51 protein-coding genes and 2 tRNA genes (1 of these 53 running past the window's edge) are annotated in these 57,671 nt (G+C 39.7%); 26 read left to right on the forward strand and 27 right to left on the reverse strand.

Annotated features, from left to right (window positions below; all coding sequences use genetic code 11):
* Positions 1-210 precede the first annotated feature (210 nt).
* The 6 genes from SKC38_RS02745 to SKC38_RS02770 form a co-directional block, all read right to left on the reverse strand.
* Positions 211-1,365 (reverse strand): hypothetical protein, encoded by a 1,155-nt coding sequence (locus tag SKC38_RS02745; RefSeq protein ID WP_377974881.1) that lies wholly within the window; start codon positions 1,363-1,365, stop codon positions 211-213.
* A gap of 2 nt (positions 1,366-1,367) precedes the next feature.
* On the reverse strand, positions 1,368-3,740 hold the full coding sequence (locus SKC38_RS02750) for a TonB-dependent receptor (protein WP_377974883.1): 2,373 nt from the start codon (positions 3,738-3,740) through the stop codon (positions 1,368-1,370).
* A 63-nt stretch (positions 3,741-3,803) separates the two neighbouring features.
* Positions 3,804-4,181 carry a hypothetical protein gene (locus SKC38_RS02755; RefSeq protein WP_377974884.1) on the reverse strand — a complete coding sequence of 126 codons (378 nt, stop codon included), beginning with the start codon at positions 4,179-4,181 and terminating at the stop codon, positions 3,804-3,806.
* Positions 4,182-4,223: 42 nt separating this feature from the next.
* Positions 4,224-5,456: a hypothetical protein gene (locus tag SKC38_RS02760; protein WP_377974886.1), complete on the reverse strand. Its 1,233-nt coding sequence runs from the start codon at positions 5,454-5,456 to the stop codon at positions 4,224-4,226.
* Positions 5,457-5,465: 9 nt separating this feature from the next.
* Entirely contained in the window at positions 5,466-6,065 is a 600-nt protein-coding gene (locus SKC38_RS02765) for a Crp/Fnr family transcriptional regulator (RefSeq protein ID WP_377974887.1), read from the reverse strand.
* Positions 6,066-6,120: 55 nt separating this feature from the next.
* Positions 6,121-6,255: a hypothetical protein gene (locus SKC38_RS02770; RefSeq protein WP_377974889.1), complete on the reverse strand. Its 135-nt coding sequence runs from the start codon at positions 6,253-6,255 to the stop codon at positions 6,121-6,123.
* 51 nt (positions 6,256-6,306) lie between these two features.
* Between SKC38_RS02770 and SKC38_RS02775 the strand changes: the two genes are divergently transcribed.
* The 8 genes from SKC38_RS02775 to SKC38_RS02810 all read left to right on the forward strand — a co-directional run bounded on the left by SKC38_RS02775 (position 6,307) and on the right by SKC38_RS02810 (position 13,575).
* A complete protein-coding gene (locus SKC38_RS02775) occupies positions 6,307-6,786 on the forward strand; it encodes a c-type cytochrome (RefSeq protein ID WP_377974890.1) in 480 nt (159 codons plus the stop codon).
* A 19-nt stretch (positions 6,787-6,805) separates the two neighbouring features.
* The gene (nosZ, locus tag SKC38_RS02780) at positions 6,806-8,785 is read left to right on the forward strand and encodes a Sec-dependent nitrous-oxide reductase (RefSeq protein ID WP_377974892.1); all 1,980 of its coding nucleotides are present in this window, start codon (positions 6,806-6,808) and stop codon (positions 8,783-8,785) included.
* Positions 8,786-8,847: 62 nt separating this feature from the next.
* Complete coding sequence (locus tag SKC38_RS02785) at positions 8,848-9,408, forward strand: fasciclin domain-containing protein (protein WP_377974894.1); 561 nt, start codon at positions 8,848-8,850, stop codon at positions 9,406-9,408.
* A 17-nt stretch (positions 9,409-9,425) separates the two neighbouring features.
* A complete protein-coding gene (locus SKC38_RS02790) occupies positions 9,426-10,424 on the forward strand; it encodes a nitrous oxide reductase accessory protein NosL (protein ID WP_377974896.1) in 999 nt (332 codons plus the stop codon).
* A complete protein-coding gene (locus tag SKC38_RS02795) occupies positions 10,421-11,668 on the forward strand; it encodes a nitrous oxide reductase family maturation protein NosD (protein ID WP_377974898.1) in 1,248 nt (415 codons plus the stop codon). Before SKC38_RS02790 ends, SKC38_RS02795 begins: the two co-directional genes overlap by 4 nt.
* The gene (locus SKC38_RS02800; RefSeq protein ID WP_377974899.1) at positions 11,665-12,363 is read left to right on the forward strand and encodes an ABC transporter ATP-binding protein; all 699 of its coding nucleotides are present in this window, start codon (positions 11,665-11,667) and stop codon (positions 12,361-12,363) included. Before SKC38_RS02795 ends, SKC38_RS02800 begins: the two co-directional genes overlap by 4 nt.
* 6 nt (positions 12,364-12,369) lie before the next feature.
* On the forward strand, positions 12,370-13,137 hold the full coding sequence (locus SKC38_RS02805) for an ABC transporter permease subunit (RefSeq protein WP_377974901.1): 768 nt from the start codon (positions 12,370-12,372) through the stop codon (positions 13,135-13,137).
* 3 nt (positions 13,138-13,140) lie between these two features.
* The gene (locus tag SKC38_RS02810; protein WP_377974903.1) at positions 13,141-13,575 is read left to right on the forward strand and encodes a CopD family protein; all 435 of its coding nucleotides are present in this window, start codon (positions 13,141-13,143) and stop codon (positions 13,573-13,575) included.
* Positions 13,576-13,721: 146 nt separating this feature from the next.
* Here the strand turns inward: SKC38_RS02810 and SKC38_RS02815 are convergent, their stop codons facing one another.
* The 6 genes from SKC38_RS02815 to rpoN all read right to left on the reverse strand — a co-directional run bounded on the left by SKC38_RS02815 (position 13,722) and on the right by rpoN (position 19,697).
* Positions 13,722-13,856, reverse strand: coding sequence for a hypothetical protein (locus SKC38_RS02815; RefSeq protein WP_377974905.1), 135 nt, complete (start codon positions 13,854-13,856; stop codon positions 13,722-13,724).
* Positions 13,857-13,859: 3 nt separating this feature from the next.
* Complete coding sequence (locus SKC38_RS02820; protein ID WP_377974907.1) at positions 13,860-15,440, reverse strand: M48 family metallopeptidase; 1,581 nt, start codon at positions 15,438-15,440, stop codon at positions 13,860-13,862.
* Positions 15,441-15,751: 311 nt separating this feature from the next.
* Positions 15,752-16,141: a DUF4359 domain-containing protein gene (locus SKC38_RS02825; protein ID WP_377974909.1), complete on the reverse strand. Its 390-nt coding sequence runs from the start codon at positions 16,139-16,141 to the stop codon at positions 15,752-15,754.
* A 650-nt stretch (positions 16,142-16,791) separates the two neighbouring features.
* Positions 16,792-16,865, reverse strand: a tRNA-Arg gene (locus SKC38_RS02830).
* A 121-nt stretch (positions 16,866-16,986) separates the two neighbouring features.
* A complete protein-coding gene (locus SKC38_RS02835; RefSeq protein WP_377974910.1) occupies positions 16,987-18,198 on the reverse strand; it encodes a PQQ-dependent sugar dehydrogenase in 1,212 nt (403 codons plus the stop codon).
* A 59-nt stretch (positions 18,199-18,257) separates the two neighbouring features.
* A complete protein-coding gene (rpoN, locus tag SKC38_RS02840; RefSeq protein WP_377974912.1) occupies positions 18,258-19,697 on the reverse strand; it encodes an RNA polymerase factor sigma-54 in 1,440 nt (479 codons plus the stop codon).
* Between the two features lie 101 nt (positions 19,698-19,798).
* Here rpoN and asnS point away from each other — a divergent pair, with 101 nt between their 5' ends.
* From asnS to SKC38_RS02865, 5 genes are read left to right on the forward strand one after another with little or no spacing between them, the layout of a single operon-like run.
* On the forward strand, positions 19,799-21,229 hold the full coding sequence (gene asnS / locus SKC38_RS02845) for an asparagine--tRNA ligase (protein WP_377974914.1): 1,431 nt from the start codon (positions 19,799-19,801) through the stop codon (positions 21,227-21,229).
* On the forward strand, positions 21,229-21,603 hold the full coding sequence (locus tag SKC38_RS02850) for a diacylglycerol kinase family protein (protein WP_377974915.1): 375 nt from the start codon (positions 21,229-21,231) through the stop codon (positions 21,601-21,603). Before asnS ends, SKC38_RS02850 begins: the two co-directional genes overlap by 1 nt.
* 1 nt (position 21,604) lies before the next feature.
* On the forward strand, positions 21,605-22,264 hold the full coding sequence (locus tag SKC38_RS02855) for a DUF4290 domain-containing protein (RefSeq protein WP_377974917.1): 660 nt from the start codon (positions 21,605-21,607) through the stop codon (positions 22,262-22,264).
* Positions 22,265-22,269: 5 nt separating this feature from the next.
* Positions 22,270-23,577 carry a UDP-N-acetylglucosamine 1-carboxyvinyltransferase gene (gene murA, locus SKC38_RS02860; RefSeq protein WP_377974919.1) on the forward strand — a complete coding sequence of 436 codons (1,308 nt, stop codon included), beginning with the start codon at positions 22,270-22,272 and terminating at the stop codon, positions 23,575-23,577.
* Positions 23,555-24,937, forward strand: coding sequence for an MATE family efflux transporter (locus tag SKC38_RS02865; protein WP_377974921.1), 1,383 nt, complete (start codon positions 23,555-23,557; stop codon positions 24,935-24,937). The genes murA and SKC38_RS02865 overlap by 23 nt, the downstream gene beginning before the upstream one ends.
* A 182-nt stretch (positions 24,938-25,119) precedes the next feature.
* On the opposite strand, the gene lpdA is transcribed toward SKC38_RS02865, so the two are convergent.
* The 5 genes from lpdA to SKC38_RS02890 all read right to left on the reverse strand — a co-directional run bounded on the left by lpdA (position 25,120) and on the right by SKC38_RS02890 (position 32,963).
* Positions 25,120-26,526 carry a dihydrolipoyl dehydrogenase gene (lpdA, locus tag SKC38_RS02870; RefSeq protein WP_377974923.1) on the reverse strand — a complete coding sequence of 469 codons (1,407 nt, stop codon included), beginning with the start codon at positions 26,524-26,526 and terminating at the stop codon, positions 25,120-25,122.
* 45 nt (positions 26,527-26,571) lie between these two features.
* On the reverse strand, positions 26,572-28,101 hold the full coding sequence (gene odhB / locus SKC38_RS02875) for a 2-oxoglutarate dehydrogenase complex dihydrolipoyllysine-residue succinyltransferase (protein ID WP_377974925.1): 1,530 nt from the start codon (positions 28,099-28,101) through the stop codon (positions 26,572-26,574).
* A 9-nt stretch (positions 28,102-28,110) separates the two neighbouring features.
* Positions 28,111-30,834 carry a 2-oxoglutarate dehydrogenase E1 component gene (locus tag SKC38_RS02880; RefSeq protein WP_377974927.1) on the reverse strand — a complete coding sequence of 908 codons (2,724 nt, stop codon included), beginning with the start codon at positions 30,832-30,834 and terminating at the stop codon, positions 28,111-28,113.
* A 252-nt stretch (positions 30,835-31,086) separates the two neighbouring features.
* Positions 31,087-32,004, reverse strand: a complete 918-nt coding sequence (locus SKC38_RS02885) for a type IX secretion system membrane protein PorP/SprF (protein ID WP_377974928.1) — start codon at positions 32,002-32,004, stop codon at positions 31,087-31,089.
* Entirely contained in the window at positions 32,001-32,963 is a 963-nt protein-coding gene (locus SKC38_RS02890; RefSeq protein WP_377974930.1) for a DUF3667 domain-containing protein, read from the reverse strand. The genes SKC38_RS02885 and SKC38_RS02890 overlap by 4 nt, the downstream gene beginning before the upstream one ends.
* Positions 32,964-33,054: 91 nt before the next feature.
* On the opposite strand from SKC38_RS02890, the gene htpG reads away from it, so the two are divergent.
* Positions 33,055-34,869 (forward strand): molecular chaperone HtpG, encoded by a 1,815-nt coding sequence (gene htpG, locus SKC38_RS02895; RefSeq protein ID WP_377974932.1) that lies wholly within the window; start codon positions 33,055-33,057, stop codon positions 34,867-34,869.
* A 147-nt stretch (positions 34,870-35,016) separates the two neighbouring features.
* On the opposite strand, the gene SKC38_RS02900 is transcribed toward htpG, so the two are convergent.
* Together SKC38_RS02900 and SKC38_RS02905 are read right to left on the reverse strand one after the other, a co-directional pair.
* Complete coding sequence (locus tag SKC38_RS02900; RefSeq protein ID WP_377974934.1) at positions 35,017-35,616, reverse strand: T9SS type A sorting domain-containing protein; 600 nt, start codon at positions 35,614-35,616, stop codon at positions 35,017-35,019.
* 93 nt (positions 35,617-35,709) lie between these two features.
* Positions 35,710-37,242 (reverse strand): OstA-like protein, encoded by a 1,533-nt coding sequence (locus SKC38_RS02905; RefSeq protein WP_377974936.1) that lies wholly within the window; start codon positions 37,240-37,242, stop codon positions 35,710-35,712.
* On the opposite strand from SKC38_RS02905, the gene tilS reads away from it, so the two are divergent.
* A complete protein-coding gene (gene tilS, locus SKC38_RS02910) occupies positions 37,234-38,631 on the forward strand; it encodes a tRNA lysidine(34) synthetase TilS (RefSeq protein WP_377974938.1) in 1,398 nt (465 codons plus the stop codon). The two genes, SKC38_RS02905 and tilS, sit on opposite strands and share 9 nt — an antisense overlap.
* Positions 38,632-38,783: 152 nt before the next feature.
* Here the strand turns inward: tilS and porD are convergent, their stop codons facing one another.
* From porD to SKC38_RS02950, 8 genes are all read right to left on the reverse strand, one after another.
* On the reverse strand, positions 38,784-39,692 hold the full coding sequence (gene porD / locus SKC38_RS02915) for a type IX secretion system protein PorD (RefSeq protein WP_377974940.1): 909 nt from the start codon (positions 39,690-39,692) through the stop codon (positions 38,784-38,786).
* Positions 39,693-39,713: 21 nt separating this feature from the next.
* Positions 39,714-40,031: a DNA-directed RNA polymerase subunit omega gene (locus SKC38_RS02920; protein WP_377975724.1), complete on the reverse strand. Its 318-nt coding sequence runs from the start codon at positions 40,029-40,031 to the stop codon at positions 39,714-39,716.
* Between the two features lie 61 nt (positions 40,032-40,092).
* Positions 40,093-40,983 carry an outer membrane protein assembly factor BamD gene (locus tag SKC38_RS02925; RefSeq protein WP_377974941.1) on the reverse strand — a complete coding sequence of 297 codons (891 nt, stop codon included), beginning with the start codon at positions 40,981-40,983 and terminating at the stop codon, positions 40,093-40,095.
* Between the two features lie 18 nt (positions 40,984-41,001).
* Entirely contained in the window at positions 41,002-42,756 is a 1,755-nt protein-coding gene (locus SKC38_RS02930) for an ABC transporter ATP-binding protein (RefSeq protein ID WP_377974943.1), read from the reverse strand.
* The gene (locus tag SKC38_RS02935) at positions 42,746-42,907 is read right to left on the reverse strand and encodes a FeoB-associated Cys-rich membrane protein (protein ID WP_315575735.1); all 162 of its coding nucleotides are present in this window, start codon (positions 42,905-42,907) and stop codon (positions 42,746-42,748) included. Before SKC38_RS02935 ends, SKC38_RS02930 begins: the two co-directional genes overlap by 11 nt.
* Positions 42,908-42,909: 2 nt before the next feature.
* Positions 42,910-43,713, reverse strand: a complete 804-nt coding sequence (locus SKC38_RS02940; RefSeq protein WP_377974945.1) for an inositol monophosphatase family protein — start codon at positions 43,711-43,713, stop codon at positions 42,910-42,912.
* Positions 43,710-45,809 (reverse strand): carboxy terminal-processing peptidase, encoded by a 2,100-nt coding sequence (locus SKC38_RS02945; protein WP_377974947.1) that lies wholly within the window; start codon positions 45,807-45,809, stop codon positions 43,710-43,712. Before SKC38_RS02945 ends, SKC38_RS02940 begins: the two co-directional genes overlap by 4 nt.
* 1 nt (position 45,810) lies before the next feature.
* Positions 45,811-46,563, reverse strand: a complete 753-nt coding sequence (locus tag SKC38_RS02950) for an FKBP-type peptidyl-prolyl cis-trans isomerase (protein ID WP_377974949.1) — start codon at positions 46,561-46,563, stop codon at positions 45,811-45,813.
* A gap of 231 nt (positions 46,564-46,794) precedes the next feature.
* On the opposite strand from SKC38_RS02950, the gene atpA reads away from it, so the two are divergent.
* The 11 genes from atpA to SKC38_RS03005 all read left to right on the forward strand — a co-directional run.
* Positions 46,795-48,375: a F0F1 ATP synthase subunit alpha gene (gene atpA / locus SKC38_RS02955; protein ID WP_377974951.1), complete on the forward strand. Its 1,581-nt coding sequence runs from the start codon at positions 46,795-46,797 to the stop codon at positions 48,373-48,375.
* A 12-nt stretch (positions 48,376-48,387) separates the two neighbouring features.
* The gene (atpG, locus tag SKC38_RS02960; protein ID WP_377974952.1) at positions 48,388-49,266 is read left to right on the forward strand and encodes an ATP synthase F1 subunit gamma; all 879 of its coding nucleotides are present in this window, start codon (positions 48,388-48,390) and stop codon (positions 49,264-49,266) included.
* A gap of 6 nt (positions 49,267-49,272) precedes the next feature.
* Entirely contained in the window at positions 49,273-50,088 is an 816-nt protein-coding gene (locus SKC38_RS02965; RefSeq protein WP_377974954.1) for a DUF2911 domain-containing protein, read from the forward strand.
* 60 nt (positions 50,089-50,148) lie between these two features.
* A complete protein-coding gene (hflX, locus tag SKC38_RS02970) occupies positions 50,149-51,426 on the forward strand; it encodes a GTPase HflX (RefSeq protein ID WP_377974956.1) in 1,278 nt (425 codons plus the stop codon).
* Positions 51,427-51,498: 72 nt separating this feature from the next.
* Positions 51,499-52,137, forward strand: coding sequence for a Crp/Fnr family transcriptional regulator (locus SKC38_RS02975; protein WP_377974958.1), 639 nt, complete (start codon positions 51,499-51,501; stop codon positions 52,135-52,137).
* Positions 52,138-52,480: 343 nt separating this feature from the next.
* A tRNA-Arg gene (locus SKC38_RS02980) sits at positions 52,481-52,552 on the forward strand.
* A gap of 233 nt (positions 52,553-52,785) precedes the next feature.
* The gene (locus SKC38_RS02985) at positions 52,786-53,430 is read left to right on the forward strand and encodes a hypothetical protein (protein ID WP_377974959.1); all 645 of its coding nucleotides are present in this window, start codon (positions 52,786-52,788) and stop codon (positions 53,428-53,430) included.
* A 195-nt stretch (positions 53,431-53,625) separates the two neighbouring features.
* On the forward strand, positions 53,626-54,156 hold the full coding sequence (locus tag SKC38_RS02990) for a hypothetical protein (RefSeq protein ID WP_377974961.1): 531 nt from the start codon (positions 53,626-53,628) through the stop codon (positions 54,154-54,156).
* A gap of 21 nt (positions 54,157-54,177) precedes the next feature.
* Positions 54,178-54,492, forward strand: coding sequence for a hypothetical protein (locus SKC38_RS02995; protein ID WP_377974963.1), 315 nt, complete (start codon positions 54,178-54,180; stop codon positions 54,490-54,492).
* Between the two features lie 113 nt (positions 54,493-54,605).
* Positions 54,606-56,159 carry a ParB N-terminal domain-containing protein gene (locus SKC38_RS03000; RefSeq protein ID WP_377974964.1) on the forward strand — a complete coding sequence of 518 codons (1,554 nt, stop codon included), beginning with the start codon at positions 54,606-54,608 and terminating at the stop codon, positions 56,157-56,159.
* A 412-nt stretch (positions 56,160-56,571) separates the two neighbouring features.
* Positions 56,572-57,671, forward strand: partial view of a tyrosine-type recombinase/integrase gene (locus tag SKC38_RS03005; protein WP_377974966.1) — the 5' portion only. Its footprint extends 391 nt past the window's final position; 1,100 of the gene's 1,491 nt are visible here — the first part of the coding sequence; it begins with the start codon at positions 56,572-56,574; its stop codon lies beyond the right edge, outside the window.

Consider the following 57,671-nt stretch of genomic DNA (forward strand, 5'->3'; position numbering starts at 1 on the left):
TGGGATTACAACCTTTTTCGACCACATAGTTCATTAAATAATTTAAGTCCGCAAGAATTTATTATATTACATGAAAATAACCCCGAAACTCCAGTTTAGGTTGTACATACCACGGGGAGCAGGTCAATTGCCGCATTAGCTGTAGCAATAAGTGTCTAACTTTTTGGGGGCAGGCTAAATGCTGGAGCTATTTATTTACATTCATTCCGATTATTTGACTTCTTTCACTTCAATTAACCGTTCCTCTCCTTTCCAAGATTCATAGGCAACTAACCATTTTTTTCCATTCCAGTGAATAACGGGATAAGAACAATCTGCTATTGAATTAGATATCCATTGGTGGCGTAGTTTCCCTTGCCGATCTTTTACAAACATGCCTATTTGCTTAAAATATCGCTCACCTTCTTTTTTGATTTGAGCATATACCATGGCGACTTCTCCATGAGCGTTGGAGGCAAGTTGCGCTTGTCGATATTTATCTCCTTTCAAATGTAAAATCAATTCTTTTTTATCTTGATAAGTCCATTTAATTCCAGAACCACTACTTGCCCCCGTATACCAAGTCGCTTCCAAACCATGCGGTCCTTTGACTAAGCTTGGGCCTGCATGTGGACAAGCATTGACTTGCCAATGATCAGCCATCCATGTTACCGGTGAAGTAAATGTCTTTCCAAAATCATTCGAATGGATATAAGCCATATCCCTTTCTCCTTGATCATTCAAATCTCGATAAATCAGATCTATGTTACCCTGATTATCTGCCAATGCATCAATTCGACAACATTCACAGGTTTGTTTATCCAAAACCCGCATTTCACCAAACCCCTGACCCAGGGAAGTCTCTGCATATACCAATGTTCTTCCTTGGGGTCCCAATTTCACGTCCAGCCAAAGTGCCCCCACTTCTCCATTAGCTAAAGGAAATATTTTACCAAAAGAATGACTCAAACCTGCCGTAGTATCTCGGTGTATTGTTAGAGCTTTGCTCCATTGACCTTGCTTCTCCATAGCATAATACAAGTCTCCACTAAACCGTGATTTCTCACTAGGCTTATTTAGTTCAAACATTAAAATGCAAGTACCATCCGCTTTATACGATATCTTAGGCATTCCTTCCGCATGAGTAGAAGCCTCTGGATGTATAGGAATAAGTTCATTGCTAGACCAAGACTGACGTGTTTTATCCCAAATTTTTCGAAAAAACATAACCGTATCTCCTTTCTTCTCTACCCAAGAAAGTACTGGGCTTCCGTCTTGCTTACGTGTAAATGACGGATCTTGAGCAACATGCTTCGGATTGGAGATTTGTTGACCTACACTCAAATAGGTCAACAAAACAAAGGGTAAAAGGAAAGTATATTTCATGATTATTTCGATTTAAACAATTGAAAAACATCCACTTGCAATCCAACATTAATGGTTCTAGGCGCAGCAGGCGTGAAGGTACTTTTGTCAGTAGCATTATTTCCTCTACTGGCGGAATTAGCGTATAATTCATTACTCAGATTCATCACATTCATGAAAACTTGGTAGGCTTTCCACTGATAACCTAGTCGTAAATTCAATACAGAGACTCCCGGAAGTCCTCCAAATCCCAGTTCGGCATAGGAAACCGTATTCACTTGATTTTGATACCAAGAGCTAATTCTTTGCCATTCTAAAGCTACTCGAGCTCCTTTAATCCATTTGGGCTTGTAGGTAATCTCCACATTCGCGATAAAATGAGGAGCCTGCGGCATTTCTTTATTGTTGACATTTTTTAAAGCATCAGTCGCTTTTTGACTTAATACAAAATCTATGAACTTATGTCGGGCATTGGTAGCACCCAATCGAAAACTCCATTGATTGTCTGGGCGATAAGAAATGGCATATTCAATGCCTTCATGCAAGGTTTTACCAGCACTTTGGTAGTCAGTCGAATTATCTGGCTGACGAATACCTAATAATTCGTTTTGGCCATTCATTCGATAAATAGAATAGTCTAGAAATACTTTGGATTGAAACAAGGAAGCCCATCCACCCACTTCGTAATTATCAAAAACGGCTGGATTAATACTTAAATAAAACTTTTCTCCTGTAGCAATTGCTTGAGCAGCAGGACGCGCTCTAAATACAGCGGACAAAGCTGGCGGAGAAAATCCTTTGGAATAATTGGCATAAAACCCGATTTGCTGACTAGCTTCAAAAGTCATTCCTATCTTTGGAGAAAATTGAGCATAGGATTTATTTCCAGTACTTTGATCGATATAATTAGAATAATCAAATGACATATCGTCAAATCGTCCCCCTAAAGAAATGCGTAATTGTTCAATAGGATGCAAATCCCATTGAGCATAAATAGCCTTATTCCAAATTACAGCTTGGTAATTGGCTAAATAGGAATCAGGTAGTATGGTGGCTATTTCATATTTCTCAACCGATTTTTTATCTGGACGAAGTGTCGCATTCAAATTAATTCGATAAGCCCAATACGTGTTAGGAGAGCGATCCAACAAAAAGCCGGTAATCAATTTAGCATTAAGCCAAGTGAATTGCCTGCTATGTTGCCCCATGATACCCAAACTAGTAAAATCATTTGAATTGATTTGTCCGGAAGCCGTTGTTGATGGGGCAGTCCAAGCAATACTATAGGCTGGATTTTGTCCCAAAGAATTTTCCCGATAAAAGGCCGTCAAACTTGAAAATGAATGATTGGCCCCTTTAAACTCTAAGGTGATTCTAGAACGAGAAGAAAAAGAACTTCTGTAGGTAAAATCAGCTGGGCTTTTATAGGTTCTTGAATAAAACCCGATACTATCAATATTACCTCCTGTTTGCGAAAAGTAATCATTATAGGCAAATGAATACCATAATTTTGTGTTCGGGGATATTTGATAATCCAAACGGACATTGATGGATGATTTATCAAAATCAGAATTGGAAGCCCAAGCATTTTTTTGTTGGGCTATATAGCCACCCGTCATCAAGGCCCATTTTTTACTCAATTGGCCACCTGCCGTAAATTGGCTCCTAGCATATCCCCACTCATCCGTTTGAAAACCAATGGATGCTGTAGGAGTCCCAGGTGCCATTTTACTTATTAAATTAATTGCACCTCCCACTGCCTCGGGTCCATATAATGAGGAGGCTGGTCCTTTAATGACTTCCACTGAATTTAAACCTTGAATATTGGTTTCAATAAGCGCATTATGATTAAAAACGCCCAATGGACGCAATGGTAGACCATCTTCCATGTACAAAAAATAAGGAGAGGTTCCAAATGGCTGACGAATACCCATGGCATGTTGTTCATTGTTGTAGTTCAACATGACCACTCCTGGTACTTTATTTATGATTTCTGTCAACTGGATGGCTTTGGTATCCTGCAATATAGCGGCACTAATCTTATGAATGGCCACAGGAGTCTCTGTTCGAACAGCGGCTTGTCGGGAGGCTGTAACAACCACGGTAGTTAAATCCGAAGAGGATTCTTCCAGTTGAATGATGGAATTGAAATCTGCCCCTTTTAATTTTAAGACATGAAAGCCCAAGGAGGAGATTACATATTCATCTGTAGATTGAATCGTTTTAAGTAAAAACTCGCCTCTTTCATTACTTAATGCAATGATTTTATTAGAATGAATTAAGGATGCGCCGATGATGGGTTCTTGAGTATGGGCATTTAGAATTTTACAGGTACGTAATTGCGCATTACTTGCCAATGCCAGCAAGCAAAAGAACGCTAAAAATAAAGCTTTCATTTTAAACTAATTTACATGAGAAAATAAGCTTGATGAGTTTATACAAGCCTTAGAATCAAGAAATTAGCTCCAACGAGGAGGGTGAAAAGGTAAAAGAATAGAAGACTGGGTTTCCAATTCAGCCGGCGGATAATGATCTTCTGCAAATTCAAAAAAAGATAATTGGAAAGCCAGGTTTGGAAGTTGCTCACAAGCTAATTGAATTTCCGGCATTTTTTCCAATCGTTCTGAATTCGATTTTTGCTCCTTGTCTTCTGCGGCTTTCAATTTTTTAGCCAAATAACATTGACCGTTACAATTCAACTTGGGCTTATCCCGATTTTCGCACAGATTTTTAGCGATATAATTCCGATTCACTTGATAATATGCCACCGATGCCCATTGACTCATGAGAGGCAATTGAATGGCAATCAATAAAAGGATGGCAATAATTCGTTTCATGGTGGTTCGCAAAATTATACGACTAAGTTTATGTACACAGAGTTAATTATTAATAAAATAATGTTTCATTCTTTGACTCAAAAATATTCCAAGTGCCCCCAAGAACATCATTATAGCTATCCCAAACAAGATTTCATTACTAAACGGAATTTGAACTAAATTCAAAAAGCTCATTCCTTGCAACATGAGGATAAATTCATTGAAAAATATACCTCCAATAAATAATCCTAAAGCAAGTTTTAACATCCCATTAAAATGAATGTATTCTTTCCAAAGAGCAAAACCTAATAAAAACAAGCTTACCACACCCAATAAAACTAAATGTAAATAGGCAATAACTACGGGCCTAAAGCCAAAAGCATATTCACTCAGACTTGGAATAATGGATAGCAATTGTAGACTAAATTTTAAGCTTGCTGCCAAGGCTACTAAAATCCATAAAAAGCTAACCATAGCTGGGATGCCTTGTTTTATTTGAGATCGCACCTTTGTCACTTGGTATAACCAATAAAACCAAGCCAAAAACTGAATCACGGCAGCTAAAACTAATATAACATAGACGAATAAAGGCAATTTAGCCCACATGATGGATAGTAAATATGCGGGTGCCAAACTACCCAGAAATAGCCAAAAAATACGTTTTGAATGGGTAATTTGAATACCGATTTGATCCAACAAATAAGTAAAAAGCCCTAAGCAAGAAAAGATAAAATAACCATTATATTGAAAGTGTAAATAATAGTAAACAGATGCTAAATACTTCTCAGGATGATTGATTTTATTGGACATCAAATAGGCCAAAAAGATGGTTCCCAAAGAAGACAAAACATTAAAAATGATGCTAGCTTTGATGTAATAATCTCCCAGGGAACTTGCAGAATTGCGACGCATATACAACCAAACCCGAAAGCAGAATAGAAAATTAATAGCTGTACTCAGTGTAGAAAAAAAGATAGAAATAGGACCATAGCCTTGATAAACAAAGGCGAAAAGCATCATAAATGCTGTGATGGTATTCCAAGCAAGTAAAGAGGTAAATTCAAAAGGTGATTTCCCTTGATTTCTATCTTTCAAATTATACGCCAATAGGGTCATAATCATTTGACCTACCCAAGCAGAAAAAGCAAAATGAGAGTGACCGTGCAACAAATGTTTTTGATGAATTTGTGGAAATGAAAAGGCAATTTTATATCGAAGTATTACCCCTAACATGGCCACTACCACTAAATTAAATAAAGCTATTTGTAACCAAAAATTGGCTCCTTTACCTTTCATATCATCTACTTATTCAAACAAAAAGACTTTTCTATTTTCAATTTTCAACTTGCCCTCCACATGTAAATTTCGGATTACACGAATAACCGTTTCTACTCTCAAACCTGTTAAATCTGCAATCTGCTGACGCGTCAAATGAACCAGATGATCATCTAATGAAACATATTGTTGGGTATCTTTCAGATAATTCAAAACAGCTACCACTAATTTTTCAGGTTCATTACTGGTCATTTCTTTCAATAAAAAGAACTTGAAACGAAGGTATTGAGCCAATCGCTTAGACAATTCAAAATGTATTTCAGGATTTTCTTTTAACAACTCATGAAAGCTAAACTTCGGTAATCGTATGACAATGGATTTCACTAAAGATATGGCAGATGAAACATAGCTTCCATCATCAAATAAGGGCATTTCACCTAAACTTTCTCCAGGATTAATTAATAGTTGTAAGTATTCCTTTCCATCATCCGTAATATTGACCCATTTCAATTGACCTTCCACTAATTGGTAGTAAAATAGACATTCTGTTCCTTCCGAAAAAAGAATCTCATTTTTTTCTAAAGTACGGTATGTTCCTCCCCAAGTAACCAATAATTTTTCGTCAATCATGATGGAAAATTTTAACGAAACAAGTGCTTTCTGCCGAGTTGAAACATGAGCGAAATCATGTCAATTTGTGATTAAAATCACATTTGGCCAAACAGGCTGAAAACCAACACAATACATTGATTTTCAACACTTTACCTGAAGTATTATAAATACGTACAAACTCAAACGCATGCTTTATGATTGCACGCATAAAGTTCAAAATATCTGAGCTCTAACATTGTCACAACAAAAAAATCATACAATGAAAACATTAACAATGATGCTTGCCTTGAGCCTTTGGCTAACGTCTTGCGGAAGTAATGATGGATCCAATGCTTCCGCGGATTCAAGTGCCCAAGCTGCCTCCTCTGAAAGTACAGGAGGAAACCCAGATTATGATCCTAAACGTGGTACTGGAAAATTTACCGACGTAGTGATTAGCCCAACCCTCGACAAAGCCTTAGCCGAAAAAGGAAAAGCGGCATCCGATGTCAAATGTGGTAGCTGTCACAAATTAACTGATGAAAAATTAGTTGGTCCAGGTTGGAAAGGGGTGACTAGTCGACATACTCCAGCGTGGATTTTGAATTTCATGACTAATACGGATGAAATGATCAACAAAGATCCTGCTGCTCAAGCCCAGCTTGAATTATGCTTAGTAAGAATGCCAAATCAAAACTTAAGTGATGATGAAGCTAAATCATTATATGAGTACATGCGTCAAAACGACGGCGTAAAATAAATTTCAAATAAATAAGCACATGAAGACTAATTTAACCAAAATCCTAGCGCTTTTTATGATAACAGGAGTGGCATTCCAATCTTGTAAACCTAAAAACGCAGGAAATGCTTCTTCCTCTGGTTCGGCGGAAAAAGCCTATGTCGCCCCAGGAAAATATGATGAATTTTACAATCTAGTTTCTGGCGGTTTCTCCGGACAAATGAGTGTCTATGGACTACCTAGTGGTCGTTTATTCCGCGTTATACCCGTATTTTCTGTTGATCCAGAAAAAGGTTATGGCTACAGTGAAGAGACAAAACCCATGTTAAACACTTCCCATGGGTTTGTCCCTTGGGATGACCTTCACCATACAGAACTTTCTCAAACAAATGGAGAAGTAGATGGTCGATGGGTTTTCGGAAATGCCAATAATACACCCCGTGTGGCCCGTATTGATTTAGCTAGCTTTAAAACTGCAGAAATTATAGAGCTGCCGAATAGTGCCGGTAATCACTCCTCTCCTTTCATCACAGAAAATACGGAATATGTGGTTGCAGGTACTCGTTTCTCCGTTCCACCTGATAATGCCAATGGCGATATTCCTATTAATACCTACAAAGAAAAATTCAAAGGATATATCAGTTTCATCTCAGTGAAAAAAGAAAGTGGAGAAATGGATTTGGCCTTCCAAATTGAATGCCCAGGAGTAAACTTCGACTTAAGTCATGCGGGAAAAGGCAAGTCCAATGGATGGTTTTTCTTCTCCTGTTATAACACCGAACAAGCCAATACACTTTTAGAAGTGAATGCTTCTCAGCGCGATAAAGACTTCATTATGGCAGTCAATTGGAAGAAAGCAGAGGAATACATCAAAGCGGGAAAAGCAAAAAGAGTAGCGGCTAAATATGCACATAATAAATACAGTGAGAAGACCCACACTGCTACTTCTGAAATGAAAAAAGAGGTCTTGGTGTTGGATGCCAAAGCATTAAAAGATATCTGCTATTTCATTCCATGCCCAAAATCTCCACACGGATGTGACGTTGACCCAACTGGCGAATACATTGTGGGTTCTGGTAAATTAGCTGCATTAATTCCAGTATTTAGCTTTGACAAAATGATTAAGGCTATTGAAGGAAAACAGTTTGATGGAAGCTTTGAAGGAATACCAGTAATCAAATACGAAGCTGCTTTATATGGTGAAGTGAAAAAACCAGGTCTTGGACCATTGCATACTGAATTTGATGGAAAAGGAAATGCTTATACTACCTTCTTCGTATCAAGTGAAGTGGTTAAATGGAACATCAAAGACTTGAAAGTGCTTGATCGTGCGCCAACTTACTATTCTGTAGGTCACTTATGTATCCCAGGTGGAGACAGCAAGAAACCTAATGCTAAATACCTAATTGCTTATAATAAAATTACAAAAGATCGCTACTTGCCTACAGGTCCAGAGTTGACTCAAAGTGCGCAATTGTATGATATCAGCGGTGATAAGATGGAGATGATCCTCGACTTCCCTACCATTGGTGAACCACACTATGCGCAAGCTATTTCGGCAGATTTAGTCAAAGATCGGTCCATTAAGTTTTACAAGATCAATGAGAATGAGAACAAGTACGTAACCAAAGGCGAAGGCCAGGCGAAAGTTGTTAGAGAAGGAAATGTGGTCCATGTATACATGACTTCCATTCGTTCTCACTTTGCTCCAGACAACATTGAAGGTATCAAAATGGGTGATGTGGTGTATTTCCATGTGACAAACTTAGAGCAAGATTGGGATGTGCCTCATGGTTTTGCCATCAAAGGAGCTACCAATGCTGAATTACTCATCATGCCAGGTGAAACTCAAACCATGAAATGGGAACCCGATCGAGTAGGTATTTTCCCTATGTACTGTACGGACTTCTGTAGCGCATTACACCAAGAAATGTCTGGCTACATTCGAGTATCTCCCAAGGGAAGTAGTGTACCACTAAGCTTTAGTTTAGGTAAGACTAAACCCATAGCAAAAAACTAATTTAATCGGGAGAGTATGGCATCCCATACTCTCCTTTTTCTTCCATGTTAATTTGAACCATTATGAAAGTTTTATCCATAACTATGTTGGCTGCCATGTTCATATTCACCGCAGCATGTTCTAGCTCGGAGGCAGATACTTCTTCCAGTTCAACGGAAACCACTGCGAATGCTGGTGGCCAAGAAAATGTCAAAGATGATGATTCTCAACAAGATGTCGTGAAAGTGGCAGTGGGTTCCAAGGATCATAGCACCTTAGTGGCTGCTTTAAAACAAGCGGAATTAGTTACTTCCCTATCTAATGCTGGACCTTTTACCGTCTTTGCCCCAACTAATGCCGCTTTTGACAAATTAGACAAAGCTACTTTAGCTGCCCTTATGACCGATGAGAAAAAAGCCGATTTACAGAATATTCTTCAATATCATGTGACGGTTTCGGCTCTAAAAGCTGATTATTTACAAGATGGTCAAGTTTTAGGCATGGTGAATAGCGACAATGTAACCATCAGTATCAAAAATGGTAAAATCATGTTAAATAATTCTGCCACCATCATTGCCTCTGTTCCTGCATCCAATGGCATCATTCATGTAATTGATGGTGTTTTATTACCTCCAAGTAAATAGTTTAAATTGCCTAACATATGAATACTCATCAAATGGGAAAACCTGCACGCATGTTGCTTTTCATCTCCTCCTTATTATTACTCTTTGTGGTTTATTTACCGATATGGAAAATTGAATTAGATGCTCCTCAATATCCTGAAGGATTGAGCCTTCAAATTCATGCCAATGATATTCGAGGAAACGTGGATATCATCAATGGTTTAAACCACTACATTGGAATGAAAACCATGCACAAAGAGGACTTTATAGAATTTACTGTATTACCTTATATCATTGTGGGTTTTGCCATTTTGTTTTTCATTGGAGCCTGGGTTAATCGTAAAAAAATACTCTTTTTTCTCTTTTTTGCCTTTGTCTTATTTGGAATTGTTGCCATGGTGGACTTCTGGAAATGGGAATACAATTATGGCCATGATTTAGACCCTAATGCTGCTATTCAAGTGCCTGGTATGGCTTATCAACCTCCTTTAATTGGTTTCAAACAATTATTAAACTTTGGAGCATACTCAATGCCTGATGTAGGAGGTTGGATATTTATCGCTATTGGTTTGATGTTACTGACTGGGGTCATTTTGGAATTGCGTTTTTCCAAAAGCCCCAGATCAGTTTTATTCTTCTTACCTGTATTATTCCTTTTTCAAGCTTGTACCATCGAAGTAAGACCCATTCAGGTCGGTCGAGATAATTGCCATTTTTGTAAAATGGGGATAAGCGATATCCGATTTGCGGCTGCCATTTTAACCCAACAAGGAAAGACTCTCCCTTTTGATGATGTAAAATGCTTACTAGCTTATTTACATATCAATAAGGCGACTCAAGTCAAAGATATTTATGTCAGCAACTTTTCTGGGAAACATGAATTAGTCCTGGCTACTCAAGCCTCTTTCATTTCAAGTCCCACTTTAGGAAGTCCTATGGCTGGAAATTTAGCTGCATTTATTGATAAAAATGAATTAGTCAAAAACAACCAAGCTTTGGCTGGAGAAGAAAAAACTTGGGAAAGTCTTCGCCAATGATTACTCGTAAAACTTACCTCATCTTATTCCTTTTCATTACCATATTTCTTCCTTCTACCCAAGCAAGTACTTGGATGGTAGGAAAGAATGAGGGGTTTATGACTTTAGCAGAAGCCATCCGGCATGCACGACCTGGTGATAGCATCCTAGTTAAACAAGGTGTTTACCATGAACATAACCTCATCATCGACAAACCCCTACGCATCATTGGTCAAGGATTACCTATTTTGGATGGGGAGGGTAAATATGAAGTTTTATCTATCAAAGCATCACATGTCACCATCCAAGGTTTTCATATCCGTAATTCGGGTATATCCAGTTTAAAAGATTTGGCTGGAATCAAAATCTACGATTCTCAGTATGTACAAATTATTCAAAACCTAATCACAAATTCATTCTTTGGGATATATGTCCAATATGGAAAACATTGTGCCATCAAAAACAACCGAATCATTGCCTATGGGATTGAGGAGCAACAAAGTGGTAATGGTATTCACTGCTGGAACAGCAGCAATTTACACATTCAAAACAATGTAATTACTGGCCACCGCGATGGGATTTATTTTGAATTTGTGACACATTCGGTCATTAAAAATAATCGTTCATTCCGTAATCTACGATACGGTTTACACTTTATGTTTTCGAATAATGACACCTATATCTCCAATATTTTCACCAACAATGGGGCTGGGGTAGCCGTCATGTTTTCTAATCATGTCAACATGTTTTACAATACATTTCATCAAAATTGGGGGGATGCGTCTTATGGAATCCTGCTCAAAGAGATTTCAGATGGTATCATTCGGGGAAATCATTTTGAAAAAAACACGACGGGCATTTACCTAGAGGGGGTTAGTCGGGTTAACATGAGTAAAAACACTTTTTCGAGCAATGGTTGGGGACTTAAAATTCAAGCTAGTTGTCAAGATATGACCATACACCACAATAATTTTTTGAACAACACCTTTGATGTGAGTACCAATGGTACACTTGTCCTAAACAATTTCGATGGTAATTATTGGGATAAATACGATGGCTATGATTTAAATCGAGATCACATTGGAGATATCCCTTTTAGGCCCGTCAGTTTGTTTTCCATTATTTTAGAAAAAAATCCAACCACACTCATCATGTTCCGAAGTTTCATTTCTGCCTTGATGGACAAGACAGAGAAATTAATTCCAAGCCTAACTCCTGAACAATTAAAAGATCAATTTCCACTCATTAAACCGATCAAATTATGATCATCACGGAACACATTAACAAGCGTTTTGGAAATCAACAGGTACTTAAAGATGTGCATATAATATGCCGTCCAGGCGCGTGTATTGCCTTGATTGGTCCAAATGGAAGCGGAAAAACGACATTAATTAAAAGCATTTTACAAATGGTACTGCCTGACACTGGTAAAGTCATTTTTCAAGGGGAAAATATCACTGGTCAATGGGCATATCGAGCTAAAATTGGCTTTATGCCTCAAATGACACGCTATCCAGAAAATATGACTATTGGCGAAGTTATGTCCATGATGATTGATATTAGGAAAGATCAAAAGGATTTGGACGAAGAATTGATCGAACAATACCACTTAAAAGAAATTTACCATAAAAGAATGGGGACCTTATCTGGTGGAATGCGGCAAAAAGTAGGCGCTTGCTTGGCTTTTTTATTTCAACCAGACATTTTGATTTTAGATGAACCTACGGCAGGATTGGATCCACTTTCTTCTGAAATATTGAAACAAAAAATTCTAAAAGAGAAAGCAAGAGGTAAATCCACCATCATTTCATCACACGTGTTGAGCGAACTAGATGAAATGATTACCGAAGTTATCTACATGCAAGATGGTCAGGTCTTATTTCAAAAAACCTTAAAAGCTTTACAGCAAGAGACCCAAGAAGTGAAATTATCCAAAATGATTGCCAAGATCATTGCTTAGAAGCCCATGAACAAGATATATAAACACGTCATTGCTGACATCATCCGAAATCGGATCGTCCTATTTTATACCCTCATTTTATTGCTAGCCTCATTGAGCGTATTTAGTTTAGAGGATACTTCTTCCAAAGGATTGTTGAGTATGTTGAACATCATCCTTATGATAGTCCCATTGGTCTGTTTGATTTTCTCTACGATTTACATGTACAATAGCAGTGAATTTATTGAATTGCTACTCAGTCAACCCTTAAGAAGAAATACCATTTGGTGGAGTCTTTTTATTGGCTTAATCTCAGCACTAGGTTTGGCTTTTTTTGTTGGTACTGGTATTGTCATCCTCTTTTTTGAACCGAGTTTCCTTGGCTTAATGCTCGTGATTTGTGGACTACTTTTGACTTTTATATTTACAGCCATTGCCTTATTGGCCGCAGTTTTAACCAAGGATAAAGCTAAAGGAATTGGCCTTTCCATTATTCTTTGGTTGTTTTATGCCATTATTTTTGATGGTATTGTTTTATTCATGCTATTCCAATGGGCCGACTACCCCATTGAAAAATTCATGATCCTAATCAGCATGCTTAACCCCATTGACTTGGCACGAATTCTCATTCTCATGCAGATGGACGTATCCGCACTGATGGGATATACAGGAGCCATTTTCAAAGATTTTTTCGGCACCACAGGTGGAATTGCCCTTTCATTGGGCACCTTAGTGCTTTGGGTAATTATTCCATTTATCTGCTCCCTACGCTATTTTAAAAAGAAAGATTTATAAGAAATGCTATATCATACTTTACTTTTATTACATATCATTGGAGCTTGCATCTGGGTGGGAGGACATCTCATATTGAGTTTGCAAATAGTTCCTAAGGCTTCCGCAAACAAGGATATTAATCTCATACTTAATTTTGAAAAACATTTTGAACCCATTGGCATACCAAGTTTAGTCATACAAATTATCACAGGAGTTTGGATGGCTATATTTCAATATGGTATTCAATTTAATTGGGATAATGCCATTCAAAGAAATATTATCCTCAAATTAAGTTTATTAGTCCTTAGCCTTTTATTGGCACTTCATGCCCGCATTTTCATCATACCTAAACTAAGTTTAGTCAATCTCCCCATGATGGTTTTACACATCCGATTCATCACCCTAGTTGCCCTCCTTATGGTGTTTTTCGGCTTACAATTTAGGTTTGGAGGACTTTAATAAAAAAGATCATTTATTTCTTGATGTCATGGACCATCATTGGTCTTGGACTTGCCTTTGTGCCAAATTCAAAACCCCAATACCTCCATCTCGACAAAACACAAAAGGTTTATACAAATGAATTACTGTCTGTTAATTAGGGACACTTACAATAAGGTTTGAAAATTAACATAATCATCTAATTCTTCCTTTATAATTTCCAAGCTATCTCGATTAGATATAAGCTTGAATGCCCATTCAAAAGGTATAAAGTCAAGTAATGTTTCTAATGGCTTATCCATATTCTATTTTCCGACATTATCTCCAATCTGACTAACCTTAAATATCATTTTCCTAGCCCATTCTATCTCATCATTAATTAGAGAATTTTTATCATCCTTTTTTAGTAACTCATTTAAGCCAAGTAAATATAAATCAAATGATTTTTTTGCTTCAATATTTCGCCCAATTCGAGAAAGTGTTATACCTTCCTCTTTATTTAAGATTATGTCTTTTGTTACATTTAGAGACTTAGCCTTGGTAAGAAGACCCAACACCTCATCCATTTTTTCCTTCGAATTATAAAGTCTTCTAAGTATACTTGCTTTTACTATATAGTCAGTTTCGGTTGCTATATTACTTTTGATATTTTTATCAACTAGTCCTAATGCTTTCAAATGGTGAGAGTAATAAAGCTCTATTTCAGCATTATATGAATTAATAAAAGATACTTTCGATAAATACTCCTGCTTAGTAAATTTGGCTTCATCTATTTGATTCGATTCAGCATCGATCCTTTCATCGATATTAGGATGGCTTCCTGAACCAGAAAGTGCCATATAATTTCCGGTAATAATGTTGTGATATTTAATTCTCTTTAGTGCAACATCAAGAGCAAACTTGTTATAATTTAAAACATTTAAAATTTGACGAGCTGCTTGGTCAGCTTCTAGTTCTTGTTCTCTTGAATATTTTAGCCCTAATTTTTTCAAAACTTCATTAGAAATGACAGCTGAGGCAACAGCTACGCTATATGTTAGTAATCCCGTAGGGTGATTCTTGTTATTAGAGCTCATATAAATATCTGCCGTTGTAGCTACCGCTGTAGCAAACACAGCCCAAAACTCAGCTTTCTTTTTCCTATCAGCTTCCATATTATAATTTGAAACAGCGTGATCCAGAACAAAGTGAGCAATCTCGTGGGTTAAAATAGCAATCAATTCATCTTCACTTTCAATTGTTGAGAGCAAACCGGTTGTTACAAGGATCGTGCCATTAGCTAAACAAAAAGCGTTTGGCTCTGTATTCTTTAAAATTTTGATTGATATATTTCCAGGTCGACCGTCAGACAAAACACCGGGGTGTATTTTTGTTACAAGTGAATAAAGGTAATCCTCAAAATAGTCATCTTTGAAGATTCTATCACTTTGAATAAGCTTATCGAGGTACTCATTTGATTCGATAAACATATCGTTCCTTAAATCGTATTGAAATCCAGCTTTTGAATTTATATTAAATAGAAATCCCTTTGATATCTCTTTATCTATCAATATTGAATTCCAAGCTTGTTCTGAGGAGGTCCATTTTGTATAAACAAATTTGTTGAAATATTTAATTGGTAATGATTTTTGACCGTCAGCATATTTAGTGAAATTCAAATAGACTATAGGCTTTGAGTCATCTGTTGATTTATAGAAAATCATTTCTTTAATTTTCATTTTTTCGCCAACCTTAATTGAATCACCCAGTTTTTCAGTTGCTTCAACTTCAATAGGCTCTTTAAACTTAATTGTTGAAGGAAGTTGGACATTAAGACCCGATTGAGCGATTAATACTCCAGAAGTAAAGAATAAAATGGTAGAAAGAAAAATACGAAAATGATGCATATTGATTTTTGAGTTTTTAACTCTAGTGTTAGAGTTATTTGATTAATGACTACTTATTTAAAAATAGACATAAAATGGATTTGCAATAAAAATGATTTTCTGAAAGCAAAATTCGCTATTGTGTTAAATTATGATTTTTGATTAATTCAATTTCATTTAATGTCTTTTGACCCTTAACATCTATGTTCAATTTGATGATATTCTGTGAAATTTCGAATGTTTCTAATAACGCCTTAGACAAATGAGTGGAAATAAATTAAACCAGGAATATGAAAATTCTTTTAATAATTTAATATTTATTCTTTTTATAATTAATTTGAGTGGAATAACCCCTTCCCATCTTTTAGAGCTTGGTCAAGCTCATCAGAAATAAAAACATTTCCAAATAAGCCGATTCCTATTAATTTGGATTTACCTTCCCAAGTAATTTTTGTAGTTGAAAATAAAACATAATTATCAGTTGAAACCATACTTTCAATCATTCTATCCAACATCGCTCCCCCAAGCATTAATCCTAATGCGGAACCAATTTGCTGAGCTCCTGAATCTGAATTTTTCAAACTCTCATTCATTGCTTTCTGCATAATGACATTAAGTTTATTTTTTACTACCTCTTTATGTCTCTCTTGACTAGGATTAGTTAAAACTCCAACCAGCAAAAAAAGTCCCAAAAAGACCAAAAATATTTGATTATTTTTCATTTTAGTTATTGATTTATAAATGAATTAATTTAAAGGTAGTATTTGTGTGATAATGCAAGGATTATCTCAAGAATTATTTATCAAACGGTCGACATACCCCCCCCCAAAAAAAAACGTCTTTTCGCAGAGTCATCTCACCACTTTTAACCCTTTTCATATTTAGTCAATACTTCGCCTCTAAGGCATCTTTTATCCCCTGAATACCATTTGCCTCCTTTGGAACAAACAACCTTCCACAAGTCAACATTTGCCTTCTGTGGGAAGAATTACATCCCCAGCGTATAGGTGTTGATGCTAGGTTATATATCATTAATCATCCCCGACTAGCAAGAAAAGAAATCCGTTTTATTCAATGGGGTGGGTAGGCATTTGTCTTTTCGAAATCTGAATTCGGACGGTAGCTTGTTGATAGTGAATCTTAGAGCAATCTATGTCTAAAGATGACCGAGGGGGCGGAGCGACCGAGGGGTGTTAAGACTCTTCAGTTATTGCAGATTAAATCATTTGCTTTAGATTTGCAATGAGCAAAAGGCTCGACTAGTTTATATGTGTTTCATCAAGTTTTGGTCTCAGTTCTGGTTACAGAAATCTGAATACAAACAAAAAGCCCTTCTAAATTGCTTTAAAAGGGCATATTGTATAAAGTATCGTGGTCGCGTAGGGATTCGAACCCCAAACCTTCTCATCCGTAGTGAGATGCTCTATCCAGTTGAGCTACGCAACCATTACCCTTTCGGGACTGCAAAGGTAGAAATAGTTTTTAAAAATCGAAACATTCATTCGAAAAAAAATATCGATGCAGAATCTTCAAAAAAGCTAAGTGCATCGTTCACAAGCACTTGCTTCTATTTTTTAAATTGAATCCGATAGATACTTCCTCCTAAATCATCACTAACATACAGCGAACCATCCGGTCCTTCCGCCAATCCACAAGGTCGGTGTTGAATAGGTCCCGTCGGTTTTGCCAAATCCGTTCCAGCAAAATTATCCGCAAATATCTCCCATTTCCCACTCGGCTTGCCGTTTTTAAAGGGAACAAAGGCAACCAAATACCCTTTCTTCAATTCCGAAGATTGGCCATGAAAGGCAATAAATGCTCCATGTTTGTAACGCACGGGAAATTGATTCCCTTGGTAAAATAAGATATCATTGGGACCCATGTGCGCTGGAAAAGCGACCACAGGGTTCAATGCTTTTTCACCACCTGTTTTCTTACCATCGCCACCATATTCGGGAGCAACGATTTTCTTGTTTTGCTTTTGGTCGTAATAGATATAGGGCCAACCGGCATCATCGCCTGCTTTTTTGAATTCGTACATCGCCTCGGCAGGTAATTCTTGTGATTGCTGTGGTGTGTAGTATTGCGGATAAAAATCGTGGAATTGTCCCCGACCGTGCGCCATGGCAAATAGCGATTGCGTTTGTGGATTCCAAGTAATCCCCACAGCATTTTTTAAGCCTGTAGCATATCGAACACCATCCTTAAAACCTTGATTTAATTTATTCGCATCAAATTGCCATACCCCACCCGCTGAATCTAATACCGCACATGGATTCATACCTTGACCTGTGCCAGGGACCCGACAAGGATCATTCCAGGACCCAATTGTCACATAAATATGTTTTTTTCCTGCATCAAAAACAAAAGGCTTGGCATTATCCCGACCATGATCAGGTAATCCATCTACAATGGTTTCAAAGGTATTTAAGTCGGCAATTTCTCCTTTTGCATTCAAGGCATAGCGAAAAACACCCTTGTTTGATGATGCATAAAAATATTCGCCATCAATCATGATACCCGTTCCTGGATATTTCCCAAAAAGGGTTTCTTCCTCAAAAACCCCATCTTGATCGGTATCTTTCAATTGGACGATTCCATTTCCATCTTTTAACTTGGATAATTTAGCATACACATGGCCTTGTTTGGAAACGGTAATGTGACGTACGGAACCTTGATTTTTAGCGATTTCAGCAACGTAAAAACCTGTAGGAACTTTAATTTCTTGAGCTAATAGCATGGATGGGACCAACAAGCCCAAGAGCAATATACTTTTCATGAATAAATAAGGTTTAGAAATCACAAGGTAGTATAAATTCACAAAATACCTATGTGGCCTTATTCCATTTTCCTACGAAGTCGGGCAACTGGAATCCCTAATTGCTCACGGTATTTGGCAACTGTTCTTCTTTTAACTACAAATCCCTTTTCAGCTAACAAGCCTTCTAATTCCTCATCCGAATATGCGTGTCCTGCGGGCTCCTGCTCAATCAATTCGCGTAAAATATTCTTTACCTCTCGGGTAGAAAAATCCTCCCCAGACTCATGCGTAATCCCCTCCGAAAAGAAATACTTCAAGGGATACATCCCAAAATCCGTTTGAACGGATTTAGCCGAAACCACCCGAGAAACCGTCGAAATGTCCATTTCGATGACTTCCGCGATTTCCTTCATGCGCATGGGCTTCAACTTGGATTCATCGCCCGTCAAGAAAAAATCATATTGCTGGCCGACGATACTTTCCATCGTCTTCAACAAGGTTCCCTGCCGCTGTTGGATCGCTTGAATGAACCAGGAGGCAGAATCCAACTTATGTTTAATGAAGGTCACCGCTTCCTTAACCTCCTTTTGTTGCTTATCACCTTTGGAATAAGTTTGTAACATTTCTTGAAATGACTTACTCACGCGCAATTCTGGCGCATTCTTGCCATTTAATTTAATGTCCAATTTACCGTCCGACTGGCTTACAATAAAATCAGGTTGTAAAAACGGGGCCACCTCCCCTGCTTCACTTCCACCGGGCTTCGGGTTTAAATGCGTAATGATGTTGATGGCTTGCTTAAGTAAAGCCTCATCGACACCTAATTTCTGTTGTAATTGACTGTAATGCTTTTTCGAAAACTCATCAAAATACTGATCAATCAAGCGTATCGCTACCTGCAACGCATGCTCATCGGCGAAATGCTTGCGGTGCAATTGAATCGACAAACATTCCTGCAAATCCCGCGCTCCGATTCCCGCAGGATCCAATTGCTGAACTAGTAAAAGTACTCGTTCTACTTCTTGGTAATCAGTCTCAAAGCCAACCGTAAAAGCTAAGTCATTGACAATGCTCTCAATATTCCGACGTAAATAACCGTCGTCTTCCAATGAACCAATCAATTGTTCGGCAATGATGCGCTCCCGTTCGTTTGTAATAACAAAACCAATTTGCATCAATAAGAATTCCTCGGCACTTGGAACGGTGGGCATCGGACGCTCACGCATCTCCTCGTTGGGATCATAGGAATCCCCCGCCATTTTATAGCCCGCATAATCATCTTGTAGATAATCATCAATAGCCATTTCATCATTTGCGAGGTCATCTACCGTCTCTCGATCTTCCATTTCCTCCAATCGCTCCTCGGAAATCCCCTCCTCCAAAGCCGGATTTTCCTCCAATTCCGCCTCGATCCGCGCAGCCAATTCGGCCGTGGGGATTTGCAATAACTTAATCAGCTGGATTTGCTGCGGAGAAAGTCGTTGCTGTTGCGACAAATTAATGGATAAACCTTGCATAAGGGCGTAAATTTAAATGCAAAAATAATTGAAAAAATTCGGTTTTTTTGTGGTATTTTTGAGGCTTATTGCGCCCATTACAGGGCTACTGAGAATCATTTATGCAAATTAAAGAAATCCTTTCCTTATCCCCATCTAACCAAAGCCTTGTCATCAAAGGTTGGGTTCGTACCAAACGCGTTTCAGCCAATGTCGCTTTCATTGCCTTAAACGATGGATCTACGATTCACAACATTCAAGGTGTCGTTTCGGATGGAGCCGTTTCAGAAGAAACATTGAAATTAGTAACGACTGGGGCATGTATTGCCATGACTGGAACGCTGATTCCTTCACAAGGACAAGGACAATCGGTCGAGTTACAAGTAAATTCCATTGAAGTTTACGGGATTGCTGATCCAGAAAAATACCCATTACAGCCGAAAAAACACTCCTTGGAGTTCTTGCGTGAAATCGCGCATTTACGCCCTCGGACGAATACGTTCTCGGCCATTTTACGTGTACGCCACGCGTTGGCTTATGCGGTTCACACGTATTTCAACCAAAACCAATTCTTCTATTTGCATACGCCTATCATCACAGGATCGGATGCAGAAGGTGCGGGTGAAATGTTCCGTGTAACAACGTTACCGGCTACGAACCCTCCATTGACTGAAGATGGTAAGGTAGATTTCAAGGAAGATTTCTTTGGTAAGGAGACGAATTTAACGGTTTCAGGCCAACTAGAAGGTGAATTAGGCGCGATGGCTTTATCGAAGGTGTATACCTTTGGACCTACTTTCCGTGCGGAGAATTCAAACACAACTCGGCACTTGGCAGAGTTTTGGATGATTGAACCCGAAGTTGCCTTTAATGAATTAGAGGACAACATGAATTTGGCGGAAGACTTCACCAAATTCTGTATCAAATACGCTTTAGACCATTGTGCGGATGATATCGCATTCTTAGAAAAGCGTTTATTGGACGAAGAAAAAACAAAGAAAAAAGAGGAGCAGTCGGAACTAAGCCTAACTGAAAAGTTACGTTTTGTCACCGAAAACCACTTTGAGCGCATTACCTACACGGAAGCGATCAACATCTTATTGCAATCGAAAACCCACAAGCAAGGCAAATTCCAATATCCTGTGGAATGGGGCATCGATTTACAATCGGAACACGAGCGCTGGTTGGTTGAAAAACACTTCAAAAAACCGGTTATCCTAACGAATTACCCGAAAGACATCAAGGCATTCTACATGAAGTTGGACGAAGACGGCAAAACCGTTCGTGCGATGGACGTATTATTTCCTGGCATCGGAGAAATCATTGGAGGATCGCAACGTGAAGACGATTACGAGAAATTATTGCAACGCACAAAAGAAGTAGGTATCGAAGAAGAATCGATCTGGTGGTACTTAGAAACGCGTAAATTCGGATCTGCACCCCATGCAGGCTTTGGATTAGGCTTTGAGCGTTTGGTTTTATTCGTAACAGGAATGAGCAACATCCGTGATGTGATTCCTTTCCCAAGAACACCTAAAACGGCAGAATTTTAATGTTTTTCAAACAGCTAAATCAAAGTATTGGGCATGCGCTTGATGGGATTGTTAATCTGATCAAACAAGAAAGAAATGCCAAAATACATTTAGTTACGACAGCCTTGGTGATTTATGTGGGCTTCAACATGGAATTTACTGCCCAAGAATGGATTTGGATCAGCCTAGCTGTGGCCTGTGTTTGGGTAGCTGAATTAATCAATACATCGATTGAAAGGCTCACAAATTTGGTTTCTCCAGAACACCATCCTTTGGCCAAACAAGTGAAAGATTATGCAGCAGGAGCTGTTTTAGTAATGTCTTTATGGGCGATCGTGGTATTTTGCCTGATTGCATTTCCGCATCTAGTGATGTGGTTAACATTTTCAAATTAATATGAAAGAATACGGATCGAGTGTACAAAAATTGGTCAATTACATTATGACCATCGCCGACCGCGAGCAGCGTACCAAATATGCCTTTATCATGGTGGATTTGATGAAACAGATTCATCCCAACATGAAGGACAACAGTCAAGATTATTCCAAAAAGCTTTGGGATGACTTGTTTATCATGTCGAATTTCGAGTTGGATGTGCAAGGCCCATTTCCTCCCCCATCACCGGAGTCGGTAGGTAAAGCACCTCGTAAAGTTGCATATAACCAACATCATTTGAAATTCAAGCATTATGGTCGTAATGTAGAATTGTTAATTCTACGCGCCATAGCCGAAGAGAAATTAGAGGATAAAAAGATTTTGGTGGCCTACATCGCTCGTTTGATGAAAGGCTTCTATGTGACCTGGAACAAAGACACGGTTGATGATTCAGTCATTTGGCAGAACATCAAAGATATGTCGGAGAATCTTCTAGGCAGCATCGTCGACGAATTATCGCAAGAGACTTTAGGTCATGCAAAAGTGGCAAATAATGCGCGAAACGCATACAATGCGCCAGAATACCCGAATAATAACAACAACCGGAACAACAACTTCCGGAAGAACAACTTCAGAAATAACAACAACAATCGTAATAACAATTACCGTAAAAATAAGTAAGATTTATGGCATCATTTAAGGTTACCGGTGGCCGCCGGATGAAAGGAGAAATTACTCCTCAAGGAGCAAAGAACGAAGCATTGCAAATTTTGTGTGCAGTGGTATTAACAGCAGAGCCTGTTACGATTCACAACATACCGAATATCCGCGATGTCAACCAATTGATTGATTTATTGGGGGACATGGGCGTGAGCATGCGTCGTTTATCGGAAACCAGCATTGAGTTTGATGCATCTCAAGTGAACATTGATTACTTGGAATCTGAAACCTACAAGAAAAAAGCTGCTGCACTTCGTGGTTCGGTGATGTTATTAGGGCCAACTTTGGCGCGATTCAAAAAAGGACGTATTCCTTCACCCGGAGGTGATAAAATTGGCCGCCGACGTTTAGATACGCACTTTTTCGGATTCATGAAATTAGGTGCGAAATTCAATTATAGCGCGGAAGATGGTGGAATCTATGAAGTAGATGCCTCGCAATTGCAAGGTGCTTATATGTTGTTAGACGAAGCATCGGTAACCGGTACAGCAAATATCTTGATGGCTGCCGTACTTGCAAAAGGAACGACAACCATTTACAATGCAGCTTGCGAACCATATTTGCAACAATTATCGAAGATGTTGAACCGCATGGGAGCAAAAATCTCAGGTATCGGTTCTAATTTATTAGTTATCGAAGGCGTTGATGAGCTTCATGGTACAGAACACACGATGTTGCCCGACATGATCGAAATCGGTTCATTCATCGGTATGGCCGTGATGACACAATCAGAAATTACGATTAAAAACTGCCAAATTCCTCAATTAGGGATCATTCCTGATGTATTTAAAAAATTAGGTATCCAAATGGAATTCCGTGGCGATGATATTTTCATCCCATCGCAAGAACATTACGAATTAGAAAACTTCATCGATGGATCGATGTTGACCATCTCGGATCATCCATGGCCAGGTTTCACGCCCGACTTGTTATCCATTATTTTAGTGACAGCTATCCAAGCAAAAGGAACGGTATTGATTCACCAAAAAATGTTTGAATCACGTTTGTTCTTCGTGGATCGTTTGATCGAGATGGGCGCACAAATCATTCTTTGTGATCCACACCGTGCTACAGTGGTTGGTTTCGATCGCAAGCAAACCTTGAAAGGCATTCGCATGTCTTCACCAGATATTCGTGCGGGGGTTTCCTTATTGATCGCGGCAATGTCGGCGAATGGCACATCCATCATCGACAACATTGAGCAAATTGATCGCGGATACCAAAACATCGATACGCGTTTAAATGCGATCGGTGCAGAAATCGTACGTATTTAAGATGTCTTTATTTGCTAAGATTAAACAGACCGTCCAATTGGCCTTACCTATTGTGGTGGGCGAATTGGGCGTTATGCTTATGGGCCTTGCCGATACGATTCAGGTAGGCCAAATGTCGACCGGTGCCGCTGAAAGTTTAGGTGCATCCGGCATGGCGCATTCCATCTTTTTCACCATTGCGATTGTAGGCATTATCTGTATTCAAATCGTTTCCCCGATGATCTCCAAGGCTGTAGCCGAAGGCGATCAAACGGAATGTGGAAATTTACTGCGGGCCAATTTACGCGTAGCGACCTTGTTAGGTATCGCGACCATTCTCATTACAGGAATCGTGGGATTGAATTACGATTTATTTGGGCAGACGGAAGCTAATAAAACCTTGACCCTACCCTTTTTGAGTTTGATTTCGGTTTCTGTATTACCTATATTCTGGTTTATTGCCTTGAAGAGTTTTATGGATGGGCTCCAACGGACCACGGTGGGAATGACAATTACAATCATCGCTTTATCCATGAACGTGTTTGGTAATCATTTATTGATCAATGGTGTTTGGGGATTTCCGGCATTGGGCTTATTAGGTTCCGGAATTTCGACCTTAGTTTCTCGCTTATTTATGGCAGCCACATTAGCCATTTACGTATTTACGCGGGATGAATTCAAACCTTATTTACGTAAGGGACATGTGCATGTGGTGAAAAACGTCTTAGAGAAAAACATCTTACGCATTGGAATTCCTTCGGGTATGCAGGGTTTCTTTGAGATTGCGACCTTTGGAATGGCCGTTGTCATGATGGGCTGGATTTCTGTGACGGCGCAAGCTGCACACATCGTAGCGATCAACATGGCATCGATCACCTACATGATGGCGACGGGCATAGCCGTAGCAGGCGGAATTAATGTGGGCACGGCAATCGGCGAACGAGATCGTTCTGAAATCAAACGTTCCGGACATGCCGCCTTGATTTTATCGGTGATATTCATGGGTGTCTGTGCCTTGGTCTTTTTCTTTGGTAGGGAATATCTAGTACGTGGTTATACGCAAGAATTACCGGTCATCGCGATCGCTGTCACCTTGGTGGTTTGGGGAGCGATATTCCAACTCTTCGACGGGATTCAGGCGGTATCCTTAGGCCTCTTACGCGGCTTACAAGATGTCAAAATCCCAACGGCCATCACGGTATTCTCGTATTGGGGAATGGGCATTCCGATTTCCTATTATGTTGGCATTTACCTGGGTGTAGGAGCTGTCGGCATTTGGATGGGCTTGACGGCTAGTTTGGTTTGTTCATCGATCTTACTTTCGTGGAGATTCTATGCGCGGGCGAAGTCGATAGATTTGGAATCCTTAAAGGTGGAGTAGAGACGCGATACTTCGCGTCTAAATCCCCAGGTTAAAACCTGGGGTTATAACCCCAGACTTCAGTCTGGGGAATCGGCACGAAACTTCGCGTCTCTACAAAACAAAAAAAATAGTGCCAGCATCAGCCAGCACTATCTATATTCAAAAAAACTCTTATCTTTTAATTCTTAACTCTTACCTCCCTAAGCATGTATCGCCCGCTTCGCCGTCGCAGCCAAGCAAGCTTCTTTCATCGCCTCCGTGTAAGTTGGATGTGCATGTGACATACGCGCCACATCTTCCGCTGATGCGCGGTATTCCATCGCCACAACCGCTTCCGCGATCATATCCGCTGCACGCGCGCCGATGATGTGAACACCTAAAATCTCATCCGTATTCGCATCCGCCAATACCTTCGCCAAACCATCCACATCGCCCGATGCAATCGCACGACCTAATGCCTTGAACGGGAATGAACCTTCTTTGTAAGCGATACCTGCCGCTTTTAATTCCTGCTCCGTCTTCCCTACTGAAGCCACTTCTGGCCACGTATAAACAACACCTGGAATCAAATTGTAATTGATATGTGGTTTTTGACCCGCAATAACTTCCGCTACGAATGTTCCTTCTTCCTCTGCTTTATGTGCCAACATCGCCCCGCGGACAACATCACCAATCGCATAAATACCCGGAATCGATGTTTGAAGCGTATGCTCATCGACCGCGATCCGACCACGCTCATCAGCAGTTAAACCTGCCGCAGCTAAGTTCAAGCCATCTGTATAAGGGCGGCGACCAATGCATACCAAGCAATAATCTCCTTTAATCTCTACATCTTTACCTGATGCATCTTGAGCCTTTACGGTCACTTCCTTGCCTTTCACAGCTGCCGAAGTCACCTTATGAGACAAGTAAAAATCAGCGCCTAATTTGGCAATTGACTTCTGCAATTCCTTGCCCATCGTCTTATCCATCGTTGGAATCATGCTATCCGCAAATTCCACAAATGAAACTTTCGATCCCAAACGTGCATAAACAGAACCTAATTCTGCACCAATTACTCCAGCACCAATCACGATCAAATGCTTGGGAATTTCCTTCATTTTCAAGGCTTCCGTCGACGTAATGATACGATCCTTATCCACCGGAATGAACGGAAGAGCCGTTGGCTTAGAACCCGTTGCAATAATAATGTTCTTTCCTGAAATCACTTCCGAAGAACCATCTTCTTTGGTCACTTTAACGGTTTTGGCAGAATCAAATGATCCCAAACCATGAAAGGTCGTGATCTTATTTTTCTTCATCAAATACGCAATTCCCGCGTTCAAATTCGACACCACACCCGCTTTGCGCTTAATCATTTGGTCCAAATTTACTTTCGGCTTCGGAATTTCAATGCCATGCTCTTGGAAACTATGCACCGCATTGTGATAATGCTCGGATGAGTCCAACAACGCTTTGGAAGGAATACATCCTACATTCAAACATGTTCCACCCATCACGGAATATTTTTCCACGATAGCTACTTTGAAACCCAATTGGGCCGAACGAATTGCCGAAACATATCCTCCAGGACCCGAACCAATTACGATAACATCAAATTCTTGCATAAGGCGATTGAAAACGAATAGGCCCCGCAAGGCCTATTCTGGTAATTAAATATCTAACAATAAACGAGCTGGATCTTCTAATAGTTGCTTTAAGCGAACTAAGAAACTTACCGACTCACGGCCATCGATGATGCGGTGATCATACGATAATGCCAAATACATGATTGGGCGAACAACGATTTGACCGTCAACAACCACAGGACGCTCTACGATATTGTGCATACCTAAGATCGCTACTTGTGGTGCATTGATGATCGGCGTTGAAAGCATCGAACCAAATACGCCACCATTCGTGATCGTAAATGTTCCGCCACTCATTTCTTCCAAACTCAATTTATTTTCACGTGCTTTCCCTGCTAAACGAACCACTTCGGATTCGATACCTGCCAAAGACAAGTTCTCCGCAGAACGAATCACGGGAACAACTAAACCTTTCGGAGCAGAAACCGCAATCGAAATATCGCAATAATCGTGGAACACGATTTCATCGCCATCGATCTTCGCATTCACCGAAGGGAATTCCTTCAAGGCCACGCAAACCGCTTTCGTGAAGAAGGACATAAAGCCTAAGCCTACGCCATGCTTCTCCTTGAATTTATCTTTGTATTTGCCACGTAAATCCATGACCGGCTTCATGTCCACCTCGTTGAAGGTTGTCAACATCGCCGTCTCATTTTTCACAGCGACCAAACGACGGGCCACTGTTTTACGCAATGAACTCATTTTCTCACGACGCGTTCCTCCTTGTGCCACTGCTGGCGAAGCCGCCGGAGCCGCTGCTGCTGGTGCAGCTGCCGCTGGTTTTGAAGCTGCCATCGCATCTTCTTTCGTGATACGTCCACCTACACCTGAACCCGCAACTGATGCTGCCGCAATTCCTTTTTCATCCAATATTTTGGCTGCTGCTGGCGAAGGATGTCCTGCGGCATAATTTGCATCTGAAGAAGCTGTTGCTGCTGGAGCCGCTGCTGCCGGAGCTGGAGCCGCCGCTGGTGCTGCTGAAACGGAACCACCTACAGTGATTTTCGCTAACAATCCTCCAATCGGAACCACAGAACCTGGCTGAGCAATTACCTCTAACACGCCTGCTGATTCTGCTGGTAATTCGAAGGTCGCTTTATCCGACTCTAATTCGCAAAGAACTTCATCCAAGGCAACTACATCCCCTGTTTTCTTGTTCCAAACCGAAACGGTAACTTCTGAAATAGACTCACCTACCGCCGGAACTTTAACTTCCAAAACGCTCGTTGGACCTGCTGCAGGTGCTGGTGCTGCTGCGGGTGCAGGAGCGGCAACGGCTGCTGGAGCTGCATCTGCCACAGTTACGGATGCTGTCGCACCGCCAGCCTCAATCGTGCAGATTACTGCACCAATTGGCAAAACATCTCCTTCTTTTGCCACAATGTGCAAAATACCTTCAGCCTCAGCTGGCAATTCAAATGTTGCTTTGTCCGATTCTAGTTCGCACAACACCTCATCTAATTTCACGTGGTCGCCTTCTTTCTTGTTCCAAGTGGCAACCGTTACTTCCGTGATTGACTCGCCCACCGCGGGCACTTTCATTTCTATAGCCATAATATTCGATTATTCAAATGCTCTGTTTATCAATGCTGCCTGCTCCTCTCCATGCACCTTTAAGAATCCTGTCGCCGGTGAGGCCGATTTCTTACGTGCGACTAATTTACTGAAACGTGACCAACCAAACTCACGAATCACATACGACCAATAGCCCATGTTTTCCGGTTCTTCTTGCACGTAGAATACCTCAGCTGATTTGTATTTCGCTAATTCTGCTTCCACTTGCTTCGTTGGGAATGGATGCAATTGCTCCAAACGGATAATTGCTACATCCTTACGCTTGTCTTTTTCTTGACGATCCAATAAATCAAAATATACTTTACCAGAACAGATCAACACGCGTTTTACTTTCGCTTTGTCTGCAAATTCATCTCCAATCACTTCTTGGAAAGAACCTTTCGTAAAGGCATCCATCTTCGAAACAACTTTGGGATGACGGAAAATAGACTTAGGCGACATCACAACCAATGGCTTGCGGAACTCCCAAGTTAATTGGCGGCGTAAAGCATGGAAAATATTCGCCGGCGTTGTCAAGTTGGCAATTACCATATTATTCTCCGCGGCTAATTGCAAGAAACGTTCCGGACGAGCATTTGAGTGCTCTGGCCCTTGTCCCTCGTAACCATGCGGCAACAACATCACTAAACCGTTTTGTGTTCCCCACTTCGACTCATGAGATGAAACGAATTGGTCAATCATCGTTTGAGCGCCATTGGCAAAATCCCCAAACTGTGCTTCCCAGATAACCAAGGCATTGGGATTTGCTAAAGCATAACCAAATTCATAACCCAAAACGCCGTATTCCGACAATAATGAATTATAGATTTGCGCTTTTTCCTGCTTATCTGAAATATGATTTAATGAACTGTAATTCTCGTTCGTGTTCGCATCATGCAATACGGCATGACGGTGCGAGAATGTACCACGTTGAACGTCTTGACCCGACAAACGAACTGCTTTGCCTTCAACTAATAAAGACCCATAAGCTAATAATTCAGCCGTAGCCCAGTTCAATTCGCCTTTTTCAAAAAATACCTTACGGTCAGCAATTACTTTTTCAATTTGCTTCAAGGCAACAAAACCCTTTGGCAAAACAGTAATCGCCTTCGCAACTTGATCAACAGTAGCTTGCGAAATAGCCGTATTAGGCGATTTTTCGAAATCTTTCTCCGTTGAGTAACGTAATTCCGACCAAGCATTATCCAATTTCAATGGAATGTATGGAGGGCGAACTTTTTGTTTTACCAAATCCAAACGTGCTTGCAACTCGGCTTTGAACTCGGCGTCCATTTGCTCCGCTAACTTCGCTTCGATTTCTCCTTGCTTAATTAATTTTTGCGTATAGATCTCGCGTGGATTCGGGTGATTCGTAATGTTGGCATACAACGTAGGCTGCGTAAAACGAGGCTCATCTGATTCGTTGTGTCCATTCCGACGGTAACAAACCATATCCACAAATACATCACGGCCAAACTCCTGACGGAATTCCGCAGCAATACGCGAAACGAAAACCACGGCTTCTGGATCATCTCCATTCACGTGGAATACCGGTGCGTCAATAATTTTGGCAACATCCGTGCAATAGATCGCCGAACGTGCATCTTCAAAATCTGTTGTAAAACCTACTTGGTTATTGATCACGAAGTGAATCGTTCCACCCGTTGAATAACCTTTCAATTTCGCCATTTGCGTCACTTCGTACACGATACCTTGGCCAGCGACCGCCGCATCTCCGTGAATCAAAATGGGCATTACTTTCGAATAATCTCCACTATAATGTGCATCAGCACTTGCCCGACAGAAGCCTTCAACTAAAGGATTCACCGCCTCTAAGTGGGATGGATTCGGTGCTAATTTCAAGGAAATTTCGCTACCGTTTGGCGAGATGTGCTTCGATGAATAACCTAAGTGGTATTTCACGTCACCATCGCCATGAATTTCGTTTGGCACATTTCCTTCGAAACCATCAAAGATCGATTCGTAAGATTTGTGCATAATATTCGCCAACACGTTCAAACGACCTCGGTGCGCCATACCAATCATGGCTTCCTTCACACCTAAGTCGGCCGACGTATTAATAATCGCATCCAAACCAGCGATGGTAGATTCTCCACCTTCGAGGCCGAAACGCTTTTGGCCTAAGTATTTTGTTCCTAAGAAATTCTCGAAAACAACTGCTTCGTTCAATTTCTGAAGGATATGTTTTTTCTTTTCAATCGAAGGATTGAAAGACAAAGCTTCTTTTTCAATTTTGTTACGCAACCACTCCTTCGTAGCTACCTCACGGATGTACGAATATTCAAAACCGATAGTTCCCGCATAAATTTTGTGCAAAGCATCTTGAATTTGACGCAAGGTCGCAGGTCCGATTCCTAAGAAAACACCCGCTTGAAATACGGTATCTAAATCAGCGTCAGAAAGTGCATAATCGGCCAAACCTAATCGAGGCTGACGGTCTTTGCGTTCCCGGACAGGATTCGTTTTAGACAACAAGTGTCCACGTGAGCGGAATGCTTTGATCAGCGAGATAACCGCCATTTCTTTTTGAACATGTGCAGAATCTGCAGCATTGCCCACCGGCGCGTCTGTTAACCAGGTTTGTGAAAAATCGAATCCCTTAAAGAAATCTCTCCAAGAGCTGTCTACGGAATTAGGGTCTTGTTTATATGCTTCGTACAAGTCAGCGATGACTTGGGTATCAGCATTGGCAACGTAGGAAAATGGATCCATAATGTAAAATTCTAGCCGTCGACTAGAAATAGTTTCAAACGTTATTGTTTTGGTTTAGGTTAATTTAATTCTCTCGAAAAAAAATCCTCGCAATTTAATATACTCTCGGCAATAAAACCCAACAATTCGGAGGTTTTTATACCATATAAGGGCACAAATTTCTTTGGAAAAAATCCTATTTATTCGCGCACTAAATAATTCTTTATTTATTCCAATTTTATCCTACCAAAGTCAAAGAAATCGCATAATTACTTAAGGCCGGAATTCTGCAATTTTTCCATTTCCTAAATCCACCTCATAACGGAGAAACAATTGATGAAATCCTGCCCGTTCGGAGGATACAGCTGAACCAAAACCTGCGGGATAATAAGCCGTGGATTCCCCTAAAAAATCATAGGCATATCCCAAGCGAAAATTCTTACCCAGCGCTACCTCAAAACTTCCTAACAATGCCTTGGAACCTAGTTCAGACCCTGTTTCTTGATACCAAATTCCTGCACCCAACTTTTCTTTCACCCAAAACACAGCATAATAATCCGCTTTCGTGGATTCTCGTTGGCTTCGAATAACCGTCCCCAGCTTTAAGGTATGTTGGGAAACATGTAAGATGTATTGCCCCGTCAAGTACAAAGGCTTATTTAAAGAACCATAACTCGATTCGAAGGAATTCGCAGGCGAACTAAAACCCAATTGAAAATCCCCGCGTTCATATTGTAGGCCCCAACCGTAATGACCACCCAAGACACTTGTTCCACTTTTTCCAATGATGGGAAATTGATTGACTCCTAATTCCAAACCCATTCGTAGATGATTCCCTCTTCCCCATTGCAATTGCTTCGACCCAACTGCCGCTAAACCCAAATTAGCTGCAATTCCACCTGAAGCCATGGCATAAGACTGATCCGTATTATAAGCCAAAAATCCGATGCCCCCTTTCTCTTGCGCGATAGGCATGTCGAAACTAAAATATTGTTGGGACGATGCTGTATTCGTAATCCCACCTTGAAACAATGGCTTTTTCCGATAAATACCTATCATCGAGGCGACGCCTTTGGCACCTGCCATGGCGGGATTGATACCCAAGGGCATAAAGGGATAAACCATGCGCAGGGATTCTTGTTGGGCGAAAACGACCGAACTACTCAATAAAAGTAGGATTAGAATTCTCACAGGCTAAAGAATGAAAAGATCAATAAACCAATAAAAATAAAAGCCAATAATATCTGTTGCATCAAAACCGCAAAGGCATAATAAATCATTGCCTTAGGCCAGGTTAATTGATAAAAGCGTTTGAAAGCGAATAAATAATAAACAAACCAAGCAAAAATCAACCATCCGGAAATTTGGCCAACTACAGCCCAGGAAGTCAACAATTTTACAATTCCAACGACCTCTACGAAGAAAAGGGTAATAAAATAACTGGTAGCCATGTGCAAAATGAATATGCCATGATGCATGTAGTAAAATCCTTTTCGTCTTATAAAAAGCAACTGTAAAATAAAAGCCAACAAGGGTAATGCGATAAAAAGCAGGGTAGACATTTTGTGCAACATGGTATCTACAAGCGCCTCGAGTAAATCCTCCGAATTTTTATATTCATTACCGATCGCATATACCTGTTTGACTAATTTCTGTTCAAATTCAGAATCACGTTTGGCTTCCGGTAATTTGTCCTGAAGTTTTTTGTAGTCTTCAAACGTTTTGGGATTTGCTTTTTGGTCTTGCATAAACCCATTTTTAAAAGCAATGACGGGGTAAGACAATTCTTTTTTACTCGAGTTTTCGGGTTCATGACTCAAACGTTTTTCAAGGGGATGAAAAACATAAAATAGACTAATAAAAAAGAAGGCTGAAGTGAATAAATAAAAGCGAATGGGATGTAGATAAACGGTTCTTTTGCCACGTAGGTATTCAGAGGATAAAAAACCCGGTTTTAGAAAAAGCTGCTTAATCGTGGTGAATAATTTACCATCATAGTGAAAAATATCTTCAACAAAATGGATTAACAAACTCCAAAAGGATTCATGGGGTTCACGATTTTCTTGACCGCAGTACGAACAAAAACGATCATGTACTTTTTGTCCACAATTAAGACAGGTTTGCTCTTGGCGTAAGGATGTATGTGACATAAAATTTCTGACAATATGACATTCCGATAGGTTTTGGATTAAGATTTGAACCATCGGATTCCAAATTTATGATTTTTAATCTCAATTAAACATGAAAGAAACAGGTAACATCTCCATTCACACTGAGAACATCTTCCCTATTATCAAGAAATTTCTCTATTCGGACCACGAGATTTTCCTTCGTGAGTTGGTTTCCAATGCGGTAGACGCCACCCAAAAAATCAAGCGATTGAGCTCCATAGGTGAATTCAATGGCGAGTTGGGTGATTTAAAAGTGCAGGTAAGCTTCGACAAAGACAAGAAAACGATCACGATTTCCGACAACGGAATCGGGATGACTGCCGAAGAAATTAAAAAATACATTAATCAAATCGCCTTCTCAGGCGCCACAGAATTTGTGGAGAAATACAAAGACCAAGGCGATGACAAAGGGATCATCGGTCATTTTGGCTTAGGATTCTATTCTGCTTTCATGGTTGCCAAAGAAGTGGAAATCATTTCGAAATCTTATCAAGATGGCGCCGAAGCAGCTCGTTGGATTTGCGATGGTTCAACCGAATATTCGATTAGTTCCGCCAAAAAGAAAACACGCGGAACGGATATCATTCTACACATCGCGGAAGATTCCGAGGAATTCTTGGAAGAATATCGTTTGAAATCCATCTTGGAAAAGTATGGCAAGTTCTTACCGATGCCGATTGAATTTCAAGAGAAAATTATCAACAACCCAAATCCGATTTGGACGAAGTCTCCGTCCGATTTAACAGACGAAGATTACCTACAATTCTACGATGAATTGTATCCGATGCAAGAAAAGCCCTTATTCTGGATTCATTTAAACGTGGATTACCCATTCAACCTAACAGGTATTTTATACTTCCCGAAAGTGAAGAATGAAATGCAGTTGCAGCGTGAAAAGATCCAATTATATAGCCGCCAAGTCTTCATCACCGACGAAGTCAAAGACATCGTACCCGAATTCTTGATGTTGTTGCATGGAGTCATTGATTCACCGGATATTCCATTGAACGTGTCTCGTTCCTTCTTACAAGCGGATTCAAATGTCAAGAAAATCAATTCGTACATCACGAAAAAAGTTGCGGATAAATTGGCCGACCTATTCAAGGCTGACCGTGCAGCATTCGAAGAGAAATTCGCGAATATTGGCTTATTCGTCAAATACGGAATGATTTCCGATGAAAAATTCATGGAACGCGCAACAAATTTTTGCTTAGTTCAAGATACGAATGACAAATATTTTACGTTAGACGAATACGCTGAAGAGGTTCAGGCAGCACAAACGGATAAAGATGGCAACAAAGTCTATCTCTATACGACTGACGAACAACAGCAAGATGCCTTTATTCAATCCGCCAAACAAAAAGAGTACTCAGTATTACGACTTGATTCCTTAATCGATAGTCATTTCATTCAAGCCATGGAAGCCAAATTGGAGAAAACCCAATGGAAGCGTGTGGATGCAGACCGAATTGATAAATTAATTGATACAGGAATCAACTTAGAAGCCATTCTGAGCGATACACAAAAAGAAAGTGTCAAGAAAGTATTCGAAGAAACCCTGAATGACAAACAAAAAGTCGTAGCCGTTGAGGCCATGTCTCCGGACGAATTACCTGCCATTGTTACCCAAAATGAGTTCATGCGCCGCATGAGTGAAATGTCGAAAAACGGCGGAGGCATGGGAATGTTTGGGGCGATGCCAACAACCTATAATATTACGGTCAATGCGAATCACCCGTTGATTGGCAAATTAGCGAGCTTAGAATCTGAAGAAGAGCAAAAAGCTTTAGCGAAGCAAATCTCAGATCTAGCTTTACTATCGCAGAATTTGTTGACGGGAGCTGATTTGACAGCGTTTATTAAGCGAACGATTGCTAATCAATAGTGTCGAGACGCGATACCTAAAAAGCCCCAGACTAAAGTCTGGGGTTATCCTAATTCTTTTATAACCCTAGGCTTCAGCCTAGGGAGTAGATGCGAAGTATCGCGTCTCTACAGAACCTGGATGGAATGACTTCCATCCAGGTTTTTTTTATACCCCTTTCCGAACAATAATTTTTTTGGTAGCGACCGACCGGCCATCTATCGACAATTGATATAGATACATCCCTGAAGAAAAATCGCGTAAGGAAATACGCAATGTTTTTTGATCTCTGTCAAGGGAAAATTCCTTCACTTGTTCTCCCAATACATTAAAAAAGCCAATTCGCAATTCCTGATTGCCTACAACCTGATAATCGATATCCAGAAAATCAGAAGCTGGATTAGGATAGGCATGCGAAACTTGAATACGGTCATTTAAAAACAAGTAATTCGGATTGTTGCTATTCTCTTCGACTAATTTACGATCCTGAACCTGCCCTACGATGTTTGTCGAGGAAGCTTTCGCAAAACTTGTCTTCATGATTTGCGTTAGGTATGAATTCTGCTTTAAATCAAGATTAGTCTGCAAAGCAGGATTCACATGAAATGAACGCTTAGCCAATAAAATTGGCAAAGTCACGCGCTGTGCTGTTCGTTGAATACTTAGTCTAGATTTCGATTTCCCATCATTTTGAGCATGCAGAAATACTGGACCAAGAAAGCCGAGCAGCAATGCAAAAAAGAAAGAATGACGTAAAGTTTGAATCATAAGGAAATCGAATGTTCAAAAGTAATTCATTATAGCTAAGAAAAAATACTACAATAGGTAAACGGTCAAAATCCAGTGACAAAAAGCCAAATTTTAAGGTTTTTTAACAGCGGGAGCCAGACGAACGCGCTCCATAATCTTCGGTAATGTAATTTTTTCTTTTGAGCGCCAATTAAATCCATCCAAATATTCGAGCTCATCTTTCCACTCCTTGGGAGGCACGAACCTGGCTTCAGGTTTCGTGATAAACGATATCTTATTGATTTTATTTTCTAGAAAAAAGAGGTTCATCCGACTGCATTCGACGCGATTCAAGCCTGTTGTATTTTTCTTATCATCCATGACATAATATACACTTTCACCATTGCCATCCACTTGGACTTTCTTCAATCGGGAATCATCTGCAAAAAATACCCACATTTTGCGTCCCTTAATTTGATTATAATGGGACGCAGAATCTTTTGAAATCACAAAGGAATGACCGCGCAAACGCATCTCACGCATTTTTTGATTGGTCATGTACATGGAAACCGAATCAGCCTGCAATTGGGAATCATTCGTCCATAGTAAAGGCTTTTGGTAAAAGTGAATAACCGAATCCTTGGTGTCATAACCGAGCGAATCACACTTCCCAGAGAAGTCAGATTTATAGATCAACACATGTTTGTAGGCATACAATTTTCGCGTTGAGTCCGTCTTATTTTGCATCGAAACCAAGGTATCAGCAGTCAAATACAAAGTGTCCTTTTCACCAATATTCCGCATCAGCGCGTGTCCATAGACCCGCGTGATTCCTGTTTTTCCAGCATAACGACCATGATCACCCGTCAAAACAACCTTTTGTTTTTGGCTTAAAAATTCAACACGTCCACGTGCAACCCCAATCTGTGTGGGGCTATCGTAAAACAGGGTATCGGCTGAAAGGATGTATTCGTCAGTTTTGGCTGTAGACCGACCGGTAAAATTCGAAACTTTGGTTTGCGTATTGTAAAAACCAGCGTTCGTTAAAACCGTATCTTTTTTCGTAATGATTTCCGTAGGAGCAATAAAATAGGCCTCTTTCGAAGCGGTATTGTACTTAAGCGAATCTGCTTGCAATTTTCCGCCTTCTTTGTCTAAGACGCGAACCTTTTCTTTGAATAAAAAGTTTTTGGTAACCGTATTGTAGAAACCTTCCTTACTTGACAAAGTTGATTTCTTATCCACAATCTTTGCACCAGAATGGTAAATAGCCATCCGAGAATTCATGTCATAATCTAGTTTATTCGTTGTTAGAATAATTGTATGATCGTCTAACTTGACCTTTCCGGAAATATAAGCTTGCCGCGTATCCCCAATGTACACTGCTGTATCACCCGTTATCGTCACCGTATCCGCTTGAATGATTTTCACATGCCCATAAGCTTCCACATTATTCGTGGTACTATTTAGGACTGCTTGATCGCATGCCAATGTTGTCGTTCCTTGTCGCAAAAAAACACGACCAATCAACGTTTTGCGCATGATTAACTCTTGTTGCATGCCATTGAGGCTGTCGGCGCGAATGACCTCCAACTGGCTTTGCGCGAGCAAGCAAGCTGGAAGCATCAAAAAGAAAAAGAGGAATAATCCGTATTTTTGCCGCATGTTCATCGCGAATCGTTAATTTCGCATCTTCAATTGAACGCGCAATTTACCAATTTTATGCTGGAAGATTTCATCCATTTTATCCAAAAAGAGAATTTATTTCAACCCGAAGACAAAATCCTAATCGCAGTTAGCGGGGGAATCGATTCGGTGGTTTTGGCCAAACTATTTTCATTGGCAAAATTCAATTTTGGAATTGCCCATGTGAATTTCAGTTTGCGTGGCGAAGAATCACTAGCCGATGAGGTATTTGTAAAGAAATTTGCCAAAACGCTCAAGGTCGACTACCACAGTATCGTTTTTGACACCAAAGCCTTTGCGGAGAAAGAAAAGATTTCCACGCAAATGGCTGCGCGATTGTTGCGGTATAATTGGTTTGAGGAAATTCGCCAACAAGCAGGATATCAATACATTGCGACGGCACATCATCAAATGGACAGCGCTGAAACTGTATTAATCAACTTAACACGAGGAAGTGGATTGGCTGGATTCCACGGTATACCCGTAAAAAATGGCCATATTATCCGACCAATGTTATTCGCCAACCAAGAACAAATATTCGATTTTGTTGTTGAGAAACATTTGGCATGGAGAGAGGATTCATCCAATGAATCCACGAAATACCAGCGTAATTTCATCCGTCATGAAATCATGCCCAAGTTTCAAGAGCTCAATTCAACCTTTGATGAAACCTTAGCACAAACGAGTGAGCGAATTCGGGATATAGAAGCCTGGATTCAAGAAGAATACGCGATGTGGCAAGAGTCTAATATTAAGAGCGACACAGCTAATAATTTATTTGTTCAATTAAATGTGAAGTCGGCCCGTGAAAAAGTCATGCAACAGCGTTGGCTCCAAAGTTTAGCATTCAACGGAGATCAAATCGCTCAAATCACGAATCACCCAGCAGATAAAGTAGGCAAGATTTTCGAATCCCCGTTATATACATTGAACATCGACCGGAACCAATGGGTTTTAAGCCCTAAGGACCAGTCGGAATACAAACCCATCTTAGTTCAAGAAGAAGATGAAATCATCGACTTGGGTTCGCAGGAATTACATATTTACGTAGAGGAAAAAACGGCTGATTTCAAAGTTCCAACTGAAGCAAATATTGCATGTCTCGATGCTGATAGCTTAACATTTCCGCTTGAAATCCGTAAGACGCAAGAAGGCGATTGGTTTTGCCCACTCGGGATGAATTCCAAGAAGCTGATTTCTGACTTCCTAACGGACAAAAAAGTGGCACTGAATATCAAGAAAACCACCTTATTAATGCTAAGCAAAGGTTCTGTGGCTTGGATAGTGGGTCACCGCATTGATAACCGATTCAAGGTTTCTGACAAAACGGAGACCGTGATGATTTTTGAATTAAAGTCGAAATCCTAGCTAGCTTTGGCTAAGTGGGTTCCACTCACATTTGGCAAACCTAGATCCACTCACTTTAATTAACTCAGTTCCACTCACCTTTGGCAAACCTGTTTTGAGGATTGCCAAAGGTACAGGAGAAAAAGTACTTCATTTCCCCTAAAACTGATAATCTACCTGATTAATTTCCGATAATTCTCTGTCCGAATTGGATCTAGCAAACTCAAATAAGCAAAGGCTTGTTGGCGCTCAGACACGCCCGCCTCATCCAAAATAGAAAAGATCTCCTCGCTTTTGGCATCAAAAAACACACGAATGCTCGCTGCGCCTGGGCGTATCTGATTAATCTGGCGAATCTGCATCAACAAATCCAAAATCCCCTTGCGTGCCTCATCTGGCTTATCCTTAAACGTATCCAAATACAAACGATGGTAGGTATAATTCACATCACGCATCCCTTGGATTTGTTGGTTCATCAAATTCTCCGAAATAGCGAAGCGAGAACGAATATCAGAAGCATTACCCCATCCAGTTCCTGAATTTTGGGCTAGATTCGTCAAATTCACCAATTTTTGTACAAAGGCCTCTCCCCCACGCAATCCCATCGAATCATAATGATAAGCCAAAGACAAATAGGCATAATAGGCCATCAATGAACTCAAATTATCAATAAAACTATTGTCATTGTAGGTGATTGGCGTACCTAACTGGTACTTAAAATTGAAATTTTTATCAACCATATTCAAGATGACCGTCTCATAAGAGGTTCCAAAAACGGGACGTAAAACCTGAATACGAGCATTGGCCTCAAAATCACCTTGTGAGCTCGCTTTGGTCAATAGAAGATTGATGTTGACTTTGATTTTTTCCTCGGGCGCAAAATTATCGTTTGACCAACGGCGGTTGGACAAAAAATCTTGAAGTGTACGCTGAAGTTCGGAATAAATTTGCGAGGATCCTCGCTGCTGATCGAGCTGTAATTGCTCGGTGTTAATCGTAACAGTTGCCTGTAGTTCTTGGGCTTTAGAGACCCAAGAACCGAGACATAGAATCGCGAATAAAAGTATGCGAATGGATTTCATATGAAATCAAACGAAAAAAGATTAGTTTTCGTCTGTTCCCTCTGTACGTGCTCTGAAATCTACTTTGTTAGCCAAAAACTCATCGATTGCAATTGCACTCGGCTTTGGCATACGCTCATAGTATTTCGAGATTTCGATCTGCTCACGGTTTTCAAAAATCTCCTCCAAATTATCTACAGACGAAGCAAACTCAGATAACTTACCTGATAATTCCTCCTTCATTTTGCTTGAAATCTGACGAGCACGTTGTCCAATAATGGAAATAGACTCATATGTATTACCTGTCTTTGCAGCAATTTTATCTACATCACGCGTAATGATCGATGGATTGGTTTGGATCTTAGACATCTCTTTGAATTTTAATTAAGGTTGCAAAAATAAGATAATTTTCTGAAATAAACTATTGAGGACTCGTGGTCAATTTTGACGTATTCGACTTCTCTTTTTCTAGTAAAGCTTTCTGCTCCGCTTCCAACTTCGCAATTCGCTCCACCTCCTGGTTGCTCTTCTCGTACATCTTCTCCGCGTCCTTCAAAAATGCACTTTGCGGATATTTATCCACTAATTCTAAATAAAATTTCGACGCATCGGAAAAACGTTCCTTTTGCTTCGATTCAATCGTACTGTTTGCCAAATCAAATTGAGCCAAAACCTTTAAGTAAGCCATTTCCTCATTATAATCTGAATCTGGAAAGTCTCGCTGAAAGTTTGTAATCTCAATCACAGATGATTTCAATGAAGCAATATTAAATGAAGATGTCTTGTGATACAATTTGGCCTTTTCGTAGGCCTTACGTTCCAATTTACGACGCAATTCCTTAATCATATTCGAACACTCATCCTTGAATTTGGTATCCGGATAATTATTCAAATAGCTCTGCAATTCATTGATCGCTGTTAAGGTCCCCGTTTGGTCTAAATTGAAATTAGGAGAATCTTTATACATGGAAAATGCCGACATATATATCGCCTCTTCCGCATATTCACTGCGCGAGAAAACCTCGTAAAACTTCTTAAAATGGGCATTCGCAACAGTATAATTTCCTAAATTAAAATCACAATAGGCTTGGTAATATGTAGCCATTTCCTGCGTAGAATCCCCCTTCATCAAAGGTAGAATCTCATCAAATAAGATGCTAGCCTTATCAAAATCCTTCTTTTTATAGTAGTCCACAGCCGCCTTGTATTTAACAGGCAAACTTGCACTCTTACGGAACTTCTCGAACTTACCGCATGAACTCAAACCAAGGATTGCGATAAAACCAACTAGTATATAATTTTTCAATTTCATAAGCCTCAAATATACGGATTAATTACGACTAAATTGTAAATGATACAATTGAGCATACAATCCTACTTGCTTCAATAATTCCTCGTGTGTACCGCGTTCTTTAATTTCTCCTTTATCTATCACCAAAATTTGATGCGCATTTCGAATCGTCGACAAGCGATGCGCAATAACAACGGCTGTTCTTCCTTGCATCAAAGTTGCAATGGCTTGTTGGATCATCCCCTCCGACTCCGAGTCAACCGATGAAGTTGCTTCATCCAAAATAATAATCTTCGGATCATGCACCATGGCACGTACAAAGGAGATCAATTGGCGCTGACCCACACTTAGAGTCGCCCCACGCTCCATCACTTCATAAGCATATCCTCCCGGCAAGGACATAATAAAATCATGCACACCTACCGCTTTAGCAGCCTCTTCAATCTTCTTTTGCGAAATAGACTCATCACCTAAATGAATGTTGTAGGCGATAGATGCACTAAATAAAAATACATCCTGCAAAACAACGGCTATGTTCTTTCGCAAACTATGAATCTCATAGTCAGGCAAAGCAACACCATCGATACGAATTTCTCCTTTTTGGCAATCATACATACGACCCAATAATCCAATAATAGATGATTTACCAGCACCTGTTGCACCTACAATCGCTAAGGTTTGTCCGGAAGGAACTTCAAAACTCACCTGCTTCACAACCCACTCGGGTTCATTGTAAGCAAAAGTCACCTTGTCAAATACGATGTCTCCTTTGAGTTTATCTGCTAAAATCTTCCCATTATTCTGAATGTAATCTTTGGAGTCCAACAAGGTCAAAATACGCTCTGTCGAAACAATGCCCATTTGCAGTGTATTAAAACGATCTGCCAACATCCTGATCGGTCGGAAAAATAGGTTAATGAACATGATGAAGGCAGTCAACGTACCCACCGTGATTTGTTCCTTCAAAATATAAGTCGAAGCCATCCAAACCACGAAACCGGATCCTACTGCTGAAATCACATCCGCTACTGGAAAATACACGGAATAAGCTAAAATACCCCGAATATTCGCATCGCGATGATCTTGATTAATTTGATTAAACTTGGCTAATTCCCGCTTTTCTGCATGAAATAATTGCACAATCATCATCCCTGAAATATGCTCTTGAACAAAGGAATTTAAGTTCGCTACCGCAACGCGAACTTCATTAAAGGATTTCTTGATGTATTCTTTGAACACATAAGTAGAGAACACCATGAATGGAACCGTGGCCAAGATTACCAAAGTCAAACGCCAATCCGTGAAGAACATGACGCCAATAATCAAAAACAATTGCAACAAATCCCCCGCAATAGATGCTAATCCTTCTGAAAACACATCATTCAAGGTCTCGATATCTGAGACCGTTCGTGTCACCAAACGACCGATGGGCGTGGCATCAAAAAAAGCTAATTTCAAATCGACGATTTTGGCATACAATTGAACACGAATATCCCGAATGACCGTTTGACCTAAATAACCTGCTAGATAACTCGTAGAAAACTGCAATCCTGTTTGTGCGAATAGCACGGCAATCATGATGAAAAACATGCGAAGCAAGTCGGCCATTTTATCCAAACTCACAAAATTATCCAGCGTGTAACGAATCATCAAGGGAATCACAGGTGACACCCCTGCCATGCACAAAATCAAGCCCACGAGAAACCAGAACCGAAATTTATAAGGCTTGATAAAGCCATAAATCCGTCGGATAATCTGCAAATCAACAATTTTTCCGCTTTCCTTATCTTTCAATGGATTCGATTTTATCGAGTGAACTGGCTGCACAAGTACCGCAACCTTTGGCGCATTGACCCGCCGTTTTACCCCAAAATTGTTGATACACCAATCTACCTAAATAGAATAGTGCTGCTGCAAATACCAAGAAGATGATTATTTGTTCCATGCTTAATCAACAAACCATTTGGCCTGTAAAGTTCCTAAAAATTCATCAAATATAGGCCCCGCTCCAATTATTTCTCCTTCAAAGATCACGGCATCTCCCCCACTAAAATTAGTCACTCGTCCGCCGGCTTCTTCAATAATTATCTTTCCTGCCGCGACATCCCAAGGTTTTAAATTTGCTTCGAAAAAGCCCTCAAATCGACCGCAAGCTGTATATGCTAAATCTATTGCAGCTGCACCCATCCGGCGTAAACCATGGGAAGTGCGCATCAATTCCTTTAATAAAGCCAGATATTGATCCTGATATGAAAAATCGTAATATGGAAATCCCGTAGCTAATAAACTCTTGCTCATGAAAGCTTGTTGGGACACCTGAATCACATGCTCATTCAAATAGGCTCCATGTCCTTTCGCCGCATAAAACAATTCATCACGATTAGGTTCATAAATCAGACCTAAAATTGGTTGTTTCTGATAAATCAAGCCAACCGAAACGGCATAAATGGGCAAGCGATGCAAGAAATTGGTGGTACCATCCAAAGGATCGATAACCCAATAATAGCCGTCGCCCACTTCACTGTAATCGGAAGCCGATTCTTCAGCGACAAAACCCGCTTCGGGGAAAATCGCCGACAAGCCTTCTTTCAAACGCGCTTCGGCCGTTTGGTCCACAAAAGAAACCAAATCATTCGTTCCTTTATATTGGATATCTGATTCGCCAATGTTGTTCACCATGGACTGAATCCAAACACCCGTTTCACGCACGATGGGTTTGGCATTTTCCAGAATGAGAGCTAAATCAATCATTTTACTTTGGCAATTTTGTGCGCACCTGATGAAATCCAATCGGATAAAATCTGTTGGGTTTCTTTTAAATATGCATCCTTAGCATGCTTATCTGCAGCTTTCTCTTTCTTATCTTTATCTCCAGCTGTCTCTTCGGTTCCTCCTAAAGCATCCATCACCGCTTGTGACTCATCCGGTTTTTTCTTCTGCTCATCTAATTCCTTCTTCCGCTTATCGAAATTCAGTGAAATGGAATTTTGCTCCTTGATTTTCTTCCAACGCTCAAAATCTTGTTTCAATTTGATCAAATCAGGCTTTGTCTTTAGACGAGTCTGGAATGCCGCTTGTAAATGTGCCAAAGCCGGCGCTACAATCGTATTCGTAGGCGTGTAAGCTGTTGTTGGTATCATATCCCAAGGCAAAGCCGAAGGCTGTGAACTCTCCCCAAACTCCTCAGCCGAAAATGCTGAAGGCAAAGCAAAATCAGGACTAACGCCTTTATGCTGCGTAGAGGAACCATTCACACGATAAAATTTCTCCAGGGTAATTTTCAATTGGCCTACCGGATCTTTTTCATTCGCCATGTAGTTGTCTAAATCGATCACCGACTGTACCGTACCTTTTCCATACGATTGTTCACCTACGATAATTCCACGCTTGTAATCTTGAATCGCGGCAGCAAAAATTTCAGATGCTGAAGCAGAAAAACGATTGATCATAATCGCCATCGGGCCATCATAAACTTGAGCAGGGTCGCGGTCGATTTCTTGAGAAATTTTACCGTCCGACTGCTTGCGCTGAACGACAGGCCCTTTCGGAATAAATAAACCTGTTAATTCGACAGCTTCCACTAAGGAACCACCTCCATTATTACGCAAGTCGATGACAAGCCCATCAATTCCTTCTTGTTTGAATTCATTCAAAAACTTGCGGACATCCGCGGAAGTCGATTTAAAATCAGCCTCACGCTTACGAGCTCCTTCAAAATCACGGTAGAACATCGGAATCGTAATCAAACCTAATTTATAGGTAGACGCCCCCTGCTTGAAATTCAAAATTTCTTTCTTGGCAGTCTGCTCTTCTAATTTGATTTTCTCACGTACAATTCGAACCTCGGTAGTTGGCGACCCAGTAACTCCTGACCCCGGCAAAATCTTCAAACGAACGACAGTTCCTTTGGGACCGCGAATTAATTTGACTGCATCATCTGTAAACCAACCAATCACATCCACGAACGCACCATCATCCCCTTGGGCAACACCTACGATGCGATCTTTGGGATTAATTTGTTTAGACCGAAACGCAGGCCCACCGGGAACTAAATCTTGAATGGTTACATAATCCCCTTCCAAACGGAGCGTTGCTCCAATGCCCTCAAAACTTTGGGCCATATCCTTATTGAACTCTTGAGCCGCCTTCGGAATCATATAGGAAGTATGCGGATCGATGCTTTCCGTGTATGCATTCATGAAAACCTGAAAAACATCTTCTGCACGCGTACGTGCCATGTATTTGGCCGAACGCTTATAACGATCATTCAATTCACGTACAGCCGTTGTATCCGCTTTGCCTCCGATTTTCCAATCTAACAATTGACGCTTCACGTCTTTGCGCCAGTAATCATCCAATTCAGCAGTAGATTTTGCCCAAGCTGCTTTTTCGCGATCGGGTTGATAGGCTTCGTCGATGTTAAAATCCATCGGCTGTTTAATCACCTTATCTACATAAGCAAAACGCTCCAACATGCGCTTCTGATATAGATTATAAATCTGAAAAGCCGATGTTAAATCCCCTAAATTCAATTGCTCATCAATCGTGTAGCGGTATTTCTCAACTTCTTCAATATCTGAAGCAATAAAATACGCTTTGTTCGGATCCAAATCTTTTAAATAAGCATCAAAAATTTTCGAAGACAAGGAATCGTTGACAGGAACTTTCCGATAATGGTAATTGCTCAAGATACCAAAAACCAAGCGCTCCACCTTTCGCTGTGTATCCGTAGGTTGCAGGTCGCCCTGTTGGTAGGTTGCCACCTCCAATTTACCTTGCGTTTTCCCGTGAAGAAAAACGACAACTAAAAGTGATAGCGGGATTAATATCGGAAGTATCCTTTTCATGTTATTCTTTTTCGATCGCTAATAATTCCACTTCAAATACCAAGGCAGAATAAGGCTTGATTGTTTGACCACCTCCGCGAATGCCATAAGCTAATTCTTGAGGAATGTATAATTTAAACTTAGAACCTACAGGCATTAATTGAAGCGCTTCCACCCAACCCGGAATAACACCTGAAACTGGAAAAGAAACAGGCTCGCCGCGTTGAACAGATGAATCAAACACTGTTCCGTCGATCAATGTTCCATGGTAATGGGTTTTAACTTTGTCGGAAGCTTTTGGCTTAGGACCATCCCCCATTTTAAGGACTTTGTATTGCAAACCGGTTGCTGTCGTGATAACAGAATCTTTGGTTTTATTTTCAGCTAGGAACTTCTCTCCGGCGATGCGGTTAGGTTCAAATTGTTTTGCCTGCTCAGCTGCTTGTGCTTGTTGGTTTTTCATCATAAAGTTGTTCATAACGCTTTGGCATTCTTGCTCGCTGATCAACAAGGTCCCCCCCGAAGTAACGGAAGCAAAACCTTTTGCAACCATTTCCGGATTTAAGGTCACTTTTTGCGATTTGAAATTTTGGGCAACTAATACACCAACTGCATAAGAAACGGAGTCGATCGATGAGTTAAAAGGCTTGACAGGAACTTTCGAAACAGTCAGAGCAACTTTGGTTTTTGTTTTCGGCTTTGTTTGAGCGAAAGACGCGAAAGTAAGGCAAGAGATGCTAGCGAAAAGCGCAGCACGAAGAAATGACAATTGCATAGTTATCGATTTAAATCAAAATAAAGTTTCGAAGATACACGAAAATTGTGGCTCACTCAACAAAATTAACGGCATTTAACAGGTAGAAATTATCCACGAAATCTTGAATCTAAAAAAAGTCTTATGATTAAGCTCATTTTTTGCCGAAGTTATGGGAATATTGAAATTTCCTAGCTAATTTTGCACCCGAAATTATATAGTCAAAAATTAAACTCTTCATAAAACTTTAGTATGGCATCAGTAAGACCAGATGAGGTTTCGGCAATTTTGAGAGAACAATTATCTCAAGCGAAAACTCAAGCAGAATTAGAAGAAATAGGCACTGTACTCCAAGTGGGTGATGGTGTGGCTCGTATTTATGGCCTTTCCAATGTACAAGCAGGTGAATTGATCGTTTTCGAAAACGGTTTGAAAGCCTTAGCCTTGAACTTAGAGGAGGACAATGTAGGAGCTGTACTTTTAGGTGACTCTAGCCAAATCAAAGAAGGCGATACCGTTAAGCGTACCAATTTAATTGCCTCTGTAAAGGTAGGTGATGGTATCTTAGGACGTGTGGTTAACACATTAGGTGAGCCAATCGATGGTAATGGACCTATCGCTGGTACTTTATACGAAATGCCTTTGGAGCGTAAAGCACCTGGAGTAATTTTCCGTCAACCGGTAACAGAACCATTGCAATCAGGTATCAAGGCAATTGATGCGATGATTCCAGTAGGTCGTGGCCAACGTGAGTTGGTGATCGGTGACCGTCAAACAGGTAAAACAGCTGTTTGTATCGATACAATCATTAATCAAAAAGAATTCTACGATAAAGGAGAGCCTGTATTCTGTATTTATGTAGCGATTGGTCAAAAGGCTTCTACTGTGAAGCAAGTTGAGCAAACTTTACGTAAAGCAGGTGCGATGGAATATACAGTAATCGTTTCGGCGACGGCTGCAGATCCAGCTCCAATGCAATTCTATGCGCCATTTACAGGTGCGGCAATCGGTGAATTCTTCCGTGATACAGGTCGTCCAGCTTTAGTTGTATATGATGACTTATCAAAACAAGCGGTAGCATACCGTGAAGTTTCCTTGTTGTTACGTCGTCCACCAGGACGTGAGGCGTACCCAGGTGACGTTTTCTACCTACACTCTCGTTTATTGGAGCGTGCTGCGAAAATCAACAATTCAGATGAAATCGCACGTAACATGAACGACTTGCCTGAGTCAATCAAAGGTATCGTCAAAGGTGGTGGTAGCTTAACAGCCCTTCCAATCATTGAAACACAAGCGGGTGACGTTTCGGCATATATCCCAACCAACGTAATTTCGATTACAGATGGTCAAATCTTCTTGGAAACGAACTTGTTTAACGCAGGTATTCGTCCAGCGATCAACGTAGGTATCTCGGTGTCTCGTGTAGGTGGTAACGCACAGATCAAATCCATGAAGAAAGTAGCAGGTACATTGAAATTGGATCAAGCACAATTCCGTGAGTTAGAAGCTTTCGCGAAGTTTGGTTCTGATTTGGATGCATCTACAAAATTAACGATTGACCGTGGTCGTCGTAACTTAGAGATGTTAAAGCAACCTCAATTCGCACCACAACCTGTGGAGGAGCAAGTTGCGATGATTTATTTAGCAACTACAGGTAACTTAGATAACGTACCAGTAGAAAAAGTTCGTGAATTCGAACAAGATTTCATTCAAGTATTGCGTGCGACTGAGAAAGCAACTTTGGTAGCTTTAGGTCAAGGAAAATACGATGATACCTTAACCGCTACTTTGAAGCGTGTAGGTAATGAAGTAGCAGCTAAATACAAAGCATAAAATTAGAATACTATGGCTTCCTTAAAAGAAGTAAGAAATAGAATTGTATCCGTTAACTCGACGCAACAAATCACCAAAGCCATGAAAATGGTTTCGGCCGCTAAGTTGCGTCGTGCGCAGGATGCTATCCACCAAATGCGCCCTTACGCTAAGAAATTAGCGGAAATGATTGCAACAGTTTCTGCTCAAACAGAAGCTGGCGCAGAAAATCCTTTTACAGAGGTGCGTGAAATCAAACGTGCATTAATCATTGTAGTAACTTCGGACCGTGGACTTTGCGGCGCATTCAATGCGAACGTAGGAAAAGCGGCGATGGCTTTGGTACAAGAGAAATATGCCGACTTGCACGCAGCTGGTCAAGTGGAGATTTTATCATTAGGTAAAAAAGGTGCTGAATATTTATCTCGTCGGGGATACAACGTGAACGAAGCCCATACGGACATCTTCACGCGTTTGAACTTTAACAACGTTCGTGAAATTGGTGATGCCGTTTTGACATCATTCACGGAAAAGAAATTTGATGTAGTAGAAGTAATTTTCAACTACTCAAAGAACGTTGCGACGCAGATTATTCAAACAGAACAATTACTTCCTTTAGTAGCTTCAGAATCTAGCGATAAAGTGAGTGCTGTGGATTACATCTTTGAGCCTTCTGAGGAGCAAATCATTTCGGAATTAATTCCTAAGTCTATCAAATTATCTATTTTCCGTGCTTTATTGGAGTCCAATTCATCTGAACATGGCGCTCGTATGACAGCGATGGATAAGGCAACTGATAATGCTGGGGAATTAATCAAGGCATTGAAATTAGAATATAACCGTTCACGCCAAGCAGCTATTACGAAGGAAATCCTTGAGATCGTAGGGGGTGCTGAAGCATTATCAGCCTAAAATAAGATGAAAAAAGTATTGATTTTGTGCTTGCTTGCGGTCAATGTATTCGCACAAGGTATTAAAACTCCTGCGCCAAGTCCCGGACAAAGCATCAAGCAAGACTTTTCTTTATCTTCAGTTGAAGTCAAATATTCCCGTCCTGTAATTAAAGGGCGTAAGATATTTGGTGATGTGGTTCCTTTCGGAAAATTATGGCGTACTGGTGCGAATGCACCTACGAGCATCACGTTCGGAGAAGATGTTAAAATTGCAGGTCAGCCTTTAAAAGCGGGTACTTACCAATTGATGACGATTCCTTCTCAATTTTCTTGGGAGATCCTCTTCAACAAAGGAACGAATGGCGTATTTAATTACAATCCAGCGGAGGACGTTTTGAAGGTGAAGTTGGCAACAACCACCCTAGCACAATCGGTTGAATCATTTTCCATTCAGTTTGCGAATGTGATTGCCAACAAAATGGATTTGGTAATTTCTTGGGAGAAGGTAGCCGTTTCCGTACCTATCGAAACAGAAATCGATTCAAAAATTGCCGCATCCATCGAAAAAGCAATGGCAGCGGACACAAGACCTTATTTTGAATCAGCTTCGTATTATTTTGAGACGGGTCGTGATTTAAAGAAAGCCTTGGAATGGGTTGGTAAAGCTGTTGAGGCAAATCCATCTGCTTATTGGATTTTGCATTTACAGGCAAAAATTCAGGCGAAGTTGGGCGATAAAGCAGGAGCCAAAGCAAGTGCTGAGAAATCAATCACCTTAGCCAAAGAAGGAAAGAACGAAGATTATGTAACCTTGAATCTTAAATTGATTCAAAGTTTATAAATTGAACTAAATTCGCATGAAAAGCCTTTCTTAACAGGAAGGCTTTTTTTAGCATTAGATATGAAGGAAGAATTAGGATTTAGTACGGGAGAAGAACAAGAAACAGCGGTACTCGTTGCGGTGACGACGCAGAAACAAAATGCGGTTCAAACGGCAGAGTATTTGGCAGAATTAGCCTTCTTAGCATCCACTTCAGGGGTGGTGACTTTGGCAAGTTTTACTCAAAACTTGGCCAAACCGGACAATCGTACCTATGTGGGTAAAGGGAAGTTGGATGACATCATCGCCTATGTTATTGCCAAAGACGTGGACATCATCATTTTTGATGACGACTTAAGTCCCTCGCAAGTTCGCAACATCGAATTAACGATTTCCTTATTAGGCAAAGAGATCAAAGTGTTAGATCGAAGTTTACTCATCTTGAACATCTTTGCTCAACGCGCTCAGACGGTTCAAGCTCGTACACAGGTAGAACTTGCCCAATACCAATATATGTTGCCACGTTTAACACGAATGTGGTCTCACCTTTCCAAACAACGGGGCGGTGTAGGTATGCGTGGTCCAGGTGAAAAAGAATTAGAGACTGACCGTCGGATCGCCAATGATCGTATTGCGTTCTTAAAAGACAAATTAACGGCGATTGATAAACAATCATATACCCAGCGAAAACACCGGGATCGTATGGTTCGCGTTTCGTTGGTGGGATATACCAATGTGGGTAAATCAACCTTAATGAAGAAATTAGCAAAGGCGGAAGTCTTTGCGGAGAATAAATTATTTGCGACCGTTGATTCAACCGTACGTAAAGTTGTTTGGGATGGAATTCCTTTTTTATTAACTGATACAGTGGGATTTATTCGCAAGCTCCCTACCCTCTTGATTGAGTCCTTTAAATCGACCTTGGATGAGGTACGTGAAGCAGATGTGTTATTGCACGTTGTGGATATTTCGCATCCCAATTTTGAGGAGCAAATTGAAGTAGTTCAAGGGATCTTAAACGAAATGGGAGCAGGTGATAAGCCAACGATTTTGGTATTCAATAAGATAGATCTTTACAACGTGGAAGATGTTTTCTTTGAAGGCGCTGCTGTGGATGAAGACGGGAATCCAGAATTGACCAAAATGGAACGTGTTACGCGTTTCTTAAAACAATCACACTGGCAAACGAACACACCCAAAACCGTATTCATTTCAGCAGAACAACGCTCAAATTTAGCAGAATTGCGGGAGATGGTCATGGATATCATTAAAGAAAAACACTTTCAAATTTTCCCGAATTGGCTGGATAGCAACCACTTGATGGGATATAATGATGGGGTGATACCGGAGGAGAGTTAAGAGGTAAGAGGTAAGAGTTAAGAGTTAAGAGCTAAGAGTGAAGAGCTAAGAGCTAAGCGTAAAGAGGTGTGAGTGGAATTTGTCAATTTAATGGTAAATTGCAATCCACATTTATATACCCCGTTAATGAAAGTTGGAGATCGATTTTTATCAAGCGAATATTTCAAGCTCGGTAAATCAAATCAATTCATCGATTGGTTTATCAAATTATGCTTTTCCAAAAAAATCAAAAAAGGAGAATTCTTATTAATTGAAGGCGACAAATGCGATAAAATCTACTACGTAGAGAAAGGAATTATTCGCATCTTTAGAACAGAAGAATCAAAAGAAATCACAACTTGGTTTGCTAAGGAAGGAGATTTCGTCACTAATGCTAACAGTTTCCATTTTGATAAACCTTCAAGAGAAAATTTTGAGGCCTTAGAGGATTGCGTCGTTTATGGAACCGATCGTGCAACTTATCGATTTCTGATTGAGAAATCATCAAGTTTTGCTTTATTTTCCGTCCATGAATTATTTTACAATTTGTGTGAATTTGAAAATCAATGTGAATTTTTAAGGTCATTAACAGCCAAGGAACGCATAGATTATATCAGTGAAAATTATCCCTATTTGTTAACGCGTGTAAAGAATAAATATTTGTCCTCATTTTTGAATATAGAAACCACATATCTTTCAAAATTATTAGCAAACAAAAAAACCTCAAATTAAAAATCTAAGGTTTTGCTTACTCCGTGTTCTATATAATTCCGTTAAGAAATTATCGACAAATTTAATTGTAATTCAATTAGGCAAACTTGCAATTTTACAAGTTTTCGTAATTATTTCATCCCCAATAATAGCATGAGTTTAGTATCTTTATGCACTGTTTAATTGGCGCTGTAGTTCAACGGATAGAATAGGCGTTTCCTAAAACGACTACTCTACTTGAAAATTAAATCATCTGAATATCAATTAGTTACATAAAAAAATAGACTAATTTTGTTCAAGTGTGTAACAAAAGTGTGTAACAAAGTACATTAAAATAGATTTAGTACTTTTGTGTGAGTGCTTTGACTGCATAGTTTAACGGATAAAACAAAAATTTCCTAAATTTTAGATATGGGTTCGATTCCCTTTGCGGTCACCGGTTGGTCTTCATGAAAATGGAGACCTTTTTTTATGTATTTACTTGAAGGAATTTTCCCGAATGTGAGGTAATTGTAACACCAACGCTTAAAAAAATTAAAAAATATGCGGATTAAAAGTGCCAAAAATGTCACCAAAGGCAGATTTCAAAAAAATATCAAAATTATTTTCAAAAAGTGTTGTTAATATTTGGGATAACTTTACTAGCTTTGTCCCAACAACAGCAAAACAATGCAAATAGAGCTACAGGACATATTGACGTATTTTGATGGTGCAGCAGCAGTAAATACCGCATTGCTCCTACTATTAGGTACGTTAATGCCAGAGCAAAATGCTGACGAAGAGTTGAAGGCTTTCTTGGAGAAGAATCCTCAAATTGCCGAATACGTAAAATCGAATATTCGTATCAAAAACAACTTGATTAGAATTTTTGATGACCAGTTCAAGAAAGAAGTTTTCTCAAAAGAGAGGAACGTTGAATACCTAAATCTGCTTAAGAATCTAAAGGTGAAAGTTGCAAACTTCTATATTGATAAGATTACTAATGATTCGATTAACGCAGGCAACACAAAACTGTTCTGCCAAGCACAGGATGAATTTGAGTTATTGTACATCCAGCTCCTAAAGTTTAGATTGGTGGTTTCTCCAAAAGTACAAATCGCAAAGAACACACATAACGAGACTAAGATTAAGTACTATTTCGCTAAAGGCTTTTGGATAAATGAAGAGGGAAAGGAATATAGAAAGTTCATAAAATCAGTAGGAAGAGTTGACGCATTCAAAGGTGGTAAGAATGACCATGAGCTGAACGAAGAAGCAGCAAAGAAAATACAAGAAGCGGCTTATGAAGCATACAAGAAAGAGTATACATCCTAAACATATTTTTTTAACTAGTACGTTATCCTAAAAATGAACATTACATAATTAACTATCAATAGTAAAGAGTGGGAGTGCTCTATTGCTAAAAGGCAATCACCTTGCCCCTATTACATCACCGGCGAAAGCCATATTTTTTTAACACTAGCGTTATCCTAAAAACAGAAACTACGGTAACGCATAACAAACAAAACAATGAATAACAACATCCAATACGAGTTCAACAAAGCTTTATATAGCCAAGGAACAAAAGGAATCGAAGTAGGTACTTCAACTTTTCAAGGTAAATATGCCAATCAGGTAATTACCAACCCATTCACTATTCCAAACGGGGATTCAATCATTGGCATCCATACTTTATTCATGGGAGAAATATATTATTTCATCGGCAAACACTCAATGACATTTGCACGTGAAATCATCATCCAGGCTTACAAACATCACATGAAAGAAAAATCAGCAGCCAAGCGACGTGAAACAAAAAAGCAAATCCACAAAATCATATTTGAAATGGTTTTAGGGAACCCTAAGGAGGCAAATGGCCACGAATTTTCTAATGCCATCCTAAACTACATCGCTCTCGACAACTCTATTATGCGCAAAGTTCTTGCTAATAAGGGTCAATCAATGGGCTTCGTCAACAACATAAGTCAAAATCAAACAGACTATAATCTTACAATGGAAATGGATTATGATATGTGGGAACGACACAGTTTAATCAAGTAAAACTCAAAACAAATATAGACAATGAAAACATCGACTAAAGAACAACAACAATTTGCTAATGCAATCAATGTTCACAAATCCCAAAATCCTGATTCAGTAAGTCTCCCGGTTAAGTATGATGAAGCAATCAAGGGGCATTCAATCGAAGGACATTTAGTATATGACTTCGATGAATTAGTCAACATCTACTTGGATGAAAACTCAGATGCCGAAGAAGAATTTGACTCATGGGAAGACTTTTACGACTGGGGAGCAGAAATTATTTTGAGAGAATACAGCCATAACCACTACGCGCTAAACAATTTACCTCCAATTTTCATTCATACTCACTTTTAAAATAACCTTATGAGAACTAGAATTAGAAGCCCTGCAAAACAGCAACTCATAAAAACAAAAATGTGCTAGGCTGCCACCTAACACACATTCTTAAATCAATAAATTAATTTATCATGTTAAAGTTAACTAAAAGTGCCGAGGAATTGAAAGCATTAATTCCTCAATCATTGGGTAGTATCTATAACTACTCTGAAATTGAAGACCTTAAGGTCGATATTATTGAAAATGGATTGCTAAACCCAATCCCATTATCAATTGATGGTATCCCATTAGATGGATACCGTAGAATTGCTGCCGCATTGGAAATCCCAGGTTTCGAGAATCTCGAGGTGATGATGACCAACTTAGAAACGTCGAAGGCAAACCGAATTGCTTTCAATAACCATAGAGAAAAGTCATGGGAAGACAAGCGAAATGAGTACATGGTTGCCTTTGAAACATTTGGCAAAAAACAAGGTCAAAGAGACCCATTGGTTGAGTACAACCGGTATGATGAAATCAATAAGAGAACAAAAAGCAAGTTTAAGGATAGAAAAACCTTAAAAGACTTGGAATGGATTCTTGAACGAGACATCGAACCTTATCCAATGTCAAAATGGATTTTTGCCAACAACAGCCCAATTTCTCCAATTAAGCAAATCATGAGCCTAACTGATTGGGAGAAGCAGGATTATGAGAAAATCATTCAGAAGGTGGTAAACTTTGTAGTTACCCCTTCAGCTGCCATGAAGGAAATTGAACTCCTAAAATCCATAGATGGCGAGAAAAACAACACCTTTACATTTCCTGAGAGCAACGGTCTTGAACCTAAAATCCATTTAGGAGATAAGGAAGACTTATTGATGACATTGAAAGAGAAAGAGGTCAGTGTTGTCTTCTTTGAATGTAGTAAGTTTAATAGCACTACGGACAATTTATCCACCTACGCTTTGAAAAGTGCGCTTCAAGTAAAACCCTTTACAGAGGAGAGAATGAAAGATACAGGTAGCTTAATGATTTACACCAAAGAAGTCTATCAAAATGGTTTTGCTTCAAGATTCCCTAACATGTTGATTGACAAAATCGAAAAAGAAACAGGTATGCGTTATAAGCAAACGTTTCATCTTAATCAGTCAAATTCATTCTCTGCTGCTGAGCCCAAGAAAGTTCTAAATGACACCATGACACACCTTTTATGGTTTGTTAAACGTGACAATTTCAGTAAGCATAAAAACCCGGAGTTTGTAATTGACAAATCCGAACTTGAGGATGTTAAAACATCAACATTCATCTATCGGTCTTGCACAAACTTTATTGACAATCAGCAATACATTGACCTTATCCAATCTGGATTGGCAAAAAAAACAGTGCCATTTGAAAAGGGTGACAAGTCTGTATTAGCTATTGAAAATGCTTCAGCGTTTCTCCCTATTACACTTTCAAGTAAAACTGAAGACCTGATTATTGACTTAACAATGGATAATGACATTGGAAGCCTTTCTGTTGCACTAAACCGAAGATATATTGGCACATCTGTCAATCCAAGTGTTGTAGCGAAAGCAAAGCAAAAAATTGCAGCAGCTTTAACAGCACGAAATGGAATTACACTTCCACCTTCGATTGTTGCAACATCTAAAAAGATGTACGCTAAGGCAAGTCCAATTAAAAAAGCCAAAGCAGTTGTCTAATTAATATGTGGTGATTGGATGATGCCAATCACCACATTATCTAAATAAACGAATCTTCTAATGCGTGGCTTCAATGACTATTTCCGGGACCATTTAAGGGATGAACTCGACTCAATTAATGGGTTGGGAACATTCTCATTGGATGTAAACCGAAAAATTCATTTAACCGAATTGAGATTACCATCAACTAAAAACGAATATACTATACGTGAAATTCTGGAGACTGAAGCTAAACTTATATCAGGGGAATTAGTGGAGGAAGTCAAGATTAACGAAAGCAAGATGATAGTAGAGGGCGAATTAATATACCTAGCGGCGATACGCTTGAGAAGAGTACTAATTTCCTACAAGATAGTATTTCCTGGTGCGAATAATCCATCAGGATTTAGTGTCATTAATCACTTCAACTAATATGAAACTATATTTCTACCTACGACCAACCAAAGGAAATTCCAAAGTAAGCACAATATACAAATGTCTCGAATTTAGTAGAGGCGTTACAGAAAGAAGCTCACTTCGAATTAAAATCCCCAATAAGCTTTGGGATAAAAGAGCCGAACGAGTGAAGGAATCAAATGAAATTAACTTCCAATCAATAAACTTCATTTTAAACCAACTTGAAGCAGAGTTCTTGTCTTCAAATAAGCAAATGACCAAAAGTGATAAAAATTGCTTTCTTGAATATGCCTATTCACATATTGAAAGTGAATATCAGAACGAAGAGACAAAGAAAAAATATACCACGATTATAAACTCACTTAAAAAATATTGTGGTGAAATACTGAACATCAATACCCTACCCTTCTCTGAATTAAGTAAAATCAGTTTTATTGAAGGTTATAAAAAGTGGGTTTTCATTCGTCAATACAACAATCGGGACACTACCCCTAAAAAAACGAAAACGGCGTTTAATTATGTCATTGTTATACAGAAATTCATCAAAGAGTATAATGCACATAACCCAGAAAAAACACCTATCACAACGATTCACTATACAAATGGAATCAAAAAATTTGAAGTAGAGGAACCTACAATGCTTCTTCCAGAGGATATTAACAAACTGATTAGCTATCAATCGAATAGTACCGGCAAGAGAGATTTTACTAATGATGCTAAACATCAATTTTTGTTTCAATTTTTCACATCAGGAATGCGTGTAAGTGACTTATTGCTCTTAAACTTCAAACATTTTGTTAAAGGTCGAATTGTGTTCAATGTTAAAAAAAGTGGCCGAAATGCTAGTATACTTTTTGATTACAACTCTGCAAAAGTTCTTGGCTATTTTTACCCTCAAGAGTTCGAGGAAGCGATAACTAGGAATAAGTTTATAGACCTAAAGTTGACAACCAAAGAAGTAGAGGAATTGAGCAAAATCGATTCAAGTTATGTTCCATTGACAGACTTCACCGTTCTTGACTTAAAGAAATTTAAACAATTCCTTAGTGAGGATAAGTTAAACGATAACACAAGAATGTTGAAGATTTTAGACGGTGTAATTGAACGATTGGAGTC

It is taken from the genome of Aquirufa echingensis (assembly GCF_042714525.1).
Lineage (GTDB): Bacteria > Bacteroidota > Bacteroidia > Cytophagales > Spirosomataceae > Aquirufa > Aquirufa echingensis.

Coding starts and splice junctions, on each gene's coding strand:
- SKC38_RS02745 (WP_377974881.1), bottom strand. CDS start 1,365: ATGAAATATACTTTCCTTTTACCCTTTGTTTTGTTGACCTATTTGAGT.
- SKC38_RS02750 (WP_377974883.1), bottom strand. CDS start 3,740: ATGAAAGCTTTATTTTTAGCGTTCTTTTGCTTGCTGGCATTGGCAAGT.
- SKC38_RS02755 (WP_377974884.1), bottom strand. CDS start 4,181: ATGAAACGAATTATTGCCATCCTTTTATTGATTGCCATTCAATTGCCT.
- SKC38_RS02760 (WP_377974886.1), bottom strand. CDS start 5,456: ATGAAAGGTAAAGGAGCCAATTTTTGGTTACAAATAGCTTTATTTAAT.
- SKC38_RS02765 (WP_377974887.1), bottom strand. CDS start 6,065: ATGATTGACGAAAAATTATTGGTTACTTGGGGAGGAACATACCGTACT.
- SKC38_RS02770 (WP_377974889.1), bottom strand. CDS start 6,255: ATGCGTGCAATCATAAAGCATGCGTTTGAGTTTGTACGTATTTATAAT.
- SKC38_RS02775 (WP_377974890.1), top strand. CDS start 6,307: ATGAAAACATTAACAATGATGCTTGCCTTGAGCCTTTGGCTAACGTCT.
- nosZ (WP_377974892.1), top strand. CDS start 6,806: ATGAAGACTAATTTAACCAAAATCCTAGCGCTTTTTATGATAACAGGA.
- SKC38_RS02785 (WP_377974894.1), top strand. CDS start 8,848: ATGAAAGTTTTATCCATAACTATGTTGGCTGCCATGTTCATATTCACC.
- SKC38_RS02790 (WP_377974896.1), top strand. CDS start 9,426: ATGAATACTCATCAAATGGGAAAACCTGCACGCATGTTGCTTTTCATC.
- SKC38_RS02795 (WP_377974898.1), top strand. CDS start 10,421: ATGATTACTCGTAAAACTTACCTCATCTTATTCCTTTTCATTACCATA.
- SKC38_RS02800 (WP_377974899.1), top strand. CDS start 11,665: ATGATCATCACGGAACACATTAACAAGCGTTTTGGAAATCAACAGGTA.
- SKC38_RS02805 (WP_377974901.1), top strand. CDS start 12,370: ATGAACAAGATATATAAACACGTCATTGCTGACATCATCCGAAATCGG.
- SKC38_RS02810 (WP_377974903.1), top strand. CDS start 13,141: ATGCTATATCATACTTTACTTTTATTACATATCATTGGAGCTTGCATC.
- SKC38_RS02815 (WP_377974905.1), bottom strand. CDS start 13,856: ATGGATAAGCCATTAGAAACATTACTTGACTTTATACCTTTTGAATGG.
- SKC38_RS02820 (WP_377974907.1), bottom strand. CDS start 15,440: ATGCATCATTTTCGTATTTTTCTTTCTACCATTTTATTCTTTACTTCT.
- SKC38_RS02825 (WP_377974909.1), bottom strand. CDS start 16,141: ATGAAAAATAATCAAATATTTTTGGTCTTTTTGGGACTTTTTTTGCTG.
- SKC38_RS02835 (WP_377974910.1), bottom strand. CDS start 18,198: ATGAAAAGTATATTGCTCTTGGGCTTGTTGGTCCCATCCATGCTATTA.
- rpoN (WP_377974912.1), bottom strand. CDS start 19,697: ATGCAAGGTTTATCCATTAATTTGTCGCAACAGCAACGACTTTCTCCG.
- asnS (WP_377974914.1), top strand. CDS start 19,799: ATGCAAATTAAAGAAATCCTTTCCTTATCCCCATCTAACCAAAGCCTT.
- SKC38_RS02850 (WP_377974915.1), top strand. CDS start 21,229: ATGTTTTTCAAACAGCTAAATCAAAGTATTGGGCATGCGCTTGATGGG.
- SKC38_RS02855 (WP_377974917.1), top strand. CDS start 21,605: ATGAAAGAATACGGATCGAGTGTACAAAAATTGGTCAATTACATTATG.
- murA (WP_377974919.1), top strand. CDS start 22,270: ATGGCATCATTTAAGGTTACCGGTGGCCGCCGGATGAAAGGAGAAATT.
- lpdA (WP_377974923.1), bottom strand. CDS start 26,526: ATGCAAGAATTTGATGTTATCGTAATTGGTTCGGGTCCTGGAGGATAT.
- odhB (WP_377974925.1), bottom strand. CDS start 28,101: ATGGCTATAGAAATGAAAGTGCCCGCGGTGGGCGAGTCAATCACGGAA.
- SKC38_RS02880 (WP_377974927.1), bottom strand. CDS start 30,834: ATGGATCCATTTTCCTACGTTGCCAATGCTGATACCCAAGTCATCGCT.
- SKC38_RS02890 (WP_377974930.1), bottom strand. CDS start 32,963: ATGTCACATACATCCTTACGCCAAGAGCAAACCTGTCTTAATTGTGGA.
- htpG (WP_377974932.1), top strand. CDS start 33,055: ATGAAAGAAACAGGTAACATCTCCATTCACACTGAGAACATCTTCCCT.
- SKC38_RS02900 (WP_377974934.1), bottom strand. CDS start 35,616: ATGATTCAAACTTTACGTCATTCTTTCTTTTTTGCATTGCTGCTCGGC.
- SKC38_RS02905 (WP_377974936.1), bottom strand. CDS start 37,242: ATGCGGCAAAAATACGGATTATTCCTCTTTTTCTTTTTGATGCTTCCA.
- porD (WP_377974940.1), bottom strand. CDS start 39,692: ATGAAATCCATTCGCATACTTTTATTCGCGATTCTATGTCTCGGTTCT.
- SKC38_RS02925 (WP_377974941.1), bottom strand. CDS start 40,983: ATGAAATTGAAAAATTATATACTAGTTGGTTTTATCGCAATCCTTGGT.
- SKC38_RS02935 (WP_315575735.1), bottom strand. CDS start 42,907: ATGGAACAAATAATCATCTTCTTGGTATTTGCAGCAGCACTATTCTAT.
- SKC38_RS02940 (WP_377974945.1), bottom strand. CDS start 43,713: ATGATTGATTTAGCTCTCATTCTGGAAAATGCCAAACCCATCGTGCGT.
- SKC38_RS02945 (WP_377974947.1), bottom strand. CDS start 45,809: ATGAAAAGGATACTTCCGATATTAATCCCGCTATCACTTTTAGTTGTC.
- SKC38_RS02950 (WP_377974949.1), bottom strand. CDS start 46,563: ATGCAATTGTCATTTCTTCGTGCTGCGCTTTTCGCTAGCATCTCTTGC.
- atpA (WP_377974951.1), top strand. CDS start 46,795: ATGGCATCAGTAAGACCAGATGAGGTTTCGGCAATTTTGAGAGAACAA.
- atpG (WP_377974952.1), top strand. CDS start 48,388: ATGGCTTCCTTAAAAGAAGTAAGAAATAGAATTGTATCCGTTAACTCG.
- SKC38_RS02965 (WP_377974954.1), top strand. CDS start 49,273: ATGAAAAAAGTATTGATTTTGTGCTTGCTTGCGGTCAATGTATTCGCA.
- hflX (WP_377974956.1), top strand. CDS start 50,149: ATGAAGGAAGAATTAGGATTTAGTACGGGAGAAGAACAAGAAACAGCG.
- SKC38_RS02985 (WP_377974959.1), top strand. CDS start 52,786: ATGCAAATAGAGCTACAGGACATATTGACGTATTTTGATGGTGCAGCA.
- SKC38_RS02990 (WP_377974961.1), top strand. CDS start 53,626: ATGAATAACAACATCCAATACGAGTTCAACAAAGCTTTATATAGCCAA.
- SKC38_RS02995 (WP_377974963.1), top strand. CDS start 54,178: ATGAAAACATCGACTAAAGAACAACAACAATTTGCTAATGCAATCAAT.
- SKC38_RS03000 (WP_377974964.1), top strand. CDS start 54,606: ATGTTAAAGTTAACTAAAAGTGCCGAGGAATTGAAAGCATTAATTCCT.